At 58.0% G+C, this 51,282-nt stretch carries 42 protein-coding genes (1 of these 42 only partly in view); 7 read left to right on the top strand and 35 right to left on the bottom strand.

Going from position 1 to position 51,282, the window contains the following annotated elements; all coding sequences use genetic code 11:
- Window positions 1–44: 44 nt before the first annotated feature.
- The 9 genes from AC559A_RS07325 to AC559A_RS07285 form a co-directional block, all read right to left on the bottom strand.
- On the bottom strand, window positions 45–827 hold the full coding sequence (locus AC559A_RS07325) for a SapC family protein (RefSeq protein ID WP_498817163.1): 783 nt from the start codon (window positions 825–827) through the stop codon (window positions 45–47).
- A gap of 385 nt (window positions 828–1,212) precedes the next feature.
- Window positions 1,213–2,727 carry a methyltransferase regulatory domain-containing protein gene (locus AC559A_RS07320; protein WP_498817161.1) on the bottom strand — a complete coding sequence of 505 codons (1,515 nt, stop codon included), beginning with the start codon at window positions 2,725–2,727 and terminating at the stop codon, window positions 1,213–1,215.
- Between the two features lie 290 nt (window positions 2,728–3,017).
- Window positions 3,018–5,228: an autotransporter outer membrane beta-barrel domain-containing protein gene (locus tag AC559A_RS07315; RefSeq protein ID WP_498817159.1), complete on the bottom strand. Its 2,211-nt coding sequence runs from the start codon at window positions 5,226–5,228 to the stop codon at window positions 3,018–3,020.
- Between the two features lie 95 nt (window positions 5,229–5,323).
- The gene (locus AC559A_RS07310) at window positions 5,324–7,066 is read right to left on the bottom strand and encodes a hypothetical protein (RefSeq protein WP_498817157.1); all 1,743 of its coding nucleotides are present in this window, start codon (window positions 7,064–7,066) and stop codon (window positions 5,324–5,326) included.
- A gap of 736 nt (window positions 7,067–7,802) precedes the next feature.
- A complete protein-coding gene (locus AC559A_RS07305; RefSeq protein ID WP_498817155.1) occupies window positions 7,803–8,261 on the bottom strand; it encodes a type II toxin-antitoxin system VapC family toxin in 459 nt (152 codons plus the stop codon).
- On the bottom strand, window positions 8,258–8,488 hold the full coding sequence (locus tag AC559A_RS07300; protein WP_498817153.1) for a hypothetical protein: 231 nt from the start codon (window positions 8,486–8,488) through the stop codon (window positions 8,258–8,260). The genes AC559A_RS07305 and AC559A_RS07300 overlap by 4 nt, the downstream gene beginning before the upstream one ends.
- 218 nt (window positions 8,489–8,706) lie before the next feature.
- Window positions 8,707–10,485: an AAA family ATPase gene (locus AC559A_RS07295; RefSeq protein ID WP_498817152.1), complete on the bottom strand. Its 1,779-nt coding sequence runs from the start codon at window positions 10,483–10,485 to the stop codon at window positions 8,707–8,709.
- A 240-nt stretch (window positions 10,486–10,725) separates the two neighbouring features.
- Window positions 10,726–11,382, bottom strand: a complete 657-nt coding sequence (locus AC559A_RS07290) for a PD-(D/E)XK nuclease family protein (protein ID WP_498817150.1) — start codon at window positions 11,380–11,382, stop codon at window positions 10,726–10,728.
- Window positions 11,383–11,521: 139 nt separating this feature from the next.
- The gene (locus AC559A_RS07285) at window positions 11,522–11,767 is read right to left on the bottom strand and encodes a hypothetical protein (RefSeq protein ID WP_498817148.1); all 246 of its coding nucleotides are present in this window, start codon (window positions 11,765–11,767) and stop codon (window positions 11,522–11,524) included.
- Between the two features lie 547 nt (window positions 11,768–12,314).
- Here AC559A_RS07285 and AC559A_RS07280 point away from each other — a divergent pair.
- Complete coding sequence (locus tag AC559A_RS07280) at window positions 12,315–14,999, top strand: glycosyltransferase (protein WP_498817146.1); 2,685 nt, start codon at window positions 12,315–12,317, stop codon at window positions 14,997–14,999.
- Window positions 15,000–15,082: 83 nt separating this feature from the next.
- Window positions 15,083–17,338 carry a S8 family serine peptidase gene (locus tag AC559A_RS07275; RefSeq protein ID WP_498817145.1) on the top strand — a complete coding sequence of 752 codons (2,256 nt, stop codon included), beginning with the start codon at window positions 15,083–15,085 and terminating at the stop codon, window positions 17,336–17,338.
- A gap of 335 nt (window positions 17,339–17,673) precedes the next feature.
- Here AC559A_RS07275 and AC559A_RS07270 read toward each other — a convergent pair whose 3' ends face one another.
- From AC559A_RS07270 to AC559A_RS07175, 20 genes are all read right to left on the bottom strand, one after another.
- Window positions 17,674–18,831 carry a sulfotransferase family protein gene (locus AC559A_RS07270; RefSeq protein WP_498817143.1) on the bottom strand — a complete coding sequence of 386 codons (1,158 nt, stop codon included), beginning with the start codon at window positions 18,829–18,831 and terminating at the stop codon, window positions 17,674–17,676.
- 133 nt (window positions 18,832–18,964) lie between these two features.
- Window positions 18,965–19,741: a sulfotransferase family protein gene (locus AC559A_RS07265; RefSeq protein ID WP_498817141.1), complete on the bottom strand. Its 777-nt coding sequence runs from the start codon at window positions 19,739–19,741 to the stop codon at window positions 18,965–18,967.
- On the bottom strand, window positions 19,734–22,703 hold the full coding sequence (locus tag AC559A_RS07260) for a sulfotransferase (protein WP_498817139.1): 2,970 nt from the start codon (window positions 22,701–22,703) through the stop codon (window positions 19,734–19,736). The genes AC559A_RS07265 and AC559A_RS07260 overlap by 8 nt, the downstream gene beginning before the upstream one ends.
- Window positions 22,700–23,344 carry a class I SAM-dependent methyltransferase gene (locus AC559A_RS07255; RefSeq protein ID WP_498817138.1) on the bottom strand — a complete coding sequence of 215 codons (645 nt, stop codon included), beginning with the start codon at window positions 23,342–23,344 and terminating at the stop codon, window positions 22,700–22,702. The genes AC559A_RS07260 and AC559A_RS07255 overlap by 4 nt, the downstream gene beginning before the upstream one ends.
- Window positions 23,345–23,523: 179 nt before the next feature.
- On the bottom strand, window positions 23,524–24,342 hold the full coding sequence (locus tag AC559A_RS07250) for an ABC transporter permease (protein ID WP_498817136.1): 819 nt from the start codon (window positions 24,340–24,342) through the stop codon (window positions 23,524–23,526).
- A gap of 37 nt (window positions 24,343–24,379) precedes the next feature.
- Window positions 24,380–25,744: an HlyD family type I secretion periplasmic adaptor subunit gene (locus tag AC559A_RS07245; protein ID WP_498817134.1), complete on the bottom strand. Its 1,365-nt coding sequence runs from the start codon at window positions 25,742–25,744 to the stop codon at window positions 24,380–24,382.
- Window positions 25,745–25,818: 74 nt separating this feature from the next.
- Complete coding sequence (locus tag AC559A_RS07240) at window positions 25,819–27,435, bottom strand: type I secretion system permease/ATPase (protein WP_498817133.1); 1,617 nt, start codon at window positions 27,433–27,435, stop codon at window positions 25,819–25,821.
- A 72-nt stretch (window positions 27,436–27,507) separates the two neighbouring features.
- Window positions 27,508–29,235, bottom strand: a complete 1,728-nt coding sequence (locus tag AC559A_RS07235) for a type I secretion system permease/ATPase (RefSeq protein ID WP_498817131.1) — start codon at window positions 29,233–29,235, stop codon at window positions 27,508–27,510.
- Between the two features lie 15 nt (window positions 29,236–29,250).
- Window positions 29,251–29,679 carry a hypothetical protein gene (locus tag AC559A_RS07230; RefSeq protein ID WP_498817129.1) on the bottom strand — a complete coding sequence of 143 codons (429 nt, stop codon included), beginning with the start codon at window positions 29,677–29,679 and terminating at the stop codon, window positions 29,251–29,253.
- Between the two features lie 18 nt (window positions 29,680–29,697).
- Window positions 29,698–30,186 (bottom strand): toxin-antitoxin system HicB family antitoxin, encoded by a 489-nt coding sequence (locus AC559A_RS07225; RefSeq protein ID WP_498817128.1) that lies wholly within the window; start codon window positions 30,184–30,186, stop codon window positions 29,698–29,700.
- A gap of 6 nt (window positions 30,187–30,192) precedes the next feature.
- Window positions 30,193–31,902, bottom strand: coding sequence for a TolC family protein (locus AC559A_RS07220; RefSeq protein WP_498817126.1), 1,710 nt, complete (start codon window positions 31,900–31,902; stop codon window positions 30,193–30,195).
- Window positions 31,903–32,231: 329 nt separating this feature from the next.
- A complete protein-coding gene (locus AC559A_RS07215) occupies window positions 32,232–32,603 on the bottom strand; it encodes a DUF2304 domain-containing protein (RefSeq protein ID WP_498817125.1) in 372 nt (123 codons plus the stop codon).
- The gene (locus tag AC559A_RS07210) at window positions 32,600–33,361 is read right to left on the bottom strand and encodes a glycosyltransferase family 2 protein (RefSeq protein ID WP_498817124.1); all 762 of its coding nucleotides are present in this window, start codon (window positions 33,359–33,361) and stop codon (window positions 32,600–32,602) included. The genes AC559A_RS07215 and AC559A_RS07210 overlap by 4 nt, the downstream gene beginning before the upstream one ends.
- 171 nt (window positions 33,362–33,532) lie before the next feature.
- Window positions 33,533–34,390: a glycosyltransferase family 2 protein gene (locus AC559A_RS07205; protein WP_498817122.1), complete on the bottom strand. Its 858-nt coding sequence runs from the start codon at window positions 34,388–34,390 to the stop codon at window positions 33,533–33,535.
- Window positions 34,391–34,410: 20 nt separating this feature from the next.
- Complete coding sequence (locus AC559A_RS07200; RefSeq protein ID WP_498817121.1) at window positions 34,411–36,513, bottom strand: putative glycosyltransferase family protein; 2,103 nt, start codon at window positions 36,511–36,513, stop codon at window positions 34,411–34,413.
- Between the two features lie 182 nt (window positions 36,514–36,695).
- Window positions 36,696–37,793: a glycosyltransferase gene (locus AC559A_RS07195; RefSeq protein ID WP_498817119.1), complete on the bottom strand. Its 1,098-nt coding sequence runs from the start codon at window positions 37,791–37,793 to the stop codon at window positions 36,696–36,698.
- On the bottom strand, window positions 37,790–38,605 hold the full coding sequence (locus AC559A_RS07190) for a glycosyltransferase family 2 protein (protein WP_498817117.1): 816 nt from the start codon (window positions 38,603–38,605) through the stop codon (window positions 37,790–37,792). The genes AC559A_RS07195 and AC559A_RS07190 overlap by 4 nt, the downstream gene beginning before the upstream one ends.
- Window positions 38,606–38,928: 323 nt before the next feature.
- Complete coding sequence (locus tag AC559A_RS07185; RefSeq protein WP_498817115.1) at window positions 38,929–39,246, bottom strand: hypothetical protein; 318 nt, start codon at window positions 39,244–39,246, stop codon at window positions 38,929–38,931.
- A gap of 132 nt (window positions 39,247–39,378) precedes the next feature.
- The gene (locus tag AC559A_RS07180) at window positions 39,379–39,870 is read right to left on the bottom strand and encodes a hypothetical protein (protein ID WP_498817113.1); all 492 of its coding nucleotides are present in this window, start codon (window positions 39,868–39,870) and stop codon (window positions 39,379–39,381) included.
- Window positions 39,871–39,955: 85 nt separating this feature from the next.
- Window positions 39,956–41,332 carry a TolC family protein gene (locus AC559A_RS07175; protein ID WP_498817112.1) on the bottom strand — a complete coding sequence of 459 codons (1,377 nt, stop codon included), beginning with the start codon at window positions 41,330–41,332 and terminating at the stop codon, window positions 39,956–39,958.
- Window positions 41,333–41,487: 155 nt separating this feature from the next.
- Between AC559A_RS07175 and AC559A_RS07170 the strand changes: the two genes are divergently transcribed.
- From AC559A_RS07170 to hemC, 4 genes are all read left to right on the top strand, one after another.
- Window positions 41,488–42,258, top strand: coding sequence for a hypothetical protein (locus AC559A_RS07170; protein ID WP_498817110.1), 771 nt, complete (start codon window positions 41,488–41,490; stop codon window positions 42,256–42,258).
- Between the two features lie 20 nt (window positions 42,259–42,278).
- A complete protein-coding gene (locus AC559A_RS07165) occupies window positions 42,279–42,881 on the top strand; it encodes a D-sedoheptulose 7-phosphate isomerase (protein ID WP_498817108.1) in 603 nt (200 codons plus the stop codon).
- A 390-nt stretch (window positions 42,882–43,271) separates the two neighbouring features.
- Window positions 43,272–43,511 carry an FmdB family zinc ribbon protein gene (locus AC559A_RS07160; RefSeq protein ID WP_084031997.1) on the top strand — a complete coding sequence of 80 codons (240 nt, stop codon included), beginning with the start codon at window positions 43,272–43,274 and terminating at the stop codon, window positions 43,509–43,511.
- A gap of 13 nt (window positions 43,512–43,524) precedes the next feature.
- Window positions 43,525–44,454, top strand: coding sequence for a hydroxymethylbilane synthase (gene hemC, locus AC559A_RS07155; RefSeq protein WP_498817165.1), 930 nt, complete (start codon window positions 43,525–43,527; stop codon window positions 44,452–44,454).
- Between the two features lie 100 nt (window positions 44,455–44,554).
- Here hemC and AC559A_RS07150 read toward each other — a convergent pair whose 3' ends face one another.
- Both AC559A_RS07150 and thiD read right to left on the bottom strand, forming a co-directional pair.
- Complete coding sequence (locus AC559A_RS07150; protein WP_498817106.1) at window positions 44,555–45,010, bottom strand: hypothetical protein; 456 nt, start codon at window positions 45,008–45,010, stop codon at window positions 44,555–44,557.
- Window positions 45,011–45,124: 114 nt separating this feature from the next.
- Entirely contained in the window at window positions 45,125–45,955 is an 831-nt protein-coding gene (gene thiD, locus AC559A_RS07145) for a bifunctional hydroxymethylpyrimidine kinase/phosphomethylpyrimidine kinase (protein ID WP_498817104.1), read from the bottom strand.
- Between the two features lie 38 nt (window positions 45,956–45,993).
- Here thiD and AC559A_RS07140 point away from each other — a divergent pair, with 38 nt between their 5' ends.
- Window positions 45,994–46,974, top strand: a complete 981-nt coding sequence (locus AC559A_RS07140; protein ID WP_498817102.1) for an SAM-dependent methyltransferase — start codon at window positions 45,994–45,996, stop codon at window positions 46,972–46,974.
- 52 nt (window positions 46,975–47,026) lie between these two features.
- On the opposite strand, the gene recD2 is transcribed toward AC559A_RS07140, so the two are convergent.
- The 4 genes from recD2 to AC559A_RS07120 form a co-directional block, all read right to left on the bottom strand.
- Window positions 47,027–49,231, bottom strand: a complete 2,205-nt coding sequence (recD2, locus tag AC559A_RS07135) for an SF1B family DNA helicase RecD2 (protein ID WP_498817100.1) — start codon at window positions 49,229–49,231, stop codon at window positions 47,027–47,029.
- 30 nt (window positions 49,232–49,261) lie between these two features.
- Window positions 49,262–49,624 (bottom strand): DUF5615 family PIN-like protein, encoded by a 363-nt coding sequence (locus AC559A_RS07130; protein ID WP_498817098.1) that lies wholly within the window; start codon window positions 49,622–49,624, stop codon window positions 49,262–49,264.
- Window positions 49,621–49,962: a DUF433 domain-containing protein gene (locus tag AC559A_RS07125; protein ID WP_498817096.1), complete on the bottom strand. Its 342-nt coding sequence runs from the start codon at window positions 49,960–49,962 to the stop codon at window positions 49,621–49,623. The genes AC559A_RS07130 and AC559A_RS07125 overlap by 4 nt, the downstream gene beginning before the upstream one ends.
- Before the next feature lie 74 nt (window positions 49,963–50,036).
- A protein-coding gene (locus AC559A_RS07120; protein WP_498817094.1) for a sigma-54-dependent transcriptional regulator crosses the window boundary here: on the bottom strand, window positions 50,037–51,282 show its 3' portion. Its footprint extends 140 nt past the window's final position; only the last 1,246 of its 1,386 coding nucleotides appear in the window; the start codon falls outside the window, past its right edge; it ends in the stop codon at window positions 50,037–50,039.

The following is a 51,282-nucleotide window of genomic DNA, read 5'->3' as shown; positions in this document are numbered from 1 at the left end:
CACGCTCAGGTCGGGTATGGGCTATTCAAACCGCCAAAAAACCCTCACGAAAACCTGATCATATCATCATCAAAAGAGATTTCCGCCTTGATTCCGCCACCTTGCGCGGCCTGGGTTTGGGTGTCGGCTTTGGCGTGGGCTTCGATCAGTTTGCCGAGCATGGGCAGGTGCTGCATGGAAAGCATCTGGCAGTAGGCGATGGGCAGGGCACCGGACTTGCGCAGTTCCAGGAACGCCTCGTCGGGCAACTGGCTGAGTTTGGACTCGTCGATCTGGTACAGCCCCTGGATGTTTTGCTCGCCGGTTTCCGTCTTGATGGTGATCGGCCAGGGAACAATAAGGTCGTGTCTGGCCAAGGTCGCGCAGGCCGATGCCGTTGCCACCCTGTTTTGCTCCACATGATTGAGGAAGTTCAGAACCTGCTTGACCGCTTCCGAAGGCTCGCCGGTGTCGTCGAAAAAGGCTTCTCCGTCAGGCCCGTCCGTGATCACGTCAGAGTCTTCGTCCACGCAGAGCATGGCCTGGCCATCCTCGGTTCGAGCCAACTGAAAGGGATAGCTGCGCAGGGCGGAGGGAACGTATGAGCCCACCCATTGACCATTGGCGGCCACGAAAAGGTTCTTGCCGGGGTGCAGGCCGAGCAGGGCTACAGGGAAGAAATCGGAGTTTTGCTGAAGAAAGCCGATGGGAAATGCCAGCGCCGCTTTGGGCAATTCCGCCGCCACCAGGCCGAGTACATGCTGGGACATGGCATAGGCGTAGGATTCATAGCGCTTCCAGCGTTTGGGCGAGTGGGTTTCCTTGCTGACGAGAACGTAGTTGGGCATGGGGTTCCTTTTGGTTTTGGCGACGCTCTGGTTGCGGTTGGATACGCGCCGAACGGACGTCTGACTGAATGGCTCTGAAAGCTCGAAAGTGTATAAAAACGAGGCTGGTCCGGCAAGGAAAAGGACTGAGGCAAACGGACTGAGCCTTGTTTACGCCATTGTCCTACAGACAATAGTCTCCAGCTTGTCCTCGTTTTTCACCTTATGGAGGCGGATCGTAGGGCAGAGGTTGGGGGATGGCAAGGGATGTTTTACCACAGATAAGCGCCCTGGTTGACTGCAAACCGGGTCAACGGGCAGGCAGAGGGTCACAGAGGAAAAGATCAAGAAATTCATCACCCTCTGTGCTTCTCTGTGTCCTCTGTGGTGGAAATCTTTCTCTTCTCTACTTCACTCCGCCCAGCCTTTTGAGCATGGGCAGTGTTTTGGTCACAAAGGCGTTCAGGCGGGTGGTCAGTTCTTGCATTGTTTCTTCGCCGTAGGGAATGAGGTTGCCTTCCCTCAGAATGGATTTGCCCAGGCCCTTCAGTCTCTGCTCCACGCCGGTAGCCATGGTTTCCAATGTATTCGCGCCTTTATTGTAGGCGTCCAGGGCCATATACTGGATATCGTCCAGAGTATAGCCGCTACCCACTGAAGGCAAGGCGAAATACCGGTACGGCGCTCCACGGGAGACGGCTTCGGCGATTACTTGGTTGAACTGGATTGCGGGTTTCTTTTTGGCGTCGGGAACGAAGAAGCCGACTGCGTTGCCGTGGGCCAGCATGCTGATGGACTGGAGTATCGATGCTACGTTCAAATTGGGTAAGGCTTTTGACAGTTCAGATATCTTCGTCGGGCCTTTGCTCAGGGCTTCAATAATGGGTTTGTACACGTTGTCATGCCCTGTAACATCACCGGAACTGGTCTGGAATTTCAAGCTTATGGCGTCCGGCTCCTGGGTCAGCGTGATCATCTTCTGAGCGAAAAGGGTCAGTTGCTCGCCGCTCCATACGGGTGCGACACCTCTGACGAACACATCGCGTCTAAAACTCTGGTTGATGGCCAAGTCTTTGAACAGTTCCCGCATGGCCGGGTCAGGGGCTTTGTTCAGGGCCTCGCGCATCTTTTCAGGGAACATTCCGTCGTAGTTGTCAGGCAACGTGGCGCTGCCGAGGAATCTGAGCTTGCCTTCAGAGGCTTCCTGGGCGATCTGGGTGAAGTAGAACAGGGTCCAGGAGTCGTGGAAATACTCGTGATAGATGTAGTTGTCGTTGCTCTGAGCCTGCTTTCGCAAATGATCCAATCGGGAGTTGATCCCCGGTTGCGCTCCGAACAAGGCCGCTCCGGCATCCTTCAGGCTTTCCAGGGCACCTTGGGCGGATTTGAAGCTTGCGGCGTTCACGCCGGTACGCTGGGCGTACTGCATCATCAGGTGCTGAACAGGATGCGTTGCCAGCCAGCCGGGTAGGGCGTTGTAGCTGAAGTAGGCCAAGCCTCCGGGTGTGAGGCACTTATCGATAATTCGGTAGATGGCGCTACGAACTTCCCGGTTCACCCAGGTCAGAATGCCGTGGGCTACAACGTAATCGCAAGGCCCGTAGGTCTCGGTCTTCATGAAGTCGGCTTCATGGAACTCGATGTTGGTCAGCCCCGTACGGCGTACCAGACTTCGGGCATGGGCGATCTGCTCAGGGTTGAAGTCCACGCCCACGAATATCATGTCCGGGTTGGCAGCCGCCATGATGGACAGGCCGTAGCCTTGCCCGCAACCGAGTTCCAGCATTCTGCCGGAAGTGTTCGGCGGCTCGGAGCCTTTGAGTAGGGCTACCCAGTCCAGCCAGTTGGGTGCGAATTCGCGGTAGAAGCCGTAGGTGTAGGAGGTGTCTGAGTAGTAGCCGTGTTGCCAGGATGTGGGCATGGTCAAAATAGCCTTTTGTTGATAGTTGCATTTACTGTCGGGATGGGTTCTGTACTTGGCAAGTACTTAACCAGCACCTGATCCTCCGCCAGCACGGTCTCGCACTCGATTCCCTCTTTTTCCATCTCCATGAAGTTTACGTTCTTCTTCATAATTCACGATTTGGAAAGGCAGGTCTACAGTTGAAATAAAAAATGCCCTTCACAACCTTTTACAGCGGTGAAGGGCAACTTTTGCTACTATATAGCTGGATTTGTTAGTTAAATGAAGTTAAAGTTTACTGCTGGTTGTTATGCGAGGGTAAAGTTTGCGTTGTTAAACTCTGCCAATCCAGCAGCATTGATGCCTACCAAGGTGCCGAGCAAAGTCAACTCATTTGCGTGGTCTACTTTTCCGTCACTAACTCCAGCACCCTCGCCGTCTTGAAATAACCAAATCTGTGTATTAGTGTTTGGTGCTGCACCATTACCAGTTGCTATAAGGAATATTTTTACAGAATCAACAGCAAACTCTACATCGGCAGTATTGTCCTCAAATGCACCATTTTGACCGAATGCAGTAATTAGATGAGCAGCTGCTGCTGCATCATTTGCACCAGCGCCTGCTACTGCTCCAACTGAGAAACTAATGATGTTTGCTGTAGGTTCATTAACTCCACCTGTAATCTTAGCTGCAACATTAGCATATGTTAAGGGTCCTACTACAGGTGTCAATGGTAGAAAATTTAAAACATCTAATTGCGCAACGTTTCCCCGTGTAAAACCGGTAATTGAGTTCGCCCCAGCAGTAGTTGCTGCGAACGAAAAAATATCACCACGACCACTAGATGTGATTATGTCATTACCGGCTGTAATCTGAACCGTGTATCCGTTACCGCTATCAATTGCTGACAAGTTAACTTCGCTGCCTCCAGCTGCTGTAATAAGAACAGCGTCAGCAGCAGTTGCGTTATTCACAGAAGCATCAGTAGCTGTCCAGTTGCCAGTAAATGTTGCTTGAAGTTGAGCTCCAGCAAATATTTCAATAACGTCAGCTGCATTGCCTGCTGCTAAGTCTGTAATCGTCATTTTGTTGTTTACAGCACCAAAATAATCAGCACCTGCGCCACCTGTAAAGGTTGAATCTGCGAATAGATTTAAAAGTCTATCAGCAGCACCTGAACCTGTAATCGCACCTGTTCCTTCGCTGCGCAAGGTGAAGCCTTTTTCGCCTCCACCAACTTCTGCATCCGCCATATTGACTACACGATTGCCATGCGCAGTGATTGTGAATTTAGTATTGTCAGTGCTTTTGTTCCAGGTTTGGTTTGTAGCAGTAAAATTACCAGCATTGGCATCAGCCCATACACTGGCACCACCAGCTTCAAGCTGCAACTGATCGTTTAAATTTTTACCAAGGTTGCCAACATAATAATCATTAGTTGCATTTCCTTTAAAAACAACCTTATCCTGTTGCGCTGAAAGCCAAAAATTAGCTCCATAGCCTGTGGCAATGGCATCGCTTGCATTTAATACTACGCCAGCACCACCAAGACTGTTGAAATCGAAAGTGTGTGCACCGGTCTTGTCATAGTTGTTGAATGTTTGAGTTCCTCCGGCAGTGCCGTTCATTTGAAGTCTTTCCACACCGGTGAAGGTAGTCAAATTTAACGTGCCAAGCGCAGCCCCATCACCGATAAACATCAGGTTTTCAATGTTGGTAACTGTTGGGGTTCCTATCCCATTGAGACCATTAGCAGCATTTAAGTGAATGTGCATCCAGTCGTTGTCACCATTCCAATCGTCGACCAATCTATCGCCGGTGGTTAATGTACCTGCCGATGCAATAACAAGCTCAACTCTCGGAGTGAATCTGAAAGGATCAGCAACGCCATCCCTCGAAGCTTCAGTCGATGTAGCGATATCATTGCCAGCTGTTAAGCGGAAAGGCTCTTGTTGTGGCTCAGGAATCGGAGCTGGATCGGGTCCCGGAGGTACTGGTGCTGGGCCGGGGCCGGGTGTCGGGGGAACAGGTATTGGACTCGGGGTCGGGGTGACTGAATCCACGAAAGCATTAACCTGGGCAGGTGTCAGAAGACTAGGGGAGTCAACGCCTGCTGGACCTGCGTTCCAGCCACTAGGACTACCAAAAGAACCATCAACGCGAGGCATAAGACCAAGATCGTTGATCATGGCGTTGCCAAGACCACGCGGCAGGATCGAGCCTGCAACAAGATTGTTTACGTAGTAGTTGACGATTGAGGTGTTTACGCCAAGATGTGTTCCGAACATGTTGGTCAGCATGTTCTGAACCAGTGTCTGGGCTGTTGCCAAGTTAGGAGATTCAGCGGTCAGCCCGCCAAGATTGCTCACAAACTCCTGCAATCCACTTCTCCAGACGTTGCCGTTGTTCTCAAGCAGGGCCTGGCTCCACTGAGTAAGCTGAGCAGCGGAAGGTGCCCTGCCTATTGTCTCAAAGTAAGCCTTTACTTTGTTATTATAGCTACTTGCGGTGATTGTCATGCTTACTCCTTAATATGTAAAACTAAGGGCAGCTGCTAAGCAACTGCCCTTAGTTTTTGAGTTAACGAGTCATTGGTTCAAAAAGACGGTGGTTGTTATACCATGTCTACCGCAGTTAGATCAGTTACTCCTAAAAGGATAACCATGCCAGTTTGACCAGCGTTGTCAATTGTATTTGCAGCTGCATTTGTCACAACAAGTGTATCTGCGCCGGCAGCGTTGTTAATTGTAAAAGTATTTCCAACATAATCGCCGCGCAAGAAATAGTTATTGTTAGCAGTAAGAGCAGCAGCAGAGTTGACTCCGAAAAGATTAGTAAGGTTCAGTGCTGTTGTTACATCTAGTTTGTCAACGCCAGTTGTAAAGCCATTAATAACATCTACGCCACCAGCAAAAACTATTGTTTGAGTATTTGCAAATGCTCCAGCAAGTGTATTTGCTGTAGATGCTACTGAATCACCCAATGCCATCACAAACGTAGTGCTCGCCCAACCTGAAGTCATATTGTCTGCACCAAGTCCGCCACGAATCACATCACTTCCTTGTCCGCCGATAATAACGTCATTTCCGTTAGAACCTTGAACATTAACGCCTACTGTAGATGCGCCGATTCCAAGTGCATTATCTCCAGAAAGGTCGACTCTGCTTGCAACTCCCATGATAACATTGTTTGTTCCAGCTGTTGCGGTGATGTAGTTAATATCGCCCCCAACGTTATCATTAATGTGAACAGTGTTATTTCCGCCGTTCAAGGTAACCCTGTCTGAGCCCTGTCCGGTGTAAATGACATCGTTGCCCAGACCGGAGGTAATGGAGTCATCGCCGTTCCCGCCACGGAGAATGTCGCTACCAGCGCTACCGATAATAACTGAATCAGCGTTCGTGGGGTTTACCATTGTGACGCCCCAGTTGGTCCCAGCAGAGGGGCGGGCATCGCTGAAGTCGAAACGTGTAGCGCCTGTTCCCGCCAAGTTTATCAAAGTCTGCTGACCATTCAGCGTACCTTCAACGAAAATTCTCTGGGCGAATGTCGTAAGTCCAAAATCCATGGTTCCAGCAATAGCGTCTTCACCCTGGATGATGATGTGTTCAATCCCTCGGATGGTGGGCGCATTTCCGGCACCAGGCAATCCAAATGCGCGATTGGCTCCAATGTACAACTCATCGGCGTCGCGGATTTTGCCAGCCTGGCCCCAGTTGGTGTCGAGCAGGGTGTCGGCCCACTGCAGCGTACCGGCGGGAGCGTATACAACTTCGCTGTTATCGGTGAACTTGAATGCAGTTGGCAGAACGCCGTTAAACGAGTTGATTCCATCAGCATAGTCGGTGTTGGCGGACAACAGAAACTCTCCACCGCTCAGGTTTTCAACATTGGACTCCCAAGCGACACGCTGCGCAGCGGTCACCAGGGCGGGGGAGTTCGCACCGGCAGGACCAGCTTCCCAACCAGCGGGGCTGCCGTAGGTGCCGTCAACTTTCGGCATCAGGCCCAGGTCGTTGATGATGGCGTTCACCAAGCCGCGTTCCTTGATGGAACCAGCAACCAAGTGGTTGACGTAGTAATCTTTGACTGTCTGACTGACACCTACGTGGTTCCCGAGCATGTTGGTCAAGATCCCGTTAACACGGGCAGTGGCCAGAGCTGTTGAAAAAGGAACGTTGTTTCCCCAACCAGCCTGCTGGCTGACATGCTGCTGCAAGCCGAGACCAGACCAGACGTTGCCGTTGGTGTTCACCAGGTTCTGCGTCCAAAGAGCCAAGTCGGCAGCTGTCGCATTCAAGCCGCTGGCCTTGAAGTACGCATTAACTTTGTTCTGATACTGCGCTGCTGTTGCCATAATCTTCTTCCTCCTAAAATTGTGAAAAGTAAAAAAAAGCCCATTCCAAAAATTCGATCAGACCTGCCCGAGAGTCACAACCTTCCTGCCTTTCGAGTTACTAACAACCAGCCTGACCGTGCCTACCTAAAGCAAACTTACCGATCCAGTCAATTACCACAAAACCTTTTCCTCGTTTATCCCCTCCTGTTCCGTGGTTGAATTGATTGTTTCAAAAGCTTTTGCCATGGCCGGAAATGATTGTCAATAAAAAAGCCTAAAAAAAGAGGAGGGAAAAAATCTATTCTTTTCAAGGCGTTGACTGCTGCTGGGGTCAGTAATTATGATTTTTTTTAATACTTTGTAAAATTTTCATCCAGAGCCCATCCCATGACTTGCGCGTAGCATATTCAAAAAAAGCTAAAAATATCTAGATTGAGAGAGGATGGGGTGTCAAGGGGTTTTTGAGTTTTATTGGGTTTTTGGGGTTGATTTCTCTGTGGCTCTCTGTGTTCTCTGTGGTGGAATGTTTTAAGAATTTACCACAGAGGGCACAGAGGGCTTCGCCGTTGAGGGGTTGAGGAGATGGGTTTGTTGGGTTTTTGGGGTTTTGGGTGAGAAAGAGTTGGTGTTGGGATGGGGAGGGCACCGCTCGCTTCGCTTATGGCACGGAGTACGCCGAGAAGAGTTTTTTGTCTTCCGCTGGAGCGATGCGGAAGACAAAAGGGTCGTTGCCTGGGGGGGGCGGGAATCGCTTTCACACGGGGGAGCCGTCGCTGGGCATGATGGATTGGAGTTTCATTCGTTTTGCTATTGCGAAAAGCCTTGCGTCCGCGCAGATGAAAATGTCCTGGTTCGTTTCGCGGTAGGTCAGGAATGTTGCCAGCTGGATACTGTCCAGAGCCCTCAATCCGTAGTCTCTTCCATGGAGTGAGAGGAGGTCGGAGGCATTGTCGTAGACCAGGGATGCGGTAGGCAAGACAACGAAGCGACTTTGTCCGTCCCATGCAAAACGCAGGAGCGCGGCGTCGGCCGCTTGCTCGCTCAACTCCTTTTCTCGAAGTTTTCGAAAAACAGTGGAGCGAAATTCCACACGGGCCAGTTCGGAGATGAACAGAGATGCCTTGCTTCGATATAGTTTCAAAAGGAAGTTGGTGCCTGGCTCGCGGTGATAGAGTTTGACCAGGGCGGACGTGTCCAGAAAAAAGCCGGTCACGATCTTTCGTCGCGTTCCGCGGAAACGGTGTCGGACCATGACCCCCCGGAGGTGGCGGTCAGGCGGAGCACATGGTTGATGTCCGGCGGTTCCGGGAGTGCGTGACGTGGAAGGTCGCGGAGACGATTGATATGTCGCAGGTGTTCGTAGACCGCGGCCATGGCGGGACCGTCCAGGACATTCAGTTCATCATGGATTCTCTGCTTCAAGGTTGTGCTCGGCGACATGAGAGACCTCGGGGTTGGGTTTGTTGGGTTGCTCTGTGGTGGAATGTTTTGGCTTCGCCGTTGAGGAGTTGAGGAGTTGAGGAGTTGAGGAGTTGAGGGGTTGATTTCTCTGTGGCTCTCTGTGTTCTCTGTGGTAGAAAAAAAAATGGAAGAATATCACCACAGAGGGCACAGAGGGCACAGAGGGCTTCGCCGTTGAGGGGTTTTGGGGGCATGTCTCATACCTCTTCCCACCAGATCCGCTCAAACCCCAGACTGACCACCGCATAGCCGCGTAGGCGCAGGGTGTCGTGGCGCTGATTCAGAATTTTCATGTTCCGCCGGGCCTGCTCCAGGGCCTCGTTCATGGCCTGGCGCATCAGGCCCAGGCCCTGAAGCTCCTCGAGGCTCAAGGCCAGGGCCTGGTCCCCGCTCAGCCCGGCGTCCTTGAGGGTCACGAACTTGAACTCGATCAGGATGTCCAGGATCGTGAACCGGCGGGCGTCCGGGCGGATGATCATGGTCAGGTCGGCCCGGCGGCGTTCCAGCTCGGGCTCCGAGTCCATGACGTAGAGGATGTCGTTGTGGAGCAGGGTCAGAAAGGCCGTCTTCACGGTCAGCTCGTTGGCCCAGCGGTAGTCCGCGGTGTGGAAGACCTTGAAGTAGCGCTGCTCCACGAAGGCGCACAGCGGGGCCATGTCGCCGCTTTGGTAGAGCTTTTCAGCGGCATCCTTGCCCGCGTCCCGGCGCATGGGGTCGGGCAGGAGCATCTCGGCGATCTGCTCCACGTAGAGCTTGCGCATCACCAGGTTGGGCACCCGCAAGATCTGCTTGCCCAGAGGTGTCCTGCCCTCCAGGGAAAGCACCCCGAAGTAGTACAGCAGGGAGGCCATGAAGGTATAATCCTTGCTCTGGTCCCGGAGCATGTCCCGCATCCCGAAGCGATTGGCCAGGCGCTCCACCTGGATCCGGGCGCCCTCCACCATCAGGTCCAGCAGCATCTGCCCGCCGCCGGTGAGCTGGGCCAGGTATTCCAGCTTGGACCGGTCCGTGGCCAGGTTGTCGTCCAGCATTTCCTGGGGATACTCGCAGTCCAGGGCAAAATTTTTGAAGAAATACAGGGCCAGGGTCGGGTTGTAGAGCTTGCCGTCGTTTTCCGGGGAAAACCGATATCCGTTGTACCACGTCCGCATCATGTCCAGGGCCTGCTCCCGGGCCGGCGCATCCAGCGCGCAGGCTTCCCCGACCAGATCCATGCCCCGTGCGATTTCTTCGTCCGTAAAACCGCACAGGTCGTTGAGCTGTCGACGCTGGGAGATGTTCTCCGCGATATTGAACCCGCTGGTGATGTCGCTCATGACCACCGGCGAGACCCCGGTGATGAAGATCCGATCGATCAGGCCCTGGCCGGCCAGGGATTTGACGGCCTTGAACAGGGTGCGCAGCGGGCCTTCCTCGAAGACCAGGGCTTCGTAGCGCCGCCCCGCGTCCCGCTGGGCGCTCGTCATCACTTCGTTGGCGAAGTTGTCGTATTCGTCGATGAGCAGGAAGAGGGGATGGCCGGCAGCCTGAGCGGAGGATGCGAGAGACTCCAGCGAGCTCAGGGCGTTATCCGGGTCAATGCCCACCCCCTGGACCCCATAATCCTGATAATACTTCAAAAAGCTTTCGATCCGAACATTGACGTGATCATGCAGCGCCCGCCTGATTCGGTCCACGGTTCCCGTGGGGTCGACGCAGGAAAAGTCGAGCTGGAGCATGAAAAAGCTGTTGCGCAGGGGGGTGGGATTGCGGCCGATGGCCAAAGGGCCGAACATCTCGTCAAAGAGATGGGCCGAGGCCAGGTCGTAGTAGTTGTGCAGGGTGGACAGCAGCAGGCTCTTGCCGAAGCGCCGGGGACGGATGAAAAGCTGGAACTTCCCCTGCTCCAGCAGGGGGATGCGGTCCGTGCGGTCGACGTAGAAATAGCCGTTGGTGGCAATGTCGCGAAAATTGCTGATGCCGTAGGGGAATTTCATGATCGTCTCATGGGGGGCTGGTTTTGGGTTTGTTGGGTTGATTTTCTCTGTGGTAGAATGAATTGAAGAATATCACCACAGAGGACACAGAGGGGCACAGAGGGCTTCGCCTTGGGCTTCGCCTTGGGCTTCGCCGTTGAGAGTCTACGCCGTTGAAGAGTTGAGGTGTTGAGGAGTTGGTGGTTTTTTGGGGTTTCTCTGTGGGGGCTCTGTGTTCTCTGTGGTAGAAAAAAATATATATTACGCGGGCACGTCGATGGAATCCGTGTACATCTCGATGCCCAGCCGTTCTCCCACCACCCTGGCCGCGGGGTCGATCATCGGGGAGATCACGATCAGTCGATCCGCCTGGCGGTTACGGAGCTTCTCGTAGAACCGGACCTTGCGCTCAAAGGCGTACATGGCTGACTTGTCCACTGAGGACTTCAGCTCGCAGACGATGAGCAGGCCATTCTTGATGATCACGTCCAGCTCCACCTGGTCCGGCCGCCCGAACACCTCTCCTGATACGTCGTATTCCGTGACGTTGAGCACCTGGACCCCAAAGCTCTTTTCCAGGATTCCGGCCAGGGCGTTGCGGAAGGCCCGCTCGGACTGCATGCCCCAGCGCGCCCCCAGGCCGCCGATGGTCCGGTCGATCTTGGTGGACACGGCCATGACTTCTTCATGCAGGCGCTTGAGTTCAAGCTGGTTGGCCTCCCATTTGCGATTTTGCTCTTCCCGATCCCGGCGCAGCTCATCCAGCAGCCTGTCAAAGCGGGATTCGGCCTCGACGCGGGGCAGGAACTCGCCGCGCAAGGCCCGCGCCAGGGTCGCGCAAAATGCGGGATCCTGCTCAATGAGCAGGGGCATCTGCTCCAGTATTTCGCTCTTGATGGATTCCAGGGTTGTCGTCATGGTCACGCTTTTGGGTTTGTTGGGTTTTTGGGGGTTGTTGTGGAAAATGATGAAGAATATCAGCACAGAGGTGCACAGAGAGGGGGGATGCGTTTGTTGAAAACAGGGAAAAGCTGCTTTCAGTAAAGCTGCCCGCCGATCAGGTGAAGAATGCTTTGAGCACCAGCGAGACGACCCCTGCCAGCATGACTCCCATCATCCACTTGAGGACCAGGATTTGTTTCTCGAGCCTGTGGATGTCGTCCTTGGTGGCGAGGGTCGCGTCCAGGACCTCTGACAGGACTTGTTTCTGGGCTAATGCGTGCGCTTCCGCTTGTTCCTCGGAGAGTCCGCTTTGCCTGAGTTTTTTCACGTAGGCCAGGGTGTCGAACGTGATGCTGGACATGTCTTGTTCCGTGTGGGTTTTTGGGGTTTTTTGGGTTTGTTTTTGAATTGATTGGAGAATTTGAAGGTTGAACCGCTCGCTGCGCTGAGGGCGTCAAGGGCTCAGAGAAATATTGCCCACCTTTCGGGAGGAACCGGAAGCCTCGGCTTTGGTCACATATTCCTGCATGCCAGCGCCTCCCTTTTGTACACGTTACCCAACCTGGAAGCGGCTGGCAATTTTTTTTGGGTTTTTGGGGTTGGGGGGGGGGGGGGGGGGAGGATATCAGGGCCTTCGCCCTGGGAGAGCTGGTGAGTTGTTGGCGGTGTCGGGATCATAATACCTTTATCCAAGGCATACCATGCTTCAACGTTTTTGGAACTCTGTATCGCGTCGTATTGATTTCATCGGGGGCTGGTGGTGCCAGCTGCGCTATCTGGCTTTTGTCTTTCGTGATGAACTCAGGTGCGGCGGTCTACTCATCACACTGAAGAAAACCTGGGCGTATGTGATCGGGTGCCTGCGTCGGCCCGCGGAAAGCCCGGCGCCGGGTGTCTCGGCGCCTGCCGTGGAAAAGATTCTTGCCATGTTTTCCGATGACCTGCGGGCCTTTGCTGCGCCGCCTCAGGCCGTGGACATCGTTATACCGGTCCATAACGGGTTTGAGTTTCTTGGTCCGCTGCTGCAAAGCGTACTCCGGAACACGACCCCGGGTACGTACCGGCTGATCATTGTCGACGATTTCAGCACGGACCCCAGGGTCGGGCCGTTCCTGGCCGCGTTCCGGGACGACAACCCGGGCAGTGACGTGCTGCTCGTGACGAACCGGGAAAACCTCGGGTTCGTGCAAAGCGTCAACTTGGCGGTGAAGCAGCATGCGCGGAGTCATTTCGTAATCCTGAACACGGACGTCGAGGTCCCGCCGCTGTGGCTGGAGCGCTTGATGTATCCGATCTTCACGATGAAGAAGGTCGCGAGCACCACCCCGTTCACGAATGCCGGCACGATATGCAGTTTCCCGGAATGGCTCAAGGACAACGCGCTTCCGGAGGGGCTTACGGTGGAGGGGGTGGACCGTTTTTTTCAGCAGGTGCATGTTGACAAGACCATTGTACGCATTCCTACGGGCATCGGCTTCTGCATGGGCGTCAACAAGGACGTGGTCGACGCGATCGGGATGTTCGACGAAGCTTTCGGCCTGGGGTACGGCGAGGAGAACGACTGGTGCAGGCGGGCGATCAAGGCCGGGTATGTCAACCTGCACGTCACCAATCTGTTCGTGTTCCACAACCACGGGGGATCATTCCTCAAGGAGGAAAAGCGCAGGCTGCAGGAGCGCAACAGGGTTCTGCTCGCGGAAAAGCACCCCGACTATCACAAGGAGGTGGCCAGGTTCATCCAGGCCGACGAGCTGGGCGCTTTGCGGTCGGTGCTTGCGGCCCGGCTTCTGGCTGAAACGCGGGGCATGGTGCTTTTCCTCGATCATGCCCTTGGGGGCGGGGCGAACCAATTCGCAAAACGGCATCTTCGGGACCAGGACATGGTTTGCGTCCTTGCCCCGGATCGCCGCTCGGGGCGGTTTACGCTCGCCTTTTCCGGGCGGTCCTTTCCCGGGCGGGCGTTGTTCACGGCCGAGGGCCATGACACGCTCAAGGACGTGATCGCCTTTTTCAAGGTCAGGGAGGTGGTCGTGAACAGCATTGTCTCCTTTCCGCGACCTCTGGAACTGCTGGACCTGATCGCCGGGCTGGAGGGCGTCACCCTGACGTACATGGTGCATGACTACTACTGCGGGTGCCCCATGTTCAACCTGCTGGACGATGAACTCCGGTATTGCGGGATTCCGGAAAGCCGGGAGCGCTGCGGGGCGTGCCTGCGCACCAACCCCTTGATCCCGAAGCTGGCCGGAAACGTCCTGCATGCGTATCCCGGCCTGGGCATTGGACAGTGGCGAGAGCATTTTTTCAAGGTGCTTGCAAAGGCCGCAAAGATCGTTTGCTTTTCCAATTCCTCAAAGCAGATCCTCATGAAGTGCCATCCGGGCCTGTCTCCGGAAAAGATCCGCGTTGCGCCGCATGCCGTGGATTGGGTCAGGCCGGTGGCGATCACCCCAACCACACCCACGGTCAACGTCGCCGTGCCGGGGCACGTCAACATCTCCAAGGGCTATCACGTCGTTTCGGCCCTGGCCTCGTACATCGCCCTTAAGGGGGTGGATATGCGGATGCATTTTTTCGGAAAAATTCTCGAACCGCAGGAGAGCATCAGTTCCCTGCCGTCGAGCCGGATGCACGGGCCATACGAGAAATCGGACCTGCCCCGGCTGATGGAAGCCAATGCAATCGATATCGTGCTCATTCCGTCCATCTGCCCGGAGACCTTCTCCTATACCACGGAAGAGGCCCTGCGAATGGGGTTGCCCGTGGCGGTGTTCGACGTGGGCGCGCCCGCGGAGCGGGTCAAGACGTATCAGCGGGGGCTTGTGTTGGAGAGCACCGCGCCCGCGGACATCGTGGCCGGGATTCTCGGTTTCCTGGGAAGGCAGGTTGGGCGCGGCGGCGAGGCCGCGGCGGGTGGCTCGCACGAAAAGATCACCTTTGTCTGCGTATCCAACAACGAACTCGTATACGCAGCGGCTGTCGGCGCTTCAGCCTGGATGACCGAACATCCGATACGTAAATACGACAACAGGGCCGAGAATGTTCCGATCCCGCTCCGGTACAACGAGGCCGTGGACGTGCTGCTGCGTGAAGGCTACAACGGCTGGATCTTCTTCGTCCACAACGACTTCGCTATTCTCCAGGATGTCGGAAAGATAGTGGAGGGCCTGGACCGGCATGCGATCTACGGCCCCATCGGCGCGGTGCTGGAAAACGGCGCCAAGAAGCTCTACGGGCAGATTCATCAGGGCCATGACAGAGGGTTCGTGGCTCATGGCGAGGCCGTGGAGAACCCGAAACAGGTCGACACCCTGGACTGCCAGTGCGTTTTCCTGCACAGCGACCTGTTTCGGAAGCATGCGCTGCGATTTTCCGAGGACCCGGTCTACGCCTTTCATCAATATGCCGAGGAGTTTTGCCTGAATGCCAGCAGGGACCACGGCATAGCGTCCTTTGCCGTGCAGATGGACTGCAAGCACCTGAGCTGGGGCAAACTGGACGCCGGGTTCTACAAGGCCATGAACGGCCTGCTCAAGACGTATCCCGACAGGGCCTGGGCAGGCACCTGCACGCATTTGACCGGGGCGTCCTGATTTCATGGACGCTATTGTGAGCAGGACATCAATCACCAGCGGCAAAGCCCACCAACCATCACCTGAACACAAGCGAGGTCAAAATGATCACCGATCCCCTGTTTCCTCAGCAGTGGCAGTTGTTTCCAAATTTTCCCTGGAACACCAAAGCCTTTTTCCTCTGGCCGGAGTACCTCGGCCGGGGGGTGAGCGTGCTGGTGGCGGACGACGGCTTTCAGGTGGACCACCCGGATCTGGTCGCGAACATCATCAGCCATATCGACCTGGAAACCATGCGCCCCGACGGCCGGGCCCAAGCGGAGAATGAGAATCATGGAACATCCGTGGCCGGGCTGATCGCCGCGCCCATCAACGGCCTGGGCGTGGTGGGGGTGGCCCCGGGGGCCGGCCTGGTCCTGGCCAGGATGAACTTCAATGAGGACGAGTCCGAGGGGCATCTGCCGGCTCAGGAGACCCGGGCTTTTGCCCTGGCCAGGGACCATGACGTGATGAACAACAGCTGGGGCTACGGCCCGCTGGGGGATTCCTGGTTCGATGAAAATTTCCGGGAAGCCTACGCCAATCTGGAAGCCGCGGCCCGGGAGGGGCGCGGAGGTCTGGGCACGATCATCGTCTTTTCCGCGGGCAACGAGGAGCTTGACGAGGAGAGCGGCCTGCCAATGAAGTTCAATTCCAACCTCTTGAATTTCCAGAACCACCCCTACACCATTGCCGTGGCCAATCTGGCCGAGGATGGGGCCATCTACTCGGGCGAAGGCAATTCCCTGCCCGGGGCCAATGTCCTGGTGGCGGCCCCGGGTGAGGGCACGGTGACCACGGACCGCCTGCCCCCGGACGGCTACATTCCCGAGGACGCCTACACGGACTTCGGCGGAACTTCGGCCGCGGCGCCGGTGACCTCCGGCGTGGTGGCCCTGATGCTGGAGGCCAACCCGAACCTGGGCTTTCGGGACGTCCAGGAAATTCTGGCCTACAGCGCCCGTCAGACCGCGTTCATGCAGGCCCGGACCAACGGGGCCGAGAACTGGAACCTGGGCGGACTGACTTTTTCCGACGCCTTTGGTTTCGGCGTGGTGGACGCCCTGGCCGCGGTGCGTCTGGCCGAAACCTGGCACAAGCAGAGCACCGCGCGGAACCAGCTGGAAGTGGAGGGCTCGCTGACCGGGCTGGCCGGCCGCGAGCTGGGGCGAAGCCTGAGCTACACCTTTACGGTGGCGGACAGCTTCACCCTGGAGCATGTCGTGCTCCCGGTGGCCATTGACGGCGTTTCCCTGGACAATCTGCGCATCGACCTGATCTCCCCGTCCGGAACGCGCTCCACGCTGATCAAGGACGCCCTGGTCCAGACCGACGGGCTGCAGTTCGCTTTTACCAGCGCCCAATTCCTGGGCGAGGACGCGGTCGGCAGATGGACCCTGGAAATGACCAATACCGGTTCGGCCGGGCGCATCGACGAAATCGGCTTCTCCGCCCTGGGCGGCAACGCGCCCAAGGCCCATGTGATCACGGACGCGGTCCTGGATGTTTCCGGAACGCCGGTCATGGACGCCCGGGGCTATGCGGTGATCAACGCCGCGGCCTTCACCGGGGACTCGGTCATCAATCTGCGGCTGGATGGCGGGTTTGCCTTTGGTCCGACGACCGGCACCATTGTCTCTCCCGAATCCATCCAGATGGTCGCGACCGGGGACGGCGACGACCGCATCAAGGTCAATGCCCTGGACAATACCGTCATGGCCGGGCGGGGCAACGACATCGTCTTCAGCGGGGCGGGCAACAATGTCATCCTGGGCGGCCCGGGCCTGGACGTGGCGGCCTATTCCGGTTTCGCCGCGGGGGATTTGATCATCACCGGCAACAGCCTGGAGGCAGTCGTCCAGGGACCGATCTTTACGGACAGCTTGTTCGATACGGCCTTGATCGTGACAGGGGACAACGCGGTGACCATGCTGAGCCCCACGGCCGGGATCCTTGATTTTGGGCTGGACCCGGCCTTCTATCTGGCGATGAATCCGGATGTGGCCATGGCCGGGGTGGACCCCTTGGTCCATTTCCTGACCAACGGCCTGGCCGAGTCCCGGATGCCCAACCCGCTCTTCGACCCGGCCGGCTACCTGGAAAGCTACGCCGACGTCCGGCAGGCCGTGGAACTGGGGCTGACCACGGCGGTGGAGCACTATTACACCCAGGGCTGGATAATGGGTTATGATCCCTCAATGTACTTTTCCACCTCCGCCTACCTGGAGCGGTACCCGGAAGCGGCCGAGGCCGGCATGAACCCTCTGGAGCACTATCTGCGGTTCGGGATGAACGAGGGGTATACGGGTTTTCTGGCGTGAGGGGGGGGTGGGTTTGTTGGGTTTGTGGGGTTTGTGGGGGGTGAGTTCTCTGTGGTTCTCTGTGTTCTCTGTGGTGGGATGTTTTGAGAATTTGTAACTACTCAGTACATTTTGTGTCCGATCTTGCTCCGGCAATCGGTGTCGGGGTCGGCGCTTCGCTATCGGATTCGGAATCGAAACAGGAAGGATTAAGAACGCATCCCAACGTTTTCGATCCCGATCCCGATTCCGATTCCGACCCCGGCAACAGAATTACTCTGTGCTGAGTAGTTACGAGAATTTTACCACAGAGGGCACAGAGGGCTTCGCCGTTGAGGGGTTGAGTTGAGAGGGGGTTAGCTGGGGGGTGTTTTTTCCGCTGTCCGGCTCGCTTTGCGGGCCAGCCAGCGCAAGGGGCTGGTGATCCGCCAGGAGAGGCTGGCGTGCAGGGCCGTGATGTGGGCGTTCAGTCCGGCAGCGTACTGTTCCAGATTTGTGACATGGCTCTGCAGATTTGTGATGTGGTTCTCCAGGTCGGTGACGTGGCTCTCCAGGGAGGCGATGCGGGCTGTGCGTCCCTCGGCCTCGAACCGCATCCCGGTAATCAGGGCGTCGCGTTCGTCCACGTAGGCCAGCAGCGGGTCCTGGCGGTGAAGGAGTTCAACGGCCCGCCCCACAACGTCCTCGGTGTCGCCCTCATTGTCGGCGTCAGCGGCCATGCGTCGGAGCGCGTGATACATTTCCGCCACGTCCCGGAACAGGTCCGGGAAGGCTTGCAGGTCCGGCTCGTCAAAACGAGAGTGCCGCAACCGGGGTTCCAGGAACCCCTGGGCGAATTCCGGGTCCGGGCTGGGCGTGAGCCCCAGGGCTTCGGCCATCCGTCGCAGGTCCCGCTCCGGGTCCTCCAGAAGCAGGTCGTAATCCACGACCACGCGGCGGTGCTCCCGGGTATGCAGCAGGGCCATGGCCATATGCGCCAGCCAGAGGACATGGCTCTTGACCGGGGCCACGTAGCCCCGGCTGGTGTCGTCCCGGGCCAGGGAGCGGGACACGCTCAAGGGATGGCGCACGGCGACCACGTACCCGACGTCCAGGTCCAGGGCCGCGAAGACGCTCTGCCAAAAGGGCAGGAGGATGGAGATGCGCGGATCCTTCAGGCCGAACACGTCGAATTGCTCGAATTTTTTGCGCAATATTTCCGCGGCCCTGTCCCTGAAGGCCGCGGGCGCGGAGTCGGCGATGCGGCCCAGGTCCGAGAAGCGCAGCGCGTCCCACGAGCGTCCGAAATGATCCAGCAGGTCGATATTCAGGGCATTGACGTCCAGGTCCTCAAAATAGCCCTTGTCATTGTCCCCGGCCACCCCGGGCATCAGGTCTTCCCCCAGCTCCACGCCCAGGGCCCGCAGACCGCGGGTGACGACGCTGGTCCCGCTGCGGTGCATGCCCAGGACCACGATGAGCCGTTTGCCGGCGCGAGCGGCTGGTGAGGACACGTTTTGTTCATGCGGATGCATATGCATGGACTCCTTCAGAGGTCAGTTTCAGCTTATTCACCACAGAGAATACGATAGATGGCACAGAGGGAAAAGGTTCGTTCCCCTCCTTGCCCAGTCCCATGGGCAATGCTCGAGCACTCCGGGCTTGGCGTCAATAACCCAGCCATGTAAGATCATCGCCGCATCGGTCCAGAAGACGGCGCCGCTCTTCCTCGGAGAGGTCGCGCCGACTCCTTCCGACGCTGTCGGCGTGAATGGTTGGCCTGAGAAGGATTTTTTGATCCTCGATGCCGCCTCCGCGTTGTGGAGAGGCGAACGAACACAGTACTGACGTCTCAAAGGGCAGGTTCAGCCATTCGAAAAGACGGTCAAGAACCGTCTCCGGCCTTTCGACCAACTCCTCGTAGCGCACGATGCGGCAATCTCGTGGCCGCTTGTCCATGTGCTCCCGCGCAGCCCGGCAATTTGTCGACCAGCGGTCAAGAATCTTGTCGAAGTCGTGTGGCAGGGTCTTGACGAACGCAGCTTCCCGGGCCGATGCCAACATGTCCAAGGGGTGGCGGGCCATGTGTATGTAGCGGAACCCTTCGGGAAGCAAGACGCGCCAATGCGCAAGATACAGAGCGTTTTCTGGATCCTTGTCAGCCCAGCAGCACTTGCCCAATCGACTTGCGATTCGCTTGCGCAGGTCGACGTAACCCTTTCCTATGGTCTCCAGCAGGTCGTTCAGGTCCGCAGGCAGACTGCGCACTGTGGTGAAAAAACGCAAATGAGTATAGGGATCGTCCTGGAATTCCATGCGCAGATCCCGAAAGAACTTGACCTCCGGAGGGCAGTGGATCGCGCTGTGCGCATCCAGTAGACGCCGCAGCAACGTGGTTCCACTGCGATAAAAGCCGCCAATAATGATCGGTTTCTGTTTAGTCATCGTAGCCGAGTTCCGTCAGAAGGTCTCCGGCAATATCTTGAAAACTTGAGATTTCCTCGGTACTCATTGCCTGCTTCCATTTGCCGGCCTGCGTCGGGTCCGGTGGTCGCCGCACATGCTTATGGATGGACAGGCGTTGTTCCCTGGGAACCTGCACGTTTCCGCGTTCATCGGGGCGGTCGCCCATCTCGTCCAAACGTCGAGCTGCATGGTGGTGGTAGTCGAGCATGGCCGGGCTATAAGTGAGGTCCAGGAAATCGCAGATTTGCTTCAGAAATATCTCGGGCGAACCGATCAGATCCTCAAAACGCAGTTCGAGATAGCGTCCTTCGGTTAGTTCCCGGGCTTGAAGCCTGGCCTGAAGGATGTGCTCGCGCCAGAAGACCGCCGCATCCGCCAGGTTTCGACCAGGGCCGAACCATTTGTCCTTATATGACAAAGCCACGTCCCGGCCGTCTCGAATCATGTGGATGAACCGGGCTTCAGGAAACACATCGGCCAGGGCTGAGATGTACTTGACGTATGGTGGAGACTTGTCTCCACAGCGGGGTTTGTTGAAGCGGGCCGCGTAGTGCTTGTAGAACAGGCGTGCGGCCCGGGCCAAGTCGAAGGGCTCCAGGCCGGTCACGTCCAGGCGCAGTTTTTCTGCGTCCAGTTGGAAGTCGCCCCAGGTGGGTGCATCGGTGAGCATGGTCATGAACTTCTCGGCGCTCGCGGGCGGGTCCTGAAGCATCGCGGCCAGAAAGTGGGTTTCCGGAGGGATTGCGACATCCGGGTGAGCGTCCAGCATCAGACGCAACAGGGTGGTTCCGGATCGCCCCACGCCAACAATAAAGGGCATAGGCTGGAGGACTTCGGACCTTCCGCCAAGAAAAGGATGCTCAATTCGGACTCGATCCGTCTTCCAACCGTCCACCTCCGGCCTTTGCAGTTCGTTTGGGCTGGGCCACCAGACGCCTTCCGGGTCAAAAACGGCTCGTCTACCGTGCCATCCCAGTTCTCGGACTTCTTCCGTGGAATAGATTCGCTGCTTGCCGTACTTTTCTACCAGGTGGCGGACGCCGAGACAGGGGTAGTGCCGCAGGATCAGTTTTTCCGGAGCCAGACGCAGACCGGGAAAGGCGACCCGGTGACCTCCGTGCGAGGCCAAGTCAACTCTCTCGTCAATTTTTTTCCATGCGTTAATTCGATGCCGCGGGCCCGGTGCGAAATAATAAGCCAGGGGAAATCCGGTCACGTAGTCCGTCTCTTTGGGTGGGGTCTCTAGGGGCTGTCCGGTCTTGTCCAGTGGCAGGAAAACGAATTCATCGAAGTCCACCGCGGTGTATCCTGCTTTGTCCAGTCTTTTCAGGGCCTGGACCAGGGTTTCGTCAGGCCTCCGGCTTTGCCGGACCTCATCCGCATCATGGTGAATGAACCAGTCCGCGTCCAGACTTGCGGCCAACTCGGCCTTGAACTCCAGGATGCCGCGCCAGTCATAAAAGCCGGGGTAGGGGAACCGTTCAATCCCGATCACCCCGCGGCCCAGCCATTGCCTGGCGATATTCGTGGTTTCGTCGGTGGAGTCGTTGTCAATGATCACGGTTTGCACGCCTTGCTCGTACAGATGGCGCAGGCAGCGCTCCATATACACGGCTTCGTTGCGCACCCCCAATAGGGCAATTACCCGGAACGGACCTGCCTCGCGCTCTTCCAAACGGATATCGGTCCGGCACAGGCCCATGAAGTCCTGTTCCTGCTGGTCGACGACACGGAAATGCAGGGCCGCGATCTGGCTTTGCAACGGGCTATAGTCGTTTTCCCCGACACGACGCACCAGGCGCAGGGTGATGAAGAAGTCGCCGCGGCAAAAAGGGTTCTCGAGGATGATGCGCATGCGCCGACGTGCATGTTCCGACGGCTCCAGGGCAAAGCGTCGACCTGTGATCTCTACCAGGCGATGAGTCTGAACCACCACGGCCAGGGCCAGTTTTTCCTCGTTCGGAGGACAGTGCAGGTCGATCAAAATTTCCAGGGGCTCTCCCAATCGGACCTGGGTCTGGGAGGTCTGGCTGTCCGCGAAGAGCGCGGCGGATATCTGGCCCTCCCCCGTGCCGAAGGCCGCGGCCCGCGGCGGGGGACCGATGGGTTGCTGCTGCTTGATGGGCCGAGAGATTCCCAGTGCCTGCCGGTGCAACTCCCGGTTATCGAAAAAATACTGGGCCGCCACGGCCTCGGGATTGCCCTCGGCCTTGACCCGGCCTTTCTCCAGGTACACGGCTCGGGTGCAGATGTTCTGCACCGTGGCCATGTCGTGGGAAACCAGCAGCACCGTGACGCCCCTGTCCCGCAGCGTCTCCATGCGTTTCATGCACTTGAACTGAAAGGCCGAGTCCCCCACGGACAAAGCCTCGTCCACCACCAGGATTTCCGGGTCCACGTTCACGGAAACGGCAAAGGCCAGCCGCACGACCATGCCGCTGGAATAGGTCTTCACGGGCTGCTCGATGAAGTCCCCGATGTCCGCGAACGCGGCGATGGCCTCGAAGCGGTCCTCGATCTCCCGGGTGGAAAGACCGAGCACGGCCCCGTTCATGAAGACGTTTTCCCGGCCCGTGAATTCCGGGTTGAAGCCGGAACCCAGTTCCAGCAGGGCCGCTACCCGGCCGGACAACTCCACCTCGCCGGAGGTGGGCGTCAGGGTGCCGCAGACCAACTGGAGCAGGGTGGACTTGCCCGAGCCGTTGCGGCCGATGACGCCCACGGTTTCCCCGCGGCGGACGTCGAAGGAAACGTCGTGCAGGGCCCTGAATTCCTCAAAATAGCAGCGTGGGGGGCGCCCCACAAGCCTGTCCAGCCGCGGAAAAATGAACTGCCGAAGACGATGCCCGGGATACTTGTAGATCTGATAGTGTTTGGAAAGGCCGCGGACGCGGATGGCGGTGTCGGTGGGCAAGGGCACGTATTCAGGTTGTCTGGTCATTGGTTTGGTTCGGGATATTTTGTTTCGCCCACGACGTTTGATAAATCTACTTGAGCCCAATCAAAATGATTCACATGCTTAATTTTTCTTCCAAGATACTCGCTATGGCAGTAGAGGCCCGCAACGGGCTTATTCTTCAGATAGTCATCAGCCAGTGACGAAAATCTGCCGACAATCGGGTTCGACATGCCTGCCTCCATACATTCAAATCCAAGAGCATCGGAAAAGAGAACCCGTAAGGCCATGTCGCTGAATTGAAAAAAGTGCCATGGCCTCTCATGCGAAGAGAACGAAAAATGAGTTTCTACAAAAACAAGACCACCAACTTTGAGCATTTTTGCAATCTCAAGGGCAACGACCCAAGGCATTGCAAAGTGCTCGAAACATGCACTGGAATAGATAATATCGAACTGTTCGCCGTCCTTGAAATACGATGAAAGCCTATGAGCATCGCCGACAATATCAACATTAACGCCAGGATAATAGTCAAACCCAACATACTCCGCATTGGCGAATTCCTTACGGGCTCGTGATGCGACGGTTACTTCCCGGCTGCCGATTTCAAGGACCCTGACGCCTGGTTTGTTTCCAATGGCATACAAGAATTTTTGCCATTTTTGATGCGCGACAAGTTTTGACATGGGAAGATCCGGGCTCAAATACTCCTGGTCAAATCGCGACTCGATTTTTACGGACAGTTTGCGACAGGCCCGAAAAATTTTTGTGAGTAGACTGTTCATATATTCCACTTGTCCATTCTCCATTCAAAAAATACCAAGTTCTTGGCAGCGGAAAACAAACATTGTGCCTTCAGCCGTTGTCACAGCACGTCCGCGAAGCCCGGGCGGGTTTTCTGGAACCAGGCGAAGCCGACCCAGGCTGCGACCAGGGCGATCAGGGTGTACAGGGCCAGGCCGGGCCAGTTCGGAGGCGTGCCCCAGACCAAGACCATGCGCAGTTGTTCGATGATGAAGGTCAGCGGGTTGAGCATGATCCAGATGCGTAAATTTTCCGGGATGGCGCTGACCGGAAAGAAAATCGGGGATGCGAACAGCAGGACCATGGTGGCGATGCTGGTGGTCTGGGCCACGTCGCGAAGAAAAACCCCCAGTGAGGCCAGGATCCAGGAAAAGGCGAGGGACAGAATGATCAGGGGCAGCAGCACGAGGGGAACGAGCAGGACCGTCCAGTGCAGGAAGCCGTTGAAGAGCAGAAAGGCCGCCAGGAGGATGGTCAGGCTGACAATGGAATGGAACAGAACCGACCCCAGAGCCGTGATCGGCAGGATTTCCAGCGGAAAGATGACCTTTTTAACGTAGTTCGGGTTGGCCAGGACCAGCCAGGGAGCGCGGTTGAGCATCTCCGTGAACAGCCCGTGAACGATCAGTCCGGCAAAAAGGATGATCGCAAACTGGGTCTTGGTCTCCTCGTCCCCGGTATTCCAACGCGCCTTGAACACGACGGAAAAGACAAAGGTATACACCACCAGCATGAACACGGGATGCAGGATGGACCAGAACAGGCCGAGGGCCGAACCTTTATAGCGGCCGATGATTTCGCGTTTGGTCATTCTGGCGATCAGCTGCCGGTTGCGCCAAAGGCCGCGAAGCATGGCCGCGGGGGACGAGGAGTGGGGCATTGGGTTTGTTGGGTTTAACGCTATTTTGGGTAGTGGGCTACTGCTCGCGCAGCGCCTTGCGCAGGCCTGCGGTGACCGGTTCCATGAGGTATTGGAGGACCGTGCGGGGGTGGGTTTTGATGTAGACTTCCACGGGCATGCCCGGGGTGAGCAGGTCCGGGTCGGTGATGGCCGCGACCAGGGAGTCGCGGTCAATGGCGATCCGGGCCTCGTAGTGGGGGAACTCGCCGTAGGGGGTTCGGGAAGTCAGGCGGTCAGCCGAGATGTAGGTCACCGTGCCCTGGGCCCGTGGCGTGGTGCGCTGCTTGAACGCTGTGAGCACCAGCTCGGCCTGCTGTCCAAGGTGCACGTCGCTGATCCGGTGCACGTCCACCTGGGCCTCCACGATCAGGGGCATGTCCCCGGGCACGATGTCCATCAGCGGCTCCCGGGGGGCGATGACCCCGCCGGGGGTGTGCACTTTCAGGCCGACCACGATGCCGTCGTCCGGGGACATGATCTCCAGGCGCCGGGCCTGGTCCACTGTTGGCCGCCGCCGGTCCTCCAGTTCGAACAGGGCGTTCTGGACTTCGCCAAGCCTGGTCACGGCCTCCTGCAGGTATTGCGTGATCAGATCCTGAATGCGCAACCGCAATTCGGCGATGCGCTCCCGGGTCTGGGCCCGTTCGCCGATGAGCTGCTCCTGGCGGGCGCGGTGGGAGTCCAGGGAACGGGTCAGTTCCATGATGTGCGATTTTTCCAGATAGCGGCCTTCCATGAGAATGGTTTTGGATTCGATCTCGTCGGTCAGGGAGGCGATGATCCGGTCCACGGCCTCTGCCTGTTCCTCCAGGCTCCGGATCAGGATTTCAAGCTGCTCGATCTGGGTGCGGAGCAGCCCCGTCTGACCCTGAAGAGCGGAACGGCGAGCCTGAAAGATCTTGCTCTCACCTTCCATGATGGCGGATACGTTGGTCTGGTTCTGGCGGTCCAGCAGCACCGGAGGCCAGGAAATGCGCTCGGCGCGGTCCCGCTCGGCTTCCAGACGGGCCTTGACGGCCAGGAGGTGGTCCCGTTGGCCCTGCTGGAGATCGTAGGCCGCACTGACCTGCTCGGCCTCCAGGCGGATCAGCACCTGCCCCCGGCTGACCCGGTCGCCGTCGCGGACCAGGATTTCCCGGACGATGCCGCCTTCCAGATGCTGAACGGTGCGGCGGTTGGAATCCACCTTGACCTCGCCCTGGGCGATGACCGCCGCGCTGATGGTGGCCATGGCCGCCCAGGCGCCCAGGCCGCCGAAAAAGAGCAGAATGATGACCAGCCCGGCAATGATGATCGGCCGCGTGTTGTCCGGCGGAGCGGTCAGATCGTTATCGGGCCTTGAGGATGAGAGGGATGCGGGGAGTGGGAGTTGGTTTTTCATGTCGGGTTGTTTTTTGGTTTGTGAGGTTTGTGGGGTTTATGGGGTTTAAGGGGTAACTCAACAAACCCAATAAACTATACTTTCCTTCCCTGCTCAAGCTCAATGACCACGTCGGCCATTTTGAGGATCCAGGGGCGGTGGGAGATGAGCAGGACCATGTTGCCGTCGGCACTGGCGACTGTAATGGCCTGGGCCAGGGCCTGGCGGCCCTCGTCGTCCAGGTTGGCGTCGGGCTCGTCCAGGACCAGCAGCCTGGGGGTGCCGTAGAGGGCCCGGGCCAGGGCGATGCGCTGGCGCTGCCCGGCAGAGAGGTTGGCGGCCCGTGGGGCCACGGGCGTGTCGTAGCCCTGCGGCAGGCGCAGGATCATGTCGTGCGCTCCAGCGGCGCGGGCAGCGGCCACGATGCCTTCGGCGTCCTCGTCGGCCATGCGTCCGATGTTCTGGCCCACCGTGGCCGTGAGCAGTTCCACGTCCTGGGGCAGGTAGCCGATCAATCCGGAGCGAAGGCCCTCATCCAGCCGGGTCAGGTCGTGGCCGTCCAAACTCAGCCACCCGCCGGAGGGCGGATGCAGGCCGACAATGGTCGCGGCCAAGCTGGTCTTCCCCGCCCCGCTGGGCCCGATCAGGGCCATCACGCCACCGGGGGCCAGGGACAGATTGATATTGGACAGGACGGTGCGTCCGGAAAGCTGAAGACTCAGGTCGCTGACGACCAGGCCGGAAGCTCTCGCGGTTGTCGGTGCCGGCAAGGCAAGGGGGCCGGAGGTCGACCCGTTTTCGGTCAGGGCCCGGTTCAGGCGAATCGAGGCCAGACGGGCTTCCTGAAACTGCTTCCAGCCGGCCAGGATCAGGTCCAGGGGCTGCAAGGCCTTGCCCATCATGATCGACCCGACGATCATCACCCCGGCGGTGATCTCATTGGCGATGACCAGCACGGCGCCTACGCTGAGAATGATGGCCTGCAGGCCCATGCGCAGCGACTTGGTCATGGCGGCGCTCAGGCCGGTGCGGTCGTGGACCCGTGTTTCCAGGGTCACGTCCCGGTCGTTGGCCTGCTGCCAGCGGGTTACCAGGGCCGGAAGCATGCCCATGGCATATACGGCATGCACGTTGCGCTGGGCGGCGCGGAGCATAACCGCGGCCGTGGAGGAGGACTCCGCGGCTTCTCGGGCCGCCTTGCGGGTCAGGGTTTCGTTGACGAAGAGCAGAATGAACAGCAGCATGGCGCCGGCCGTGGAAACCATGCCGATCACCGGGTGAAGCAGAAAGGTCACGGCCAGGTAAATCGGCAGCCAGGGCAGGTCGAAAAAGGCGAAAATGCCCGTGCCGCCGAGAAACGTCTTCACCGCGTTGAGGTCCGCGGCGCCTCGCTCGTAGGTCGGGGTCCCGGGTAGTCCCCTGGGCGTGAACATGGTCTTCAGCACCGGATCGCCCATGCGCTGGTCCACGCGGTTGCCCAGGCGAACAAGGAGTCGTGAGCGCAACCCTTCGAGCAGACCCATGACCGCAAGGGCGCCCAGGGCGGCCACTGTGACGAAGATCAGGGTGGCCTCGCTGCGCCCGGTGAGCACCCGGTCGAAAATCAGAAGCATATGCAACGGCACGGCCAGGCTGAGAACGTTTATGAACAGGCTGAAGAAAAAGGCCGTGCCGTAGATGGGGATGAGGGATTTGGGGATGAAGCGGAACATTTTATTGGTTTCTCGGTTCAGTGGTTCACGGTTCAACGGTTGTGACAGGGTTTTGGTCCAAGGCTTACCGGACTATTTGTTTTGAAGTTTGGCCAGGACGTCGGACGTGGGGCCGTATTGGACAGGAACACCCTGGCGCAGCACGAGAAGTTTGTCCGCACGGGCGACCAGGGAAAGACGGTGGGTGACCATAACCACGGTAACGCGGTGTTGCTTGAGTTTGTCCAGGGCGGTTAACAGCGCGCTGCGCCCTTCCTCGTCCAGATTTGCGTCAGGTTCGTCCAGGATCACGACGCGCGGAACGCCGTACAGTGCCCGGGCCAGTCCGATGCGCTGGCGCAGCCCGCCGGGCAGATTGGCTCCCCCTTCATCAATATGGGTGTCCAGCCCCTCGGGGAGCAGGGTCATTGCCTGGTCCAGACCAGCCAGAGAGCAGGCCTCGGTAAGGTCTTTCTCCGAGGGCAGGGACAAGCGGGCGATGTTGTCGCGGACGGATCCGGGGAAAAGCTCCACCTCCTGGGGCAGGTACCCCAGAAATCTGCCCAGTCTGGTCTGATCCCAGTTGTACATGTCCGCGCCATCCAGGCGGATGGTCCCGGCGCTGGGCTTGATCACGCCGGTGAGCAGCCGGGCCAGGGTGGTTTTCCCCGCGGCCATGGGGCCGATGACGCCCAGGAATTCACCGGGCTCCAGGGAGAGGGAGACTCCGCGCAGGATGCCTTGCCCGGGAAGGCTGAAAACAACCTGTTCCAATGCCAGGGCGCCCTGGGGGGCGGGAAGGTCCATGCGGTCAGCCTGTTGCGCGGATGCGGCCAGGAGATCCTTGAGATTCTCGTAGGCTTGGCGTGCTTCCTGGAGGCTTGTCCAGTTGGACATGACCTGGTGCAGGGGGGTGATGGCCTGGCCGGCAATGATCACGGCGAGCAAAATGTTGCCTGCTCCCATGGGGGAGTTGATCACCAGGTGGGCGCCGATGCCGAACAGCAGGACGGAGTTGCCCATGGTCACCAGCTTGGACAGGGCCGAGAGGCGCCCTGCCTGGTCGCTGGCCCCGGATTGCAGGGCCAGTACCTTGTCCTGGTCTCCACGCCAGATCCGGGCCACCGCCGCGGTCATGCCCATGGCCTGGATCGCGGCCCGGCCGCGCAGGCACTCCTGAAGAAAGGAGTTGTTCTTGCCGGCCAGGGCATTGGCCTGTTTCAAGGGGGCCTTGGACCCTTTTTCCATTCTCCAGGCCAGGATGATGACGCAGCCGATGGCCACCAGCGCCGTGATCCCCATCAGGGGGTGGATCAGGAAAACGATGATCAGCAGTGGTGGAGCAAGTAGGCAGTCGAAAAAGGCGAACACGGCTGGTGAGCTGACGAAGTTGCGGACCTTGCGCAGGTTGTTCATGGCTTCGGAAAAACCGTGGGAGTTCATTTCAGCGGCATCACGGAGCATCCCGGCCAGAACGGTATCCGAAAGATCCCGATTGATTGCTGTACCATAACGGACCATCAGCCGGGAGCGGATGAGTTCCAGCAGGCCCAGAACCAGAAGCGCCCCCAGGACCGCTCCGGTGATAACGTAGGCGTTGTGCGCATCCTGGCTGGGGATGACGATACTGTACATGGCCAGCATGTTGATGGGCACGGACAAGCGCAGAAGCCCGATTACGAGGCTGAAGAGCAGGGTGCGTCCAACCACGTGTCGGGTCAGGGCACGCAGTTTAGCCGTGACCGGGTCAACCCCGGCAGGTCGGCTTACGGCGCTATGGGCGCGGATATTGGTGGTGGATATGGTTGCGGGGTAGGACATTTGGGTCTTTTGGGTTTATGAGGTTTTTGGGGTTTGTTGGGTTGGGGGCAGGATGAGGCGGCGCAGGACGAAGGGCATGGTCGCGGCGCGTTGCCATTGGTTGTCTTTGGTGAAATCCAGACGGATTTCGTGGCGGCCGAACTCGGTCATGGGCAGGCCTTGAAGGCGAAAATGGAGGCGGTGCCTGGGGTTGGTGAAGGTCAACCGGCCGGTCTGGAGCATGCCGATCTCCTGGCCCGAGGGGGTGCCGAGCGTGATCCGGGCGGCGAAGGGCTCCGGCTGAGTGCCGTCCATTTCCCAGAGCGTTCCCAGGCTCACGGGCGCGATGCGGGTGGGCAGAACCGTGGCGGCCCCTTCCTCTATACTGTGGATGTAGCTCACGGAATTGGTTTCCCGGTCTGTCAGGATTTCGCGGCAAAGGATGGACCAGACGAGTCGAATCATTTTTTGGGGTTTATTGGGTTATTGCAGTGAAATGGTGGCGGCGGATTCGTTGTTCCAGAGGAAGTTCGGGTGTTCTTCCTGGGTGAAGGTCAGGCTGTCGACCCGATCCTGGATCAGGCGGACGGTTTCCTGGATGGTGTCGATCCGGTTTGCCGTGCCGGGTTGGATTCCGATGGATGCGGCGTGTCGGGCGGCCAGGAGGTATTGGATGTAGCCGTTCAAGGAGAGACCCTCTTCCTCCGCCTCCCGAGACAAGGCGGCGTGCAGACTCTTGGGCAGCCGAAGCCTGAACTGCCCGCTGAACGGGACGCAGTGCCGCGGAGCAGGAGGAGGGGCTCCGCGGCCTTGCATCTCATTGAGCCGTGCCAGAATCTGGGCTTCAATTCCGGCGGCGGCGGTTGCGGGGGAGGAAGAAAAGGCCTCCAACTCCGGGAATTCAGGGCAGTACGCAATATATCCGTACCGCTGTTCGTCCCAGAGCAAGGTTATGGAGTAGGTGGAAGGCATTTGGGTTTATTGGGTTTGTTGAACTTGTTGAGTTTGTGGGGTTGGGTGGGATTCGAGCCAGCCCATGGCGAAGTAGAGTTGGGCGCGGGCGCGGTTGTATTGGGCGCGGGCCTGATTGGTATTGGTTTCCGAACGGGCCAGGCGTTCCTGGGCGTCCAGGAGTTCGGTCTGGGTGCCGATTTCGGTGCGGTAGCGGACCACTGCCATGTCGTAGGCTTCCTGGGCCGCGGCCCGGACCTTGACCGTGGAGTCGATGCGCTGTTGAGCTTCATGCAGGACCAGGTACGCGGACTCCACTTCGTAGGCAGCCTGCATCTCATGATGCAGCATATCCTCCCGAATCCGGAATAGTTCATGGCGTGCGCGCATGACCATGGCCCGCGAACGGCCACCCTCGAACAAGTTCATGGAGACGTTCAGGCCCAGGGTCCAGTACTGGCGGTCGCTGTAGTCGTACCGTTCGGCGACTTCGCTGTCCCGGTATTTCCGGTCCTGAACATTGTAGGCGAAATCCACGGATGCCGTGGGCGAAAACCGGCCCCATGCCAGATGGACATCTTTTTCAGCCACTTCCACGGCCTTGTGGGCGATGAACAGATCCGGGCGATTGTTGCGGGACTCGGCCAGACATTCACGCAGGGTCAGGGCGAAGTCGGGCTGAAAGGACTCCAGACGTCCGGCGACCTCCAGGGGGGTTTCCGAGGGCATACCCATCAGGGTCAGCAGGCGGGCCGTGTGCACCCGCTGGGCGTTGAGCACCTGGGTGTGATCCTGGCGGGCCTCGCTGAGATCCACTTCGGCCTGCAGCACGTCCAGGTAGGGCTTCATACCGAGACGCGTGAAGGCCTCGGCCGCGTCAAGCTGGGCTTCCAGGCGGGTGATTCGGGCCTCCAGGCTGCGCATGTCCTCCTGGGCCCAGAGCACGTTCAGGAAGGCCAGGCGGATATCCCGGGCCACCTCCAATCGAACGTATTCCAACTCGGCTTCCGTCATTTCCCGCGTCAATCGGGAACGGAGGTAGGTGTTGGTGATGGTGAAGCCGGTGAACACGGGTTGGCTGATGCGCGCATACCAGACGGTCTCGTCGAAGCTGGTGGAATCCGCGTCCAGGGGGCGCTTGTTCAAGGCTTCCTGGAGATCGTCCAGTTTGACATTGAGTTCCTCAAGGCTTTCATCGAGGTTGCCCAGGTTTTCATTGAGGCCGACCAAGGATTGATTCTGCTGATTCAAGCCCTGGTTGATCTGGTCGAGTTGCTGTTGAAGTTCTTCAAATGGGTTGAAGACGGGGGTGGGATTGACCGGGTCCGCAGGGAGCGGGGTGTCGTCGTTATTTTTAGCCAAGGCCCGAGCCAGCATCCGGGCGCCTTCGCCTTCAGCCGGGCCGTCGTATTGGTCGTCTTCACCATTCTCGGCTGGATCCCCGTTTTCTTGTTCCTTTGTTTCCGCGGACGGCAGGCCGGAGCGCATTTGGCGCATCCTGCGAGCCTGAAAACCGGTGTCAATCCGAGGCAGAAAATCGGCGAAAGCGGCATGGACATCCGACCCGGCTCGTTGAACGGCGTATTCAGCGGCCTTGATGCGGGGATTGCGGACCAGGCCGATTTGGACGCATTCCTCCATTTCCAGGATCAAGGCGCTCGGTGCGGCATTGTTGGCAGACCCGGCTTCCTGGGCCATGGTCTGTATGGGAGGAAACGCAAGGGCAACAACAAGCATGCCGGTGAGAACATGCTTTGAAAGTGTTCGGGGGGAGGATGAGTAATTACGTGACATCAGAGGATCCTCTAGAGACTGGTCAGCTTGTGGTCTGCATTCCGAAAAACATACGAAACGCTGTACGGTGCCCGTGCCAATGGAACGCGAGGGTACTCGATGAGTTGCATCGAGAAATCGAAAGGTCGGGAAGAGCGTGATCGGCCACCACAAACAGGCCGCCTCGCTGCAAGTGGTTCCGTATATGGTACCGGAGTTGTCGTGTCAAGCAATTTTTCAGTCTGGAAGTCGAAGAGGCGAGGGGGCTGGGGAGGAAAAGATAAAGGACTGATTTATGGTGCTTTATCGGCTTGTGTCCGCTCCGAAGAAGCTGTTTCCAGAATGGCCATCCGCTGCGCCAGGCGACGCAGGTCGCGTTCCTGGCGGGAGCGTTCGATGTCCATGGTCAGGATTTTGATCAGGACCATGCAAAGGGCCAGAGTCAGGAAGAGAATGGGCGGGTAGTGGACCCCAAGATGTCTGCCCAGGAAATCCACCAGCCGGGGGAAGAAGCCGAGCAGGACCGAGCCAAGGGCTACGGTCATCCACCAGATGGAATGCCGGACGTGCAGGCTGTCCTTGCGGATCAGCAGAAGAATGGCGCAGGCGATGCCCAGGCCGAGCAGGGCGGTGGTCCATTGCAGCGGAATCGCGGTCGTGGTCACTTGGAGCCTTGGGAGGAAGCCGCCGGGCGGGATATGCAGTGGGAGAGGCAAAGAATCAGCGTGAGCAGCATGTATTCGCCGACCTTCAACCAGGAGCTGAAAACCTTGGATGAACCATGTTGGCGCGGGCACATGGCCACCTGGACTTCCTGAATGCGCAGTCCGGCCTTGCGCAGCAGGAGCAGGACGCCGACGTCCTGATAGTCCAGGAGAGAGGCCCGACTGGAGGCCAGCAGCGTGACGGCCGGGCCGGAGTAGGCCCGGAGGCCGGAGGTAAGATCCCTGACGTTCAGGCCGGACAGCCGGCGGAAGATGGTCCAGGCTATTTTCCGGGCCCGGCTGCCCCGAGGGGTGCAGGAGCCGATGACCACGTCGGCGTGGTAGTTGCGAAGGGGCGTGAGCAGCGACGGCAGGGTTTCGGCCAAGTGCTGCCCGTCGGCGTCCATGGTGATCACTGTTTGATAGCCGTTTTGTCGGGCGTAGCGCATCCCGGTCTGCATGGCGCCCCAAGCTCCCAGATTGACCGGCAGCGTCACCACCTGGGCGCCGGCCCGCAGGGCGAGATCAGCCGTGTCGTCCGTGCTGGCGTCGTCCACGACCAAGACGTGGAATTCTTCAAGAGCAATGACTTGACGGACAACATCACCGATGCTGGCTTGCTCGTTCCAGGCCGGAATGACGACCAGTACAGGGGAAGCGGCTTTGGGCAACGGCGGAGTTTGTCGGAAGGGGGCGTCTTGAACGTGATGCGCGGACATGATCCTAGGCCCTTAGCCAAAAAGGCGGGACTCGGCAACCATTCCAGGCGAGGTGATTGTCAATCTCTATGGGTGGTCGTGGAGGTGATTACTTCAAAACGGTGATGATCAAGGCCGTGGAGGAAGCGATCAAGCCCAGGGTTCAGATCATGAAGCGGTCCAGTCGGCGGGTCAGGGCTTCGTTGGCCTCGGCTGCGCGAGACCGTCCCAAAAGCCGTTCCAGGTCCCCCGAAGCACCGGGCCGTTCCAGGCCAGGACGGCCAGTAGAAGGCGGGCGGCGGTGGTGCCGAGGATCGGGAGCCAGGGGAAAGGGGCGTAGGTGCGCAGAAAGCGGATCAGTCCGCGGCGGTACCAGTAGAATTGGTTCTGGCTTTGGGAGCCGACGGAAGCGGATCCTTTGTGCAGGACAACGGCATGCCGGGCCGTCAAGATATCCCAGTCTCGGCTTCTGATGCGATACCCGAGGTCCGTGTCCTCGAAAAAAAAGAAGTATTCAGGGTCAAGCAAGCCGCATTGTTCCAAACACTCCCTCCGCAGAAAAAGACTGGCTCCGCAGATGTAGTTCGGGGGGCGCTTTGGCGATGCCGGCCAGGCTATTCCAGTCCATAAGCACATGCGTCTGCCGCCCCATTCCTGGACGATACCGGGCCGATCCGCCTCCATCAAGACGGCGCCCAAGGCACCAACGCGAGGCGTTTCTGCGGCGGTTTTCGCCAGCTCGGCCATGGTCTCGGGCATGACCTCGGTGTCATTGTTCAAGAGCCAGATATACTCCGCTGAAGTGGTGTTCAGGACATGCCGCATGCCGACATTATTTCCCCCGGCAAAACCGAGATTTTTGCCGGTTTCAAGAATGTCCAACTCAGCGAATTTTTTGCGTAACTTGGCCGTCGAGCCGTCAGTGGAACCGTTGTCCACGACAAGGATGCCAAAGTTCAGGTATGTGCTTTGTTGTAAGGAATGAATGCAGGACACTGTATCGCGCCAGCCGTTCCAGTTGAGAATAATCACCGAGATGAGAGGAGGCATTGGGGGAAATGTTTAAAGGCTTATGGTTGAACGACTTCCATTCGAATCCGATGCAACAAGACCCCCAGATCAGGATCAAAACCACCGATGCCTTCCTGGGCCGGGTCGTAGGGATGTTGAGAAGTGAGGACGTATTCTCCAGTGTGAGAGGGCGCGTCAACGTATTCGGGGCGATGCAGTATTCCGCGGGCTACGGTATGGTGGTTTGCCACCCGCAGCTCCAGGGGCGGGCCATTCCAGGGAGGGGAAACGATCATGACCTGGTAATCCAGATCCCCCCGGCGAGACGCACCCGCGGTCAATTCCACGATCACGCTTTGACCGGGTTCGGGCACTGGGCCGATGACGGTTGATCCTTGCCTGGTCCAGTATGCGCGCAACCGGGAACCATCCGGGGCTGTCAGGGCGATGTCGGCCCGGCCCCAAGGGCCGCGCAAGGCCAGCGATCCCCTATCCAAGACCTTGTCCAGAGTGGCGGGAGGCTGGTGCGGCCCCAGGGGATGAATTTGCAGAAAGGTCATTTCAAGGGTGTGATCGCGGACCTCTGCGGGCAAGACCCGTTTGGCGTGAAGCCGCGGCAGGACGTGCCTGGTTTGGTGCACTTCTTCCAGGCGCATCCCATCCTCAAGGCCGGGATTGTCGTAGGCCGTGGCCCAAATCACCGGGTGCTCGCGGGCCTGGGATGCAGCCCAACGCACCACTTCAGCACGGTCCTCTAAGGAAATGCGGTTGGAAAGGGTCAGGAGGCTGCCCTGGTCCAGCGCCGCAAAAGGTGATCCGTACTGGTGGTAGTCAAAGATTATCAAGGAGTCCCCAGTGACATGCAGCACCTCCCGGATGATGCCGTCCGCGCCATGATCGGAGCGGAGCAGGAAAAAATGGGGATGCTGAAACATCATCAATGCGGCTGGGATTAGCAAGCCCGCCGAGGCCAAATTTTGTTTCCACGGCATGGCCGCCCAGACGGAGAGGACGTCGCGCCAGATGCCCAGGGACGCGACCAGGAACGGTATCGTGATGGGCAAGAGTCGGCGCTGGCTCCAGAGGCCGAAGGGTTCGGTGCCTTTGAGGTAGAGAAAGATTGAAGCCAGGGCAAGGGTCATGACCAGCAAAGCGCGAGGGCGGGAACGCACCGCCGGATGCAGGGAGGCCAGGATCGTAGCTGCCGCGACCAGTCCGTAAGGGCTGTTCAGCAAGGACCAAAGATCGGTCAGGCCGACTTGGGTTTCACTTTGTGTCTTTTGGAAAAGCAGTAACAGGATGGTGGGGAATACGGCTGCGCCCAAGCGCAAGAGATGGGCTCCGAGGCCGGACGAGAAAAAAAGAGTTTGCAGTATGGCTCGCCCGCGGTCCAGCAGGAGGATTGCCATGCAGCAGCAGGCGAAGAAGGCGGCAATAATGAAAAGAAAGTAGATGGTGCTGCTCTGGAAAACGACAGTCAGCCAATGGTAGGAGAAAATGTTGCCGTAGGGCTGTGTGACCCAGCGAGTAACGAGCACGAAGGGAAACATTCCCAGAGAAAACACCAGCAGGGCCAGGGCAACGGTGCGTGTTTTTCTGACGTCGTCGACGGCCATGAACAAAAAAAGCGCGCCGGACCAGAGGGCGATGAGCGGATGGAAGCAGATAGCCAGGCCCAGTGCGAAAGAAGCGGGGATAAAGTGCCGGTATGCCCCATTTGCGGCCAGCCAATGCAAGGCTGTAATGAAAATGAGCAGCAAGCCGCATAGTTCAGGATAGTACCCTCGACCAAACCAGGACAGTAGCGGCAGGGAAAGGAGCAAGCCAAGTCCGGCAAGCAGGCCGGGTAATCCTGTTTTGGCCAGCATGAACCAACCGGCCAAAATGAAAAAGAGCATGGCCAGGGAGGGCAAAAAGTAATCCACGGCTTGGCCGGGCATGATGCTGTCGAAGGCCAGGGCGGCATAAGACAGGGAGGGATAGAACCAGGGGCGGTACGTGCAGCCATCCAGGTCGTCGATTTGAAAAGAACGGTCTCGAGTCAGCCTCTGTCCCTGGTCCGGCAGGTAGAGAAAGTGTCTGCGCAGCTCGTGCGGAACTTGGGCCAGGGTCTGATCAATGCCGACCTGGTCTCGCCCTTGGGCCATGGCCTGAGTCATCATGCGGATGGCCGAATTGTCCAGCCCGATAAAGGTCTCCTGGTGAGGACGCAGAAAAAGTAATGCGCCGAGGAGGACAAAAAGGAGGAAGCAGAAAAAAGGGAGCCTGCTTGAACTGCCTAATCCCAAAGAGCGAATGAAGTTTGTCATGTTTTGCAACGATGATGGAAGATGATTTGGATCTGTCATGTCAAACCGTGGAGCACGTCCTGAAATTTTTGAGTATTTCTTTTTACGTCGAATCGTTTTGCGTTGGCCTTTCCTCTTTTGATCAATTCCTGCCGTATATCATTGTTTTTTTCAAGGTCTCTGACGGCGTTTGCCAGTCCTTGCGGATCACGAAAGTTCTTGATGAACAAGGCACTGTCGCCCAAGTTGGACAGAAAAGGTTCAATTTGAGAGGCAATGACCGGAAGTCCATGCATCTGTGCTTCAACGGGGGTCCTGCCGAAGCCTTCAAATTCTGACAAGGAAACATAGATATCGGCTATTTGATAAAAATATGACAGTTCAATTTCACTTACGACATCGACAAAGAGAACGTTTTCAAGTTTATTTTGTAGCACCAACGAGAGATTCATTTTTCTGTTTGAGGATATAACTGGATTTCCAATCTTGATAAAGACGTAATCCTGAAGATGTTTCATAGAGAGGATAATTGTTGGAATATTTTTCCTTTCTTCTTCAGAACCTACATTTAACAAGATTTTTTTTGCAGTAAAATCATATTTTTTTGAAAGTTGTGCTTTCAGTTTGTAGCGATCTTCATGATAAATAAAGCTAGACATTTCAAAGCTGTTTTCAATTAAAATACATTTATTGTCAGGAAGATTGAATTCTTTTTGTACTATTTTTTTTGTGTAGCTCGAGACACAAATCACCGTGTGGATATGCTTCAGGTTTTGATACGCCTTGAGCAAAAAGAAAAAGTAGATTTTGTCAAAAATATTTTGATGCTTTTTCGTTAAGGTAAAATCTCTGTAATCATGAATGATATAGAGACATTTCTTGTATGGAAAAAATGGAAATAACGTTGAGAGGAGAAAGCTCTCATCAGAAAAGATTTTATGTTTATTTCTGTAAAAAATTGAAATGATCAGAGGGAAAATAAAGATTTGGTAAATATACCGTAAAGGATTGTTTGCGCCAAGTGGAATATATTTTTTTGAGATGTCCATTTTTGCGCAAAGCTCAGCAATAAATGTTTCGCAATATTTGAATATTCCAGAATTTTTGTAATCTTTTGGACCAAAGAACCAATAATATCTGTTTGGTACGCTCATTTTTGTAATTCTAATTTGTAAAATAGTTTCATGATGTAAGAATTAGGAATTAAAAGGAGGAATAGCTCAAGAAAAATTCTGAAATATGCCGCGATTATTTTTTTTTTGTGCTTTCTGAGGTAGTATTGCTTAATCATGATAGTGCTAAATATGGTCTTCTTTAGTTTTGTGCTCTTTGATTGATTTGAATTAATTCTGTATTTTATCAAGCTAACGTTCAGGTTATGACCTTTAGAGTGTTCTAAAACCCTGAACCATAAGTCCAAGTCTTCTGCCACCTCGAAATGGTGATTATAGGTTCCAGCAACCTCCAGAACACTGTTTCGTAACGTGACTGAAGGCTGAGCAAAGGGACTTTTTATGTAGATTATCCGATTTACATCATGACCGGAATACACTCGCTTGCCAATTTCTTTGGAAGCTTCGTCAATAATGACGATGTTTCCGCCGACAACTCCGAATTCTTCGTTATTCTCTAGAAATGCGACTGACGACTCAAGCCTTTTCGGAAAAGAAATGTCATCGGCATCCATAATCGCAGAATACTTTGCATGTGGAGATCGTAGAGAGAAGCATTTGTTTCTGGTTCTGGCAATGCCGAGGTTTTTATTGTTTCTGGAGATAATTATTCGCTTATCTAGGTCGGCATACTTGCGAATAATTATCCATGAGCCGTCCGTTGAGCAGTCATCAACAATAATAAATTCAAAGTGCGGAAAGGTCTGGTTGAGAATGGACTCAATAGCCTCCCCGACGAATTGCTGTGCATTGAAAACAGGCATGAGGACTGAAACAATGAAGTGTTTTTTCATGATGCCGAATTCGATTAATGCGGTTGCCGAAGGAGCCGGCACGGAGATAGTGCGTTGTCGGTCCCCAAAAAGGTTCGGCCCCGGAAGTGCATATCAAGCACCCTGTCCTGGATCGTGAGCAGCTCGCGATTGCGAGCCGTTTTTGATTTCATAAGATTCTGTACCAGGTGGACTGCGATGATTCGTGATTTATTGTATGGTGACGAGAAAATCGACGAGGCCTTGGTAGTTTTGTTTCATGTTCGTGACGAAGGTTGGGTTCGGGACCGGGAGCAGGTCCAGGAGGTTGAGGGGGAATGATTGTAAGCGGAATTCCAGGAAATCTAGCGATTCCACTGCAACTCCGGAACGAGGTCATAGTTGCCGGTGAGGTTCGCGGCAACGAGTCGAACCCGCGGTTTGTCTCCGGATTGGGTCAGGTGGCGTTGCAGCAGTTTGCTTACGGTCCGAGGAGCAAACAGGGTGCGCAAATGGCGGGAGGGATGAAGGCTGTTCTCGATGATCTTGGAGAAAAGAAAGCGTTCAAACCCAGGATCGCCGGCGTCCAGGCGTTGCAGCAGGTCCTGGGCTGAAATATTGTAATCGCCCCAGAAACATTCTCGCAGAACGATTTCGGCGCTGGCGATGCGCTGATCGGACATATTTCTCGATGTGCTCTTCAAGAATTTGTAGACCGGCTCACTTCCGGTTTGAGAACGAGTTGTCGGACGAGGTCTGTTTCACCCGTCAGTTCGTGCCGCTTGAAGGATGGGGCGGAGCCGGTGACGGCATGGCTACTTTAAGATGGTGATGATCAGGGCCGTGGACGAGGCGACCAGGCCCAGGGACCAGATCATGAAGCGGTCCAGGCGGCGGGTCAGGGCTTCAAAGCGCTTGTCCACCTGCTCGAAGCGCTTATCCATCTGCTCAAAACGTTTTTCTATTTGCTCAAATCGCTTATCCACCTGTTCAAGTCGCTTTTCTATTTGCTCAAAACGCTTGTCGATCTGTTCGAAACGTTTTTCCACCTGCTCGAAGCGGCTGTCCATGTACTTCTGCATTTCCTCGAAGCGCAGGTTGATCTGCTCCAGGAGCAGCCGGGTCAGGGCTTCGTGGGAGCGCTGGGCCTCCTCGACACGGACGATCCGCTCGATGAGCGAGGCCTGGCCGGCGCGCTTTTCCTGGAGTTCCACGAAGGCGGCCAGGCTGTCCGCGACATGCTTGTCCAGCAGGTCCCGAAAGGCTGGGCTGGAGAGGATTTCCTGGGTGATCTGATCCGTTTGCATGGATGTATCCTCGGTTTGGCGTGCCCGACAGGCTTGTCCGATTCGCTTGCCTGATTTGCTTGTCTGATTGGCTTGTCTGGGCTCGCTACGGGACCACCAACCCCGGATTGCGTTCCCCGGTGGCGGCGAAGAGGCGGGCCAGGGTGAGTTGGTAGTCGGCCATGGCGTCGGTCAGGTCGGCTTCCCCGCGGGTCAGGCGGGCCTGGGCGTCCAGGACGTCCGTGTTGGTGCCGACCTGGGCCTGGAATCGGGCTTGGGCGATGCGAAAACCTTCTCGGGCTTCTTCCAGGGCCTTGTTGGCCACCGCGATGCGGGCCGCGGTTTCGTCCAGCTTGAGATGCAGGGATTTGACGGCAAAGGAGACTTCCAGGCGCAGGTTGGCCGTCTCTTCGCGCAACCGGAGGACGTTTTGGCGGGACTGTTCCGTGGCGTAGCGGGTCCGGCCCCAGTCGAAGGCCTGCCAGCGCATATTGACGCCGGCGGTCCACCAGGGATCGGGCCGTGAGTCGGTACCGGAAACAGTGGGGTCAGTCCCGCGGCTGTACAGATCCAGGTCCGCGGAGACTTGGGGATAGAGGTCACTGGCCGTGATTTCAACGTCCTTGTCCGCGATCTCCTCGGCCTTGAGGGCCAGGATGATGTCCGGGCGCAGCCGGTACGCGGTTTCCAGGGATTCCTCGAATTGGGGCGCATAGGGCACATAGGTGAGTTCGCCGACGTAGTCTGTTTCGGTGGACAGGTCCAGATTGAGCAGGGTGTTCAGACGGGCGATCTGGGTGGCCACGGCGTTTTGGGCGATGAGCAAGTCCTGTTCGGCCCGGGCCAGGTCCACCTCGGCCTGGAGCACGTCGAACTTGGGCCGCAGTCCGACGTCGAAAAAAGCCTGAGCGTTTTGCAACTGGGACTGCAGGCGGGTGACCGAGTCCTGGGCGCTGCGGACGTTCTCCCTGGCCTTGAGCAACTCCAGAAATTGTTCCTGAATGAGCAGGATCAGGTTCAGCTCGATGTTCTCCACTTCGACCTGGGTTCGTTCCACGGTCAATTGGGCTTTTTGGTGCGTGTTCAGCAGTCGCCAGCCGGTGAACACGGGCTGGCTGAGGTTGATGTTCAGAGTCCAGGTGTCCTTGTCTCCGCCAGCTAAGGGTTTGTCATCGTAGCCAAAGCCATAGTTGGCTGAGAAAGTGGGGTAAAAAGCGGACTTGGCCGACATTTCCCCGAACTCCGCTCCGCGGAGGGCGGCGCGAACCGCGGCCATCCGTGGATTGGCCCGCAAACCTTGCCGGACGGCTTGTTCCAGGGTGAAGGCGTTGGGAACGAGGACGTCCGAGGAAATTGCGTCGGGGGAAATCGCGTCCGGAGCGCCGGCTGGTTCCATGGCTTGGCCCGGGGTCGGGGAAGCGACGAAAAACAAGGCGGACAAGAAAAATAAGAAAAAAGACGGAAAAAACGATTGCATTTTCATGGACAAGCTCTTTTGATTTTTTACCGGCTTGAGGTTACACATTCGCGTCCTTCGCGACATCCCTCCGACTATCCTAGTCGAGAGGCATCGGTCAATAATCGTCCGTCGCCCCAAGCGTCGTCAACTTCGCAACCATAAACGAGCAAGCATACGTCATGTTCCGAGCCTGGATACGGTCAAAACGATCCGAATTCGTCCGAGACATTCTGCGCGACTTTTGCCTGAGTCAGCAGGTTCTGGAGAACCAGTTCAGGATGTTTGACGCCGAGGAACGCCTGGACTTCGAGGTTCTGCGGGAAGTGTTGGGCGTGGAGATGAACAAGGGGCTGCTCTGGCGATTGAAAGACACCGCGCATCATCTGTTTCGCACGGACCGGGACGCGGACGTCCACGGTCAGTTGCTGGGGTGGTGTCTGGGATATATTTTTCATGAAACCATGAAACTGAAGGAAGACGCTTACCAACGAGAGATCTACGGAGGACGGTTTCTGGAGTTTCGACAGATCGGGCTGCGTCCGGAAGAGCGGGGCATCGTCGGGGAGCTCTCCAAGGTGGTCGACCAAACCCGGGAAAGCATGCGCCGCGAGGTGGCCAGGATTCGGTTTATTATCTCGTCCAGTCGGCAACTGTTTATTCGCTACTTGCCGGAGCACGGGGACAACGCCTTGTTGGCCCGTCTGCTCTATGACCAGAACAGCCTGGTACGCATGGCTTTTGCCCAGGACTACCAAGCTTTGATCTCTGCCCTGTATGGAGGTCGTCCCGAAAAAATGTACCACCTCGCCGCGCAAAGTCTCATGCTGGGGGGCTGGGAGCGGGAAGCGGTCCGGGCCGAGGAAGAAGGGCTGGCTCTCGTTGGGGGGAAGGAGTCCGTCACCGGCAGCGATGACGAACGAAGCGAAAGACCGTTGGAGGTACAACCATGACCGGGGCGAGGCGATTGGCCATGAATAATGATGACGTATTGCGACGCGATTTTGAACGGTTGGAAACGTACGTGGCCGAGGGCGACGCGTTGCGGGAAGCCTTTTTCTCCGCGCAGGGGGAAGAGGTGGTGCGGCTGGCGCATGTTCTGGCCGGGGCCTTGGCCCGGGGAGGCAAGATTCTGCTTTGCGGCAACGGCGGCAGCGCCGCGGACGCCCAACACCTGGCCGCGGAATTCGTGAACCGGTTTCTCATCGACCGTCGTCCGCTTCCCGCCCTGGCCCTGACCACGGACACCTCCATCCTGACGGCGGTGGGCAACGATTTCGGCTTCGATCTGGTCTTTGCCAAACAAGTACAGGCTCTGGGCCGGGAAGGCGACGTGCTGCTGGGGCTGTCCACCTCCGGCAACAGTCCGAACGTGGTCGCGGCCCTGGAAGCCGGTCGGGCCTTGGGCATGATCACCATCGGTCTGACCGGCGAGGGTGGCGGCGCGATGCAGGGGCTGTGCGATTATCTGCTGGCCGTGCCCTCGCGTCGGACGCCGCTTATTCAGGAGATTCACATCACGGTGGGGCACTTGTTGTGCTTGGTGACGGATGAAATACTGTTTGGGGAAGGGTAACGGTTCGTTGCGTAAAATATTGCTTGAGCAACTCGACTTTTGGAGCCGAAATCGAGATCGGGATCGAAATCGAGAAATTCAGTGAAATTACTCAAGCACTCGGAGAACTCGCCTGGCCCCCGGCCTGCGCCGGGTGACTTTGCGGGAAGGCCTTGCTGTTATCAGTTATTCCGGCGAAGGCCGGAATCCAGGTCTTTTTTTGTGGTCTTCGATTGCCCGGACAAATTGTGCATACATTCAAGTGTGTCATGGTTCGATTACGATTTCGATCTCGATTTGGATTTCGATTCGTGCTGCCTTGGGTGTACGCATCATAAATGGAACGGGAATTCGAATAAGCTCGATATCAAAGACGCCGGGCGAGAACAAAGCGTCCATCAAGGAGAGAATATGCCGATTTATGAATATCTGTGCGATGATTGCGAGAAAGAGTTCGAGGAACTGGTCTTTGGGGACCCCAAAGTGATCTGTCCGCATTGCGGATCAGCCAGAACGGGCAAGCTGATGTCCCGGTGCCGGCATAAATCCGGCGGCGGGGGCGACGCCGTAGGTTCGGCGGCACCGGCAAGTTCCGGTTCCGGCTCATCCTGTTCCGGGTGCTCGGCGTCCAGTTGCGCCGGGTGCCATTGAGATGGGCATGGCCATGTTGGAACGCATCACCATCGCGACCCGGGGCAGCAAGCTGGCTTTGTGGCAGGCGGAGCACGTCAAGAGCCGGTTGCTGGAGCGCTATCCCGGGCTGGAAGTGGAACTGCTGCTCATCAAAACCATGGGCGACAAGATTCAGGACGTGCCCCTGGCCAAGGTCGGCGGCAAGGGGTTGTTCGTGAAGGAAATCGAAGAGGCCCTGCTTGACGGACGGGCCGACCTGGCCGTGCACAGCATGAAGGACGTCCCGGCCGAACTGCCGGAAGGGCTGGTCCTGGGGGTCATCCCGGAACGGGAAAACATGACCGACGCCCTGTTGTCCGTGCAGTACGACGGGTTGGACGGTCTGCCCGAGGGCGCCCGGGTGGGCACCAGCAGCCTGCGTCGGCGTTGTCAGCTTCTGGCGCTGCGTCCGGACCTGAAAATCCTGAACCTGCGCGGCAATCTGGATACCCGGGTGAACAAGCTGCTGGCTGGGGACTACGACGCCATCATCGTGGCCCAGGCCGGGATGAACCGCCTTGGACTCAGCGTTCCCAAGTCCACGCCGTTGGGGCCGCCGCTGTTTCTGCCCGCCGTGGGCCAGGGGGCGTTGGGGCTGGAATACGCCCAGGACCGCGAGGATCTGGTGGAACTTTTGGGTTTTTTGAACCACCCGGACACCCACTGTTGCGTCCGGGCGGAACGGGCTTTTCTGGCTACTCTGGAGGGCGGATGCCAGGTGCCCATTGGCGGGTACGCCCACGTCAGCGCCCCGAACCGGATCACCCTGCGCGGGCTTGTGGCCGACGTGGACGGCAGGACCCTGATCCTCGAAGAGGCCACGGACAAACCCCGGGACGCCGAAGAACTGGGCCGCCGGGTGGCTCAGGCGATTCTGGATCGCGGGGGGCGGGAGATTTTGGCCGAGGTGTATGGGGCGTGAGGGGGCAGAAGGCAGGAATTCAGGAGTCAGGAGTCAGGAGTCAGGAGTCAGGAGGGAGCGATGCTCCCTCCTGGGGGTGGGGACGGGCGGAGCCTTTGATTCAGGCGGCTTTGGCTTCGAGGCTGGTGACGCGGACAGCCAGGTCTTCGACCAGAACTTTCTGAGAGATTGCCTTGTCCAGTCTCTCCCTGACCTGGATAAATTCAAATTGCAGAGCGTCGATGCGGTTGTTGCAGGTATCAATGCGTCGAGTGTTCTCCCTGATCTCCGCTTTCAGTTCCGTCCTTGTCGTGTCTATCTCCGCTTTCAGCTCTGACCGAACAGCGTCGATTTTGTCGGAAATCTCTGTACGTACGTTTTCGATTCTGCTGGTGAGGTCTGTGCGGGTTGCGCGCAATTCGTTTTCCATGTTCGTCATGCGAGCCGAGAGAGATTCCAGGGCAATGCGGTATCCGGACAACTCTCCGGTTACCGCTGACTTGAACTCTTTGAATTCCTGCCGCATTTCACCAACAATCATGTCACGGAGCTTTTCCATTCCTTTTTCCCAATCCATGGCCCACCTCCTGGTGCCGTCGCCAGTCTTTCGTGGTTTCGGCGTTGATAAGCGAACGTATTTTGGGACACATTCTCGATGATTTCAAGTCAGTGCATACTGAAGCATCTTCCGTTATGCAAGTGCGGGATCCGTCTGCCCAGCGTCCAGTGCCGAGAGCGGATGCAGATGATTGACCGGTCCGATGCCTCGGCCCAGGGGATATGCGGTGCGGATGGCTTCGTGGATGTAGTCCACGGCGTGGCCCACGGCGGTTTCCAGGTCCTGTCCGCGGCCCAGGCCCGCGGCGATGGCCGCGGAGAGGGTGCAGCCCGTGCCGTGGGTGTTCTGGTTGGACAGCCGTGGGTGCTGGAAGGCGCGCGGCTTTTGGCCGGGTACGGCCAGCCAGTCCGTGAGGATGTCGCCGGAGAAGTGGCCGCCCTTGAGCAGCACGGCTTTGGGGCCCAGGGCCAGCAGGCGTTCCAGGGCCTCGGGGACGTCCGTCTCGTCGGCAATGGTCACCTGGGCCAGCAGTTCCGCTTCCGGGCGGTTGGGGGTGATCAGGTCAGCCAGGGGCAGGAAGACCGTCTTCAGGGTTTCCACGGCCTCGGGCAAAAGCAGATTGTGGCCGCTTTTGCTCACGCAGACCGGGTCCACCACCAGAGGAAAGGATTTGTTGTTCAGTTCCCGGGCCAGGGCGCGGATCAGGTCCGCGGAAAAGAGCATTCCGGTCTTGGCCGCGGCAATGGGCAGGTCGTCCAGAACCGAACGAAGCTGCTGGACCACGAAGGCTTCCGGCAAGGGCAGGATGTCCTGAACGCCCTGGGTGTTCTGGGCCGTGAGCGCGGTGAGCACCGAGGCTCCGTAGCCGCCCAGAACGGTGAAGGTTTTCAGGTCGGCCTGGATGCCGGCGCCGCCGCTGGAGTCGGAACCGGCGATGGTCAGGAGGCAGGGCGGGATGGACATGGAGTGAACTCCTTGAGTGTGCTTGGTTGGGACGACTGATGGGATTCGCGGTGCCGCGAGGCGGCGTCGGGTATCTCGCGCCCGAGGGATTTCTGCCCGAGCTGCTGCGGGAACTGGGCGCGGTGGAAGGTGTCTTGGGACGCTTGGCGCTGTGCGCCGCGCCGTTTGCTCATCCGGTGGCTGTTCGTCCGATCACTGTTTTTCCGGCCACTGCTCTTCCGGCCACTGTTCTTCCGGCCTGGGCGCAAAATATCTGGCACGATCTTCGGGTGATCCCCTTCACGTCCATAGCCCAGGCCGCCACCGCGCTCAAGGGGTTGGGGCCGCGCTGGGCCTTGTACGACGAACACCTGCCGCGCCGGGGTCGGGCCCGCTTGATCCAGCAACGGCTGCGCGGTCCCTCTTCCCGGCCCCTGGTCTTCGGCGACCCGTTGCCCAAGCTCCCGCTTGGTTCCTGGACCCTGCTGGACGACACCACCCTGCTGGCTTCTCCCCATTGCTCCAGTCCGTTCGCCCACGGCGAGGCGCTGTTCGCGGAGGACAAGACCGGCCCGCCGAGTCGGGCCTATTTGAAGCTGTGGGAAGTGTTCACCTTGCTGGACCGGCGTCCCCGGCCGGGTCAGCTCTGCCTGGACCTGGGCTCCAGCCCCGGCGGATGGACCTGGGTGCTGCACGAGTTGGGCGCACGGGTGATCAGCGTGGACAAGGCCCCGCTGGATGCCCGACTGGCCGGACTACCGGGGATCACCTTTCGGGCTGAAAGCGCCTTTGCCCAGGACCCACAAGCCTTTGGCCCGGTGGACTGGCTGTTCTCGGACGTGGTCTGCTATCCCGAGCGCCTGCTGGCCATGGTCCGCCGCTGGCTGGACGCCGGGACGGTCCGGAACATGGTCTGCACCATCAAGTTCCAGGGAGAGACGGACTTCCAGGTCGTCGACCGGTTCCGGTCCATCCCCCACTCCCGCCTCCTGCATCTCGCGCACAACAAGCACGAATTGACCTGGGTGTGCATAGTCTGAACCTCGCCCATAGCCCATAGCCCATAGCCCATAGCCCATAGCCCATAGCCCATCACCCATTCATCATCTCCATGATCCGGTGCGCCAAATTCGTGTACCGTGTCCGGGCCGTGGCGTTTTTCAGGCCGATGGCCAGGGCTTTCTTGCCGCCCAGGATCACGGCCAAGCGTCTGGCCCGGGTCAGGCCGGTGTAGATCAGGTTGCGCTGCAGGAGCAGGAAGTGCTGGGTGAGCAGGGGCATGACCACGGCCGGATATTCGCTGCCCTGGGATTTGTGCACGCTCACGGCGTAGGCCAGGTTGAGTTCGTCCATTTCGGTCAGTTCGTAGGTCACGTCCCGGCCGTCGAATGCCACCACGGCCTGGCCTTCTTCCATATCCACCGAGGCGATCCAGCCCAGGTCGCCGTTGAATACGTCCTTGTCGTAGTTGTTGCGCGTCTGGAGCACCCGGTCCCCCACCCGCAGCTTGCGGAAGCCCACGGCGAACTCCCGGCCGCTGGGATTGAGCCGCTGCTGGAGCAGGGCGTTCAACTGCTGGGTGCCCACTTCGCCCTTGTGCATGGGCGTGAGCACCTGGATGTCCTGGCGCGGATCCAGGCCGTAACCCGCCGGGATGCGCTCGCAGACCATCCGCAGAATCATTTCCTGGACCCGTGTCGCGTCGTCCTGTTCAATCCAGAAAAAATCGGCTTCCGGCGCGGCCTTGGGCGAGTGGAGCGGAAACTGGCCCTGGTTGATGCGGTGGGCGTTGACCACGATCATGCTTTCCTGGGCCTGGCGGTAGATGTGGGTCAGCTCCGTGCTGGGCAGGGCGCCGCTTTGGAGCAGGTCGCCCAGGACGTTGCCCGGTCCCACCGAGGGAAGCTGGTTCACGTCCCCCACCAGAACGAGGCGTGCTGTCATGGGCAAGGCCCGGAGCACGGCCAGGAAAAGGTGGCAGTCCAGCATGGAGGCCTCGTCCACCACCAGCATGCCGGCCTTGAGCATTTTTGTGTCGTTGATGGCGAAACCGCCATCCGGCGCGTACTGGAGGAGGCGGTGCAGGGTGGAGGCCGGGGTGCGGGTGGCCTCGGAGAGGCGCTTGGCGGCCCGGCCCGTGGGCGCGGCCAGCTTGACCGTGATGCCCAGCTCGGCAATGGCTTCGACCACGAACCGGGTGATGGTGGTCTTGCCCGTGCCCGGGCCGCCGGTGAGGATGAAGACCTTGTTCAGACAGGCGTCCTCCACGGCCTGGCGCTGCTGCGGCGAGAGGGTGATCCGGTGCCGGGCCTCCAGCTGCTTGAGCACGACGCGCAGTTTCTTGGCGTCCAGGCCCGTGGGGTGCTCGATCAGGGCTTGCAGGCGTTGGGCGATTTCCTTTTCCCAGCGGTGAAAATGGCCCAGGTAGACCACCGTGCCCAGTCCCTGGGCCGGGAGTTCCTCCAGGATCACCCGCTTGCGCTCCTTGAGCACCTCCAGTGCCCCGTGAAGGCTTTCCGTCGGCGTGCCGCCCAGCAGGGCGGAGGTTTTTTCCAGCAGTTCGTCCAGTGGCGCGAAAAGATGCCCGGATTCGCTGAACTGGAAGAGCACGAAAATCAGGGCCGCTTCCAATCGCTCCCGGCAGTCCTGGGCAAACCCCAGTTTCAGAGCGATGACGTCCGCGGTCTTGAAACCGATGCCGTGGACCTCGTAGGCCAGATCATACGGGTTCTCGCGCACCTTGTGCAGGGCCTGGGGGCCGTAATGGCGATGGATGCGGGCGGCCAGGGCCGGGGAGACGTCGTGTTCCTGGAGAAAAAGGATCAGGGCCCGGACATGGTGCTGCTCTTCCCAGGACTGGACGATTTTTTTCAACTTGGACGGACCGATGCCGTCCACCCGCAGGAGCTGGTCCGGGTCCGTGTCGATGATGTCCAGGGTCTTGTCCTTGAACTGCTTGATCAGCCGCTCGGCCAGGGTCGGGCCTACGCCCTTGAGTTGCCCGGAGGCCAGATAGCGACGAATGGCGTTGACCCCGGCCGGAAGCAGCGGCTCGGCCGTTTCGATCTGGAACTGTCGTCCGTACTTGGGATGCTCCTTCCACCGGCCGGAGAGGTTGAGCGTCTCTCCGGGTTTGACCTGGACCACGTTGCCCACCGCGGTTATAATCCCCGGTTCGTTCCGGACCTTGATCCGGAGCACGGCGTAGCCGTTCTCCGGGTTGAAGAAGGTCACGCCGTTGACCTCGGCATTCAGGGTGACGGAGCTGGTCGGTTGGGTGTGGCTGGGAAGAGGCATCACTGAAAGCGCTGGAGACGAAGAGGTCGGTTACAAAGGTATGTGAAGAATCTGGTCTTGATATTCTTCGAGTTGCGTTGCTTCCCAGATCAAGATCAGATCGTCAATGACTTCCGCGAATGATGAGCTGGGACGCAAGGTTATGATTCCGGGCACATGCCGTCCTTGCTGAAGGTGCTCACGTAAATGGTCCGGCATGGATTTGCGGTTCCTGGTAATCAGGGTAAATCCGTGGTCCTCGATCCATTCAAGTATCGCCGGGTCCAAGGTTCCTCTTTGAGGCGCACCGGGATCACCGACCATCATGACGACCAGCTCCGGTTTCCGGCGTCGGAGCTGGTCGGCAAGAGCCCTGGCGGTATTTTCGTCGATGAGAAATTTGCGCGGATTCATGCGGCTTTAGAGTGAAGGGCTTCATGATTTTTTTTGATTGCTTGAAGCCGACGGACCAAGGGGGATGGGCTTTGCTGCTGGTTTTTCCACTCATCCTCCGCGTACTTTTTCCAGGCGGAGAGATAGCGATCGATTTCGGTTTGGTTATGGAGATAGAACGTGATGGTCGCATAAACCTCCTCCAGGGAGACCGATGGGTAGCGAAGTGAGATTTCTTCCGGACTGAAGGCGTTCAGGTAATCTTCCAAAATGGTTTCGATTCCTACCCGGGTACCTTTGACGCGAATGTCTCCGTCCGTGATAAAATCAAAGAAATCAAGGCTGTTGAACTGTTTCATGGCGGTCCTCCTTGCGACTTGTTTCGATGCGTAGGTATTGTCGCTTTTCAGGACGAGGCTTTCTCAAATCACTGTCAATTCCCCGTCAATTTATACTTTTTCAGCTTGTATTGCAGCAGGCTCTTGGAGATGCCGAGCATGTCCGCAGTTTTGACCTGGACGAAGTTGGTGTGGACCAGGGCGCGGCGGATCAGGGCGGCTTCGATTTTTTCCAGGGTGTCGGCCAGGTTCAGACGGGCCGGGAGCAGGTCCACGGCGCTTTTGAACTGGGCCTCCTCGTCCTTGATCTCGGGCGGCAGGTCGTCCGCCCGGATCATCTCGTCCCCGGCCATGACCACGCAGCGCTCCACCACGTTCTCCAGTTGCCGGACGTTGCCCGGCCATTCGTAGGCCGTGAGATAGTCGATGGCGTCCGCGGTGAAGCCTTTGACGTGACCGGCATTTTCTCCGGCGTTTTCCTCGGAGAATTTTTTCAGAAAATGGGCCGCCAGCAGCGGGATGTCCTCCCGGCGCTCCCGCAGGGGCGGCAGGGGAACCTGGACCACGTTCAGGCGGTAGAAGAGGTCCTCGCGGAACTGGCCGGACTGGATCGAGGCCTGCAAGTCCTTGTTGGTGGCCGTGACGATCCGGATGTCCACGCTGATGAGCTCGGATCCGCCCACCCGTTCGAAGCTGCGCTCCTGGAGCACGCGCAGGAGCTTGACCTGCAAATCCTGGGACAATTCGCCGATTTCATCCAAAAACAGCGTGCCCCCGTGGGCCAGTTCAAAGCGGCCGCGCTTGCGGGCCACGGCTCCGGTGAAGGAGCCTTTTTCATGGCCGAACAGCTCGCTTTCCAGGACTCCGGGGTTCAGGGCCATGCAGTTTACGGAAATGAACGGCCCTTTTTTGCGCGGGGAGGTGAAATGGATGGCCTTGGCGATGAGTTCCTTGCCGGTCCCGGATTCCCCGGTGATCAGGACCGTGCTCTTGCTGGGCGCGGCCCGGTCGACCATGTCCAGAACCCGCCGCATGGCCTTGCTCCGACCAATGATCTGGTGCACGCCGTAGCGTTGCTCCAGGTTCTCGGAAAGCAGGCTGTAGCGGCGCTGAGCTTGGGCCAGTTGCGCGGCCTTGCGCACGGAGAGAGTTATTTCATCGTTGGCAAAGGGCTTGGTGATGTAGTCGAAGGCTCCGTGACGCATGGCCACCACCGCGGTATCGATGGACCCGTAGGCGGTCATGATCAGCACCGGAATGTGCGGGTAGTTTTTCTGAACGTGGGCCAGCACGTCCTGGCCGGACATCTTGGGCATCTTCATGTCCGTGATGATCACGTCC

The organism is Desulfonatronum zhilinae (assembly GCF_900182865.1).
Taxonomy (GTDB): Bacteria; Desulfobacterota; Desulfovibrionia; order Desulfovibrionales; family Desulfonatronaceae; genus Desulfonatronum; species Desulfonatronum lacustre.
Note: the sequence above shows the minus strand (reverse complement) of the source record. Positions and strands in the feature narration are given on the sequence as shown.

What these genes read in the sequence shown, in the direction of transcription:
- AC559A_RS07300 (WP_498817153.1), bottom strand. Translation starts at nt 8,488, where the DNA reads ATGTCGCCGAGCACAACCTTGAAGCAGAGAATCCATGATGAACTGAAT.
- AC559A_RS07210 (WP_498817124.1), bottom strand. Translation starts at nt 33,361, where the DNA reads ATGTCCGCGCATCACGTTCAAGACGCCCCCTTCCGACAAACTCCGCCG.
- AC559A_RS07225 (WP_498817128.1), bottom strand. Translation starts at nt 30,186, where the DNA reads ATGCCTTCCACCTACTCCATAACCTTGCTCTGGGACGAACAGCGGTAC.
- AC559A_RS07260 (WP_498817139.1), bottom strand. Translation starts at nt 22,703, where the DNA reads ATGACCAGACAACCTGAATACGTGCCCTTGCCCACCGACACCGCCATC.
- AC559A_RS07290 (WP_498817150.1), bottom strand. Translation starts at nt 11,382, where the DNA reads ATGACGACAACCCTGGAATCCATCAAGAGCGAAATACTGGAGCAGATG.
- thiD (WP_498817104.1), bottom strand. Translation starts at nt 45,955, where the DNA reads ATGTCCATCCCGCCCTGCCTCCTGACCATCGCCGGTTCCGACTCCAGC.
- recD2 (WP_498817100.1), bottom strand. Translation starts at nt 49,231, where the DNA reads ATGCCTCTTCCCAGCCACACCCAACCGACCAGCTCCGTCACCCTGAAT.
- AC559A_RS07245 (WP_498817134.1), bottom strand. Translation starts at nt 25,744, where the DNA reads ATGAAAAACCAACTCCCACTCCCCGCATCCCTCTCATCCTCAAGGCCC.
- AC559A_RS07270 (WP_498817143.1), bottom strand. Translation starts at nt 18,831, where the DNA reads ATGCATCCGCATGAACAAAACGTGTCCTCACCAGCCGCTCGCGCCGGC.
- AC559A_RS07240 (WP_498817133.1), bottom strand. Translation starts at nt 27,435, where the DNA reads ATGTTCCGCTTCATCCCCAAATCCCTCATCCCCATCTACGGCACGGCC.
- AC559A_RS07185 (WP_498817115.1), bottom strand. Translation starts at nt 39,246, where the DNA reads ATGTCCGATCAGCGCATCGCCAGCGCCGAAATCGTTCTGCGAGAATGT.
- AC559A_RS07235 (WP_498817131.1), bottom strand. Translation starts at nt 29,235, where the DNA reads ATGTCCTACCCCGCAACCATATCCACCACCAATATCCGCGCCCATAGC.
- AC559A_RS07190 (WP_498817117.1), bottom strand. Translation starts at nt 38,605, where the DNA reads ATGAAAAAACACTTCATTGTTTCAGTCCTCATGCCTGTTTTCAATGCA.
- AC559A_RS07230 (WP_498817129.1), bottom strand. Translation starts at nt 29,679, where the DNA reads ATGATTCGACTCGTCTGGTCCATCCTTTGCCGCGAAATCCTGACAGAC.
- AC559A_RS07255 (WP_498817138.1), bottom strand. Translation starts at nt 23,344, where the DNA reads ATGTCAAAACTTGTCGCGCATCAAAAATGGCAAAAATTCTTGTATGCC.
- AC559A_RS07125 (WP_498817096.1), bottom strand. Translation starts at nt 49,962, where the DNA reads ATGAAACAGTTCAACAGCCTTGATTTCTTTGATTTTATCACGGACGGA.
- AC559A_RS07160 (WP_084031997.1), top strand. Translation starts at nt 43,272, where the DNA reads ATGCCGATTTATGAATATCTGTGCGATGATTGCGAGAAAGAGTTCGAG.
- AC559A_RS07310 (WP_498817157.1), bottom strand. Translation starts at nt 7,066, where the DNA reads ATGGCAACAGCAGCGCAGTATCAGAACAAAGTTAATGCGTACTTCAAG.
- AC559A_RS07285 (WP_498817148.1), bottom strand. Translation starts at nt 11,767, where the DNA reads ATGTCCAGCATCACGTTCGACACCCTGGCCTACGTGAAAAAACTCAGG.
- AC559A_RS07200 (WP_498817121.1), bottom strand. Translation starts at nt 36,513, where the DNA reads ATGATGACTCAGGCCATGGCCCAAGGGCGAGACCAGGTCGGCATTGAT.
- AC559A_RS07180 (WP_498817113.1), bottom strand. Translation starts at nt 39,870, where the DNA reads ATGCAAACGGATCAGATCACCCAGGAAATCCTCTCCAGCCCAGCCTTT.
- AC559A_RS07150 (WP_498817106.1), bottom strand. Translation starts at nt 45,010, where the DNA reads ATGGATTGGGAAAAAGGAATGGAAAAGCTCCGTGACATGATTGTTGGT.
- hemC (WP_498817165.1), top strand. Translation starts at nt 43,525, where the DNA reads ATGTTGGAACGCATCACCATCGCGACCCGGGGCAGCAAGCTGGCTTTG.
- AC559A_RS07175 (WP_498817112.1), bottom strand. Translation starts at nt 41,332, where the DNA reads ATGAAAATGCAATCGTTTTTTCCGTCTTTTTTCTTATTTTTCTTGTCC.
- AC559A_RS07295 (WP_498817152.1), bottom strand. Translation starts at nt 10,485, where the DNA reads ATGAAATTCCCCTACGGCATCAGCAATTTTCGCGACATTGCCACCAAC.
- AC559A_RS07205 (WP_498817122.1), bottom strand. Translation starts at nt 34,390, where the DNA reads ATGCCTCCTCTCATCTCGGTGATTATTCTCAACTGGAACGGCTGGCGC.
- AC559A_RS07165 (WP_498817108.1), top strand. Translation starts at nt 42,279, where the DNA reads ATGAATAATGATGACGTATTGCGACGCGATTTTGAACGGTTGGAAACG.
- AC559A_RS07315 (WP_498817159.1), bottom strand. Translation starts at nt 5,228, where the DNA reads ATGACAATCACCGCAAGTAGCTATAATAACAAAGTAAAGGCTTACTTT.
- AC559A_RS07220 (WP_498817126.1), bottom strand. Translation starts at nt 31,902, where the DNA reads ATGCTTGTTGTTGCCCTTGCGTTTCCTCCCATACAGACCATGGCCCAG.
- AC559A_RS07130 (WP_498817098.1), bottom strand. Translation starts at nt 49,624, where the DNA reads ATGAATCCGCGCAAATTTCTCATCGACGAAAATACCGCCAGGGCTCTT.
- AC559A_RS07275 (WP_498817145.1), top strand. Translation starts at nt 15,083, where the DNA reads ATGATCACCGATCCCCTGTTTCCTCAGCAGTGGCAGTTGTTTCCAAAT.
- AC559A_RS07170 (WP_498817110.1), top strand. Translation starts at nt 41,488, where the DNA reads ATGTTCCGAGCCTGGATACGGTCAAAACGATCCGAATTCGTCCGAGAC.
- AC559A_RS07325 (WP_498817163.1), bottom strand. Translation starts at nt 827, where the DNA reads ATGCCCAACTACGTTCTCGTCAGCAAGGAAACCCACTCGCCCAAACGC.
- AC559A_RS07265 (WP_498817141.1), bottom strand. Translation starts at nt 19,741, where the DNA reads ATGACTAAACAGAAACCGATCATTATTGGCGGCTTTTATCGCAGTGGA.
- AC559A_RS07195 (WP_498817119.1), bottom strand. Translation starts at nt 37,793, where the DNA reads ATGAGCGTACCAAACAGATATTATTGGTTCTTTGGTCCAAAAGATTAC.
- AC559A_RS07250 (WP_498817136.1), bottom strand. Translation starts at nt 24,342, where the DNA reads ATGCCCCACTCCTCGTCCCCCGCGGCCATGCTTCGCGGCCTTTGGCGC.
- AC559A_RS07140 (WP_498817102.1), top strand. Translation starts at nt 45,994, where the DNA reads ATGGGATTCGCGGTGCCGCGAGGCGGCGTCGGGTATCTCGCGCCCGAG.
- AC559A_RS07320 (WP_498817161.1), bottom strand. Translation starts at nt 2,727, where the DNA reads ATGCCCACATCCTGGCAACACGGCTACTACTCAGACACCTCCTACACC.